Source organism: Marisediminitalea aggregata, assembly GCF_900129565.1.
Taxonomy (GTDB): domain Bacteria; phylum Pseudomonadota; class Gammaproteobacteria; order Enterobacterales; family Alteromonadaceae; genus Alteromonas; species Alteromonas aggregata.
The window spans coordinates 646,029-703,699 of the sequence record NZ_FQWD01000003.1 but is presented as its reverse complement, the minus strand read 5'-3'; the positions used below and the strand labels follow the sequence as shown (position 1 = coordinate 703,699).

Here is a 57,671-nt window from a genome sequence, read left to right as displayed (position 1 = left end):
CGATCATATCGAGGATTTTTAACGCGTGGTCCTGAATACCCACCTCGTGAAAGGCTTTGGCTTTGTCGAGCAGTCCTTCAATACTTTCTGTTTCCCAGGCGTCATTATTCAGTTGGTTAAGTAACGCTCGGGCATTGTCTACCTCGTCTTCCAGATACAGCATACGAGCGTCGATAACTTTTAACTGGTCGTCTATGTCAGCCTTGGGGAAGTTGCTTTTTAATTGTTTCAGGTATTCCGTTGATTGTTTAATGAGGCGTTTGGTGTGCTCTTCTTCTGCAGTCATGGCAAAGTCGATACCTGAACGCGCAACATTTAAATAAATCTCTGGTTTGTCATGAATCGAGTTTTTGGCAATTTTTACGATTTTCTTCGCTGCTTCAAACTGCGATTCGTAGTCGTGAGTCAAGCGGGATAGATCCAGCGCTTTGGCATGACGGTGAAGATTCCGTGGGGAAATTGCACTGGCTACCTCAACGCTTTCAAGCGCATCTTCAAATTCGTGATGTTTAATCTGTAGCGCAGCCAGCAGGTCGTAGGCCGCCAGCATGGAATCCTGTTTTAACGCCAGCTCAATAACCAGCTTTTCCGCTTCTTCATCCTGATCCAGCGAAATGTAGCTTTTTATCAGACCCAGCTGTGCCCAGGTGAAGTTCTGAACATTGATAATGGCCTGGTAAAATTCACGTGCTTCTTCGTAATGACAGCACGCTAGCAACAATTCACCTTTCAGTTTTAATGCCAGTGGGAAAAACTCGGAGTTTTTAGGCTCGGTAAGAAAGTTTTCTAACTCCAGCAACGCTTTGTCCAGAGTGCTTTGTTCTATGAGCTGATAAACTGGTTTCAAGGCCTTCTTGCGGGTCAGCAGGCGACCAAGGCGGCGATCCAGTTCGCGCACAGTAAACGGCTTCGCCAGAAAGTCATCGGGCTGTAACTCTACAATACTGTGGACTATGTCAGCAGTGGTATCAGCAGAGATAAATACGAACGCCGTGCTAGGGGGCAATTCGTTGTGCTCTTTAAGCTGGTCATAAAGAAAATAACCGTCCTGCTCATTTTTTAAATCATACGAGCAAACGATTAAATCATAATGATGGCGGCGAATAGCGGATAATGCATTACTGGCCCGGTCGGCATATTCAATGTTTTGAAAGCCTAACTCCTCCAGTGAGTACTTAAGGTAACCCTTGGCAAGCACCTGATCGTCGATCACTAAGACACGTGTTTGTCTGGCCAGCTTTAAGTTCATTACCGCCTTATCCGTTTGGTTTCATAATGCTTTATCGGCAGCGCTGCCGAAAATATTATTTAAACCTGATTTGCAAGCCCTGTCACGAAAAACCTCATGGGTCAATGTGAAATCACTTTTCTGTTTAGTGGCCATTGGCGCGGCTATCCGTAAATCGATATAGTAGTTCGGTGAATCAATGTGATCTTAATTAGTTATCTGTCGCTACACGGTTAATGTGACTGACGAACTCTACAAAAAGGGAACTGATTGAATGGAAGCTTCAACCAATGAACTAGTAATGGCGTTAAATACATACTGGCAAGCGTTTATTGTGAAGTTACCGGCTATTGCATTGGGATTGGTGATAATGGTTATTATGGTCACTCTGGCGGGAAGAGTGGCTGCCGCTTTAATCAAACCAGTGGGATATTTGTCTGCAAGTCCGTTACTGCGTTCAGTAAGTCAACGGGCGATTAGCCTTATAATCATTTTGTTAGCGCTTTATATCTTCTTAAAACTGTCAGGTTTAACTGAATTCGCCGTTGCCATTATGAGCGGTACCGGTGTTTTAGGGTTAATTCTGGGCTTTGCATTTCGGGATATTGCAGAAAATATGATTGCCAGTTTACTGTTAACAGTGCAAAGACCATTTCGAATCAACGATGTCGTACAGATCAATAACTACACTGGTGTTGTGCAAAAAGTGACAACTCGGGCAACCACGCTGGTGGATTTTGACGGTAACCACATTCAAATACCCAATGCGGTCATATACAAAGGGACGATTAAAAACCTGACGGCAAACCCTAAAATGCGAGGGCAATTTACCATTGGAATAGGTTATGACGCAGACTGCCAACTCGCGCAAAAACTGGCACTTTCACTTATCTCAGAACACCCTAATGTGCTGGCGGAACCTGAACCATTGGTATTGGTTGACGGATTGGGCTCATCCACAATAAATTTGAAAGTATATTTTTGGATAAATGTAGAAAGCACCAGTGTAATTAAAATGGCGTCAGTGCTAATGCGTGACCTGGTTAATCTCTTCACCGAAAAAGGCATCAGTATGCCGGATGACGCCCGTGAAATAGTGTTTCCCGAGGGAGTACCGGTGCTTGTGCAACAGGGCACAGAGGAGCAGCAATACACTAACCCCGACCAAACTGCTTGCCGAAATGACGAGCCATCAACTGATAGGGCAGACTCAAATGACGAGGCACAATCTTTTCTCGATGATGTGTCCAGTGAAAATGACGACATTCGTAGGCAGGCAGACGAAGCGAGAGCACCTGAACAAGGCACAAATATTCTGTCTTAATAAACATGTATTGATAAGCTTAATTTCAACCTTGCCCCCTTGGGGCAGGCGGAATCATAATCGTGTAAACGGCGTAATTTATACTTGCTATCGTTAATCTTTTGCTGCCTGCATATTTTAATGGATTTAAAAGTTAGACATATTTATAACCACATATATTGGTAATATCCTTTGCCATTCATCGCGTAGAAATACAATAACAGCGCTAACCTAACTGCCAGTTGGAAATAATCTGCAGTGGCTGCGCAAATGGATTTAAAGTGTAATACGCACGCCAGCAGAGAGCGTGTGGCCATAGTAGGTGTAATTGGTAATGTAACCATTTAGGACATAGTCGTATTCAGCCTGCTTAAGCAGGTTCATGCCTTCAGCAAACAAGACAACGTGCGGTGATAGCTTATATGACGCATGTAAACTCAAGGCCCCAAACGGGGCACTGAGTCGAGCCGGAATGGTGCTAAGCTCGGTTTGTTGCAGGATTTCGCTAGTCCGGTTGTAGTTCGCCCGTATCGCCCACAACGCGGTTTCGTAATACAATTCGACATTGAATGTACGCTTTGCCACGCCTTCCAGCGCATCTTCCCATTTGTTGTTACCCTGCTGATAAGTAGCCTTCGAGCCGGTCAGGGTAACATTCAGGTTATAGCCTAATTGGTGATGAGGTTGAGAAAACGGATTTAGCGCATCCTGATAAGTCAATTCGACGCCATAAACACTGGCGTTACCACCATTAGACTTACCCTGTAACATGTAAGATTTCTGGTTCACTAACAACTGTGAAAAATCAGATTGAATAAAACTATCCAGTTTTTTGTAAAACAGACTCAACGCGAAAACGCCATTATCACCGGTATACAGTTCGGCGCTCACGTCTAATTGCCATGCCTGAATAGGAAGCAGGTACGGATTACCGCCTTTCGCGGTGAGATCATCACCAGAATTAAGGGTCAATCTGGGCGCCAGGTCAGGTAAATCCGGGCGGCTGAGCGCACGGGAAATGCCGCCCCGAAGCTGCCATGCTGGCGATACCGCTACAGTTATATTGGCCGCTGGTAAAAAGTGATAGTAGTCAGACTTAAACGAGACGGGCGTAATCGTTGAGACATCGCTGGTTTCGACGAAGTATCCATGACTGCTTTGATAGGTATTTACCAGGCGCGTGCCGACGTTTCCCCATACAGAAGGGTAATCAAAATTAAGCTGCACAAACGCACTATTGGTATTTTCTGCGACGCGATAGGAATTAAACAGATCTTTCTGAGTAGGTGGCATCTGCCGTAACGCCTGATCAACAATTCCTGACCAGAATGCCTGTTGCTCAGGCACCAACCATTGCGTTGGAAGGGGTTGAGACAGATTCTCAAGAAATTGACTTTGGTTAATATAAAACGATGACTGTGCAAAGTACTCATCTTCAATACCAGCAGTAAAAATCACGTCACGGCGGCGGTATTTTCGCTCATGCCGTTGGATCAGTAAGCCTGCTTCCAGACCGGTAAAACCTGACCATGCTATTGCTTTGGAAAAATGAAAGTTGGCAAAGTGCTGGCTATCATGAATGGTATTTTCGCGCCACTCAAGGCGGCGGCCGGGAAAGTCACTGGCCGCAAGCAGATCGATATTGCGATATTCTATAGCCGGAATTGCTGAAGGCTGCTGCGGGTTGTAGTAAAAACTCAGGTTCACATCGCCTTCACGGCGCAGACGTGTGCGCTTTATGGGATCGTCGTTGCTGCTGGTAGCAACAGAAACACCCAGTTGCGACTGCCATTCCCATTTGCCATTACGCCAAACATGCTCGAGAGTAACGCTATGGCTGTCATCCCTTAAACCGGCGGTTTCGCGACTGATTTGCACCGAGCCAGATTGCGTAACACCACCAGCCAGAATATTCCCGTCCCACAACGCGCTGTCTGGATCCAATTGGGTGTAGTCATAGTCAGCACTATAAGAATTCTCATCGTAATCAATGGATTGGCTCAATCCCAAATACGAAAGCGTGATAAGTTGATGAGATGAGCGCTGCCAGTCAATGGCTGCGCTTAAACCAAACCGGTGCCTGTCCTCCTGCTCCTGAGTCGGCCGGATATTGGGTGTGTAGTAAATATCACCTTGTTTACCAATAGCATCACCATCGTTAATGACCCAGTCAAACGACAACACACGGTCCTGACGCACATGCCGTCTGGCATAGGTGGCAGCAACCATCACACCAACATTTTCGAGATCGTTAACCCAGTTCCCTAACAGAGAAAAGCGCGGGTCGCGATGATTTGCCAACGGTGATTCGCTACTCATGGCTTTAAAGGCAAATTGCCGCTTGCCTAATGTCAGTGGCCGGTAAGTAGAAATATTCACGCTACCACCGATAGCGCCAGCAAAATCAGATGCCATTGTGGTTTTATTCACTTCAACCCCGGCAACTAACTCCGCCGGTAAGGTATCGTAATGAAAACGTCGCCCGTATTGTTCTGAGGTACGCACATTTTCATTGGCGGCGATGGGCAATCCATTCACACTGAGTGTATTAAATTGTGTAGGCAACCCGCGAATACTCACAAACAAGGCTTCACCGCGGTCACGCTCTACTGAGACACCCGGCGTACGGTTGAGCGCATCCGCAATATTGAGTGCGGGAAACTCAGCAATGTCAGTCGCCATGACCACTTCCTGTGTTTGCGGCGCAAAGCGCTTTTGCTGGCGCGCTTTATTGAGACTACTGCTATAGCTGGCCGTTACCGTAACTTCTTCCATTGCGGTGTCTGCAGAAGCCACTTTTTGCGGCTGAGTTGTTACTGTGGTGGGGGTAACAGGGGTAATGATCCAGCCGTTAGCATGCGACTTTACTTGTAGTGGACTTTGCGATAACAACCGTCTGAGCCCTGCCAGCACCGATTGTGGTTGGGAAAGTGCCGGCGCCTGGTAACGGCTCACTTCAACAGGATCGTACACCAAGGTTTGGTTAGTCGCGCGGGCAAAAGCGACCAGTGCCTTATCCAGCGGTTGCGCAGGAAAGCTTAACAATTCTTTCCGTTGGAGCTCTGCTCCACCCCCTGCGGAGACAAACTCGCCTGCAATGACGCAACCGCTATACTGCGTCAGTAAAGCCACCACCAGGGCGTTACGAACGAGTAACTGACGCATTGGTATCAGGGTAGCCGCGTGATGGTGTAGCGTTCAGCGGTTTCTTCAATTTTGAGTCCATAGACCTCAGCCAGCAAATTCAACGCCTGGCCCGGATCTTTAAGCCGAAACCGTCCGGCAACACGTATATCGTTAAGTGCTGGTGAGTCGATGCGTATGTGCTTGGCCGATTCGCGATTCAAACGTTCAACCAGATAGTGTAAAGATTCGTTATCCAGCTCAAGCCAGCCTGAACGCCAGTCTACGGTTCGACTAATATCAATGCTCTGAACCAGGCCAAGTGTTCGCCCGGTGATTCTAATTTGCTCTCCTGCTTTGACGAGTACCGGCTTGTCATCACGACTCCCCGCCACCTCAACCGCGCCTTCGTGTACCACCACGTCAGTAAAGTACTGGCCGCGGTCGATGTTAAACTCGGTGCCTACCGCAACAACACTGGCGCTGCCAATTTTGACTTCGAACGGCCGTTGTTTATTGCTGGTCACATCAAAATAAGCCGCCCCCTTTTTGAGATTAACCAACCTGTGCCGGTCACTGAATTTGATATAAACGTCGCTGGCTGAGCCCATTGTTACTTCGCTGTTGTCCTCAAGCCTGATATCACGCATTTCGCCGGTGTTGGTCGCGTACTGATGCACAATGGCTGAAGGTTGATTGGGCGTTAACTGCCACGCGATTACGCCTATTACCAGTGCGGTACAAATAAACGCCGTTTGCCACCAACGAATGGCGGGGGTGCAGCGAAGATGATCTTTAAGAGTAATAGTTTGCTTTGCGTCAGCAAGCGCTCGCTCCAGGGTTGGCGACGACCAGGTGATCAGCATCGACTCAAACATCTGTTTGTGGGTTGGGTGAGCATCAACCCAGTTAATAAACCGTCGTTTGCTGAGTTTATCGAGCGGGCCATTGTCGAGACGCTCCAGCCAAGCGGCGGCCTGTTCATACACGTCTGTTGAAATAGATTGGGAAGTCACTGAATTCATCCTGCTACTTATTGATGCCGATCGAGGTAGAGTTGCACATCAGCCATCGCCCGGCTCAGGTGTTTTGACACCGCATCGACACTAATATCCAGTTGTCGGGCGATTTGCTGGCGCGATTCCCCCTCCACCCTGCGGAGAATAAAGACTTTTTTTCTTAACGGCGGCATGTTTTCCAATACATCTGATAACTGTGCGCAGATCTGCGCATGCTCAACATGATCGGCCGGTGCGTAGCGCGAACAGGCTATACTGTCGATTTCGTCTGAGTCCTCCTTGTGGCCGCGGGCACTTAATAAGTTTCGTGCCACCCTAATGGCATAGGCCAGTGGATTATCAATACGGTGACGGCGTGATTGCTCAAGTACTCTCACTATCGATTCCTGATAAATATCAGCGGCTTCGTCAGCACTGTTTGCATGACGATTCAGGTAGCGATTAAGTTGCGCCCCTTCAATAATTTGCTTATGAATATCCTTGCTACTCACGTTAACGTCTGACATTTCGGTTATCGACTCACTGCGTGTAAGTTTATGTCATTGTTATGACAAATTAGCGACAGCATACCTTTTGGTATACCTGCTCAGACCGACCAACGCACACATAGTAGAGAAACAATGAATACGACGGTCAATCAGGTAGAGTGAGCAACCTGTTAAAACTGGACAGCCTTTTTGATGAAGGTTTTGTGACAGAGCATTAGCCTGTTGCGGCTAATGCTCTGTCGACCTTATTAATTAACCGGGGTATAAATGACGCCCAGTGCATCAAGTTCATTCGCAGCCCGGCCGTGCCAGCCGCTTATTTGCCAGCCATTTGGTGCCTGGTATTGGGTGCAGTTGGCCGTTGTTGTACCGCCGCTTATCGCGCGCTGCTGATTCGTCTCGATGGCTGTGTAAAAAACACGTTGGCTGTTGTTGCGCACGCCTAAGCACACCTCAACGGCGGTGACATACTCGCCGGTTTGTAAAGTTAACGCTTGCAGGTTACCGCCTGTCCCACCGTAACTCCGACTGGTGCCAGTGCTGTCTGTCAGGCCAATTTGATCAACCCGAGCGCCGGCACGTAGCCACACTGATGCAACGTCGGGATTGGCATCTACCGCGGTTACATCACTGAAAAATTGGCCACCAGTACCACCACTGTAGCCAGACAACTGCATATTTACATTGGTACTGTAGTGCCAGTTGGCCGCTACTGGTGGATGATCGGAGAGTTTTTCACCGTTACTGTTTAGATCGTCGACACGCACCAGATAATCGGTTGGGGTAAGGTTAATAAAAGCATTGCTTCGGTATAGCACCTTGTCGACGATTTCGCAGTTAAAATCGGTGATTTTTGGATCGCACACTAATGCCTCAGCACCCGATGCGGGAATACTGCCGTGACGCACCAGATCAACCCAGACATCGCTAAAACCAATATCCAGCAACTCCCGAATATTGTCGCCCTCACGGGTAAATCGCGTGTTGGTATCGCCTGCGATAATGACTGCATTGTCGCTGCTGTGCTGGTTGATATAATCCACCAACTGCAAAATATTGGCGCGTCGGGCGCTTAAATCAGCTTCTGCCACCTGAGCCTGGGTGTGCAGGTTATACACATCCACATAAACACCTTCACTTAGCTGAACTTGCGTCAGGGTAAAGCCCTTCGGCGTCAGGCAGTCAACACCATTACAGTTATCCCATGACACGCGATAAACACCAGGAAAGGGGTAATAGCTCATGGTATTCAAACCGCTACCAATGCCCATGCCGCCGGTGGTAGAGGTGCGATGAGTGTGCGTATTGCAGGTATCGTAAAGGGCGGCGTGATAGTTGAAGTCTTCTTGTACATTGACCACGTCAAACGCATTAACGTAGCAACTGATTTGTTCGGTTGCTTGCTGACGGTCGGTATCGGCGCTGGAAAAAAGTTCCAGTAACCCTGCCACATTGTAACTCAGAGTAGTAAAGGTGCCTGTTTCGGCGTGACTCACACCGGAACTCGATAACGCAGCAATGGTTAAAAGTAAAGATTGGCGAAATTTCATGATATGTCCTTGTATGTCGTTTGTTCTGATTCTGAGCCCTGGCAAGTCACATGAGCTGACTTAAAAGCACTCAGTATGTAGAACAACCAAACAGACTTTCGGGACACGTAATTGAGTGAAGTTTTTATGACAGCGCGGGGTTAAACCGCGCTGTCATAAGTGTTTAAAATTGAATAAAGACAGGATTACTGTAAAACCATAAATCGTGCCATGGGTTTTCACCCGGCGGATCGATTTGCGGCTCCAGTTCGTTGGTATTCGTGGTGCCTCTTATGCGCACATAGCTACTTGCAGAGAGTTGACGTAGTGGCATCGTCAGCGTGACAAAGCCATCGTCGCTCCGTTGCCAGTCACTGGCATAAAACCGCTGCAGCACGCGGGTAGTGGGGTTTAGGTCCTCAGTACGGTCAGCCAATGGTCCGGTAATATCTCCGACAATCACATCAACCCGGTTCACCTGCGGATTCTCCTGGTTAAAATTAACACCATCAGGGTCACGAAACCGCACCGTTAAAAGCAACTCATCACCAGGTGTGGCGGTGATTTTTTCAGCGATATCAGCGCTGTCTCCTGTGCGCTGATTGTGCACAGTAACGAATAAGGCATCGATAAGATCGCCGGTGGTAATAAACACCCGGCCATTGCGCAGGTTTTCCAGCACGCTCTCGTAGGTTTTTTTAGCATACACGTAGGTTTTGGAATACTCACCAGGCCAGAAGTCAGTGCGTCCGTCGGTGTAATGAACGTGCGAATCCGAGGTGGCGGTAATAAACCAGCGACGGCCTTCGCCTAACATGCTATCCCAAAATCCACCAAGCCGGGCAGTCATTTGATCGAACCCGCCCATCGTCGGGAAATTATCGTAGCCGCCGCGTATTCCGGTAGGATCAATACTGCCATCAGGGTTAATTGCATTGGCCTGATGGCCGGGCGCCCCTTCCATACCAATGGCGATATCGGGCGCGGTATCGTGCCAATCACGCAGCTCCCGTGGGGTGACCTTGGTGTAATGCCCTAAATCTATGGCCGTGCGGCCCGGATGGTTGGCCAGTACCACAGGCTTGTGCGTATGCGTTTGCATATCAGCAAGCGCTTCCAGCATTAACGACTCTTTATCGCGGGTGATTTCGTGCAGCACTTCACGGCGATTATAATGTTTTTCGATATGGAAAAGCTGGTGGGCTTCTTCGTCACTGTGGGGAATGATTAAGCTGCTATGGCGCGCGCCCGGCGTGTCGAGCTCCATGCCGTAAAATTGCAGCACCTGCGGCACTGCCTGTCGCGACGCCTTAAGTTCAGGGTAAGCCATTTCCAGATTAACTTTGCTGTGATTCGGTCCACCATGATCGGTAGTCACCATCCAGTCCAGGCCATGACGTGCTGCCATGCTGGCATTTTTAGGCGTGGAGTAATGCGCATCTCCCGCCAAAATGGGGCGCGGCGGATTCACCGACTTATCCCAGCCTACGCTGTAATGACTGTGAATATGATGATCGCCCGCCAACCATTGTGGCTTTTGTTCTGTGTCAGCTTCGTTGTGAGTGTGAGTGTGAGAGTAAGTAAGGGAGTTAGAATGAGAGTGAGGGTGACTGCCAGACTGACAACCCGACACAGTGAGTAGCGCTGTCACCAATAGTCCAACAATTATACGATATTGCATAGTTTTTCAAATCTACCGAATACACGAAAAAACGCTCCCTGCTGTGACAGGGAGCATGACAAGTTAAAACTGTACAGTTACCCCGGCCATGACGGTACGGCCACTGCTGGTGGTATTGTACTGACGATCGTGAGAGTCGCTGTAAAGCTCTTCGCGTTCATCCGTAAGGTTAATGCCCTCAAGGTTTAACCGCACACTTTCAGTGATCTGATAGAACGCAGAGAAGTCGATGTACGTGGTTTCATGATAACCACTTTCATCCTGATCACCCGTGGATGAGGCACTGGCGATATAGGGGCTTCGATACGCAGCTGATATACGCCCACCCCAGTTATCCTGTTCATAATAGAGCGTAAAGTTATAACTGTTCTTCGACAAGCCTGTGAACGCTTTATACTGGTTGTTGCCCTCTTCACCATAGATATTGCGATAAAGTGCTTCGCCATCGGCATAGGTGTAATTAGTAATAACCCCTAAGTTATCGAAGGGCGCTGGCAAAAAGTCCAAATCCCGCGAAAAAGATAATTCCATACCTTTGATAGTGGATGAGTCGAGGTTTTCCGGGCGATCCAGATAAAAGATACTGTCGACGGTTTTATCCGCAGGCAACAAGGACGCTGGCAGTCCCAAAGATGAATACACCACTTCAGTTGTCGTCGATACGATAAAGTTATCGATTTTTTTATGGAACAGCGCTGCCGATAAATAACCGACTTCATCAAAGTACCATTCATAGGCTAAATCAAGGTTGGTTGATTCAAACGGCTCAAGGGTTGGATTGCCCATGGATACGCTGGTAATAGCATCGCCAGAGGTTTGCGACACCGACGCGTTATAGCTCACCGCACCAAGTGATGGGCGGGTAATATTCTGACTCGCGCCGAAACGCAGCAACATGTCATCGTTTAGCTCATACACCATATTCAGCGTAGGCAGTACATCTGAATAGGTGCGTGAGGTTTCGATATCAACGCCATTTGAGATACCTGCAGCGGTGATCTCCGTTTCAAAATAACGCAACCCGGATTGGATACGGAGTGGATTGCCGCCAAGTTCCATTTCCCAGCCGTAAGTAACATAGAACGCTAACGTCTCTTCGTTCACCGGCGATTTGGTATTGCGGTTAATGTTGCTATCGTCAATGCGGTAGTCGGCTAAACCATAGTGATCTAACAGTACTGACAAATTGCCCTGAATCCAGTTGGTATCGGGGTGCTGGGTAAATACCGAAGTCATATTAGCGGTAAGCGTAATATCACCGGTATTTTGTGGGGCGATGTTTTGCGCATTACTTTGTGATAACTGATATTCGCTGTTCTCAAACTCTTTGTAGTTAGCACCAAAACTCAGCACACCGGTGTCACCCGTATAATAAGTAAAATCGACTTTGGCAGTGTCAAAATCGTTGTTGATATAGTTTTCCTGAAGATAGATATCCTTGACTTCGAACCCCTCAATACCAGAGGTATCAAAGCCTGGCGAATAGCTTGCGCCATAAAACCGATCGCCGGTGAAGTCACTGATAATATCCACTTTTTTACGGGCATGAATGTTCGACTTTTGCACCCGAGGCTGCTCAAAGTCAGACGAGCTGGTACCTAACAACCCTGTCATGTTCAGGTTGTCAGTAAGCTGCCACTGTGCGGTTAAGGTGTACTGATTAAACGTAGACTCGTTAAAACGCCTGCTGTTTTCGTTACGCCAGGTAGCGTCCTCGTAGCTGGCGTACACCACCTCTTTTTGACCGTCGTTTTCAACCCATTCCAGGTCTTTAACAACTTTATTGTCTTTCACTGCTGAGTGGTGCTCGTCCTGGTTGTTCTCTAACTGGGCGTACATCACATCCAGCGTTACACTGAAATCATCGCTGGGTTTAAATTGCAGCGCCCCGGTAAGCCCCAGGCGTTGTTGTTGGTTGTTCCACAGCGAAAAGCGATGTCCGCGCGGAAACCATAACTCGCCGGAGTCCAGTTCTGCCTGCAATGCAGTATTGGTGTCGTCGGCGGCTGATTTGCCGGTTTCGCGGCGCCAGCGCGTAGTATTGGTGCCAAACTCAGTGGTATTACGTTCGCTGTAGGCAACGCTCACTAACGCGCCAACGTTATTCCAGGTGTTGCTAATCAGGCCAGCAAAGCGTGGATCGGTTTCTTCGCTGTTGTCATTGTAGCCGCCACGTAAAGAGACTGCGCTTTTAAAGCCTGAATAGTCAAAGGGTTTGGCCGTATACAGCCCCACTGTGCCGCCAATACCGCCTTCTTCCTGATCAGCAGAATAGGTTTTGTTCACATCAATACGATTAAATAGCTCCGACGCAAACACGTTAAAATCGAAGCCCCGGGTACGACTTACACTGCCTTTGGCATCCATTGGCGACGCTGAAGTCCCCATGGCTTCCATACCATTTACCTGCACACGGGTAAAATCAGGGCCTAACCCACGCAGGGAAATCTGCCGGCCTTCGCCTGCTTCGCGGGTAATTGTAATACCCGGCACACGTTGCAGTGAGTCGGCCAGGTTGAGATCCGGAAAATCAGCAATGTCTTCGGCCAGGATACTGTCACGGGAAATAATCGCCTCGCGCTTCAGATCTTTGGCTTTAATGAGTGAGCCGCGAAAAGAGGTGACTTCAATCACTTCCAGTGTGTCGTCGTTATTAACTGTTTGTGCCTGTACTGGCGAGAGGTTCATACCAGATAGCGCAGCAAGCACTGCCACGGATAAGCGCGTTTTGTTGAGCGTGTGTTTCATCGTTAGTTCCATCATATTAGTTTAAATAGCATGTTCTTTTCGGGCCCGGCACCACTTCGTTGATGAGCGGTGACATGGTTAAAGAGCGCTATACCGGCTAAAACCGGACACTAATTTTGATGAAGGTTTTGTGACATATTAGGCTTGCCATTGCTGATCGTTAAATTTCAATCGCCGTACTTACGTTAAAAACATGCAGTAGAACCGTAATTAGGGGACACCTTAGGGGGGTGATTAAACGAAATTTAGTCAGGCGCTCAAGGAGATATCCTTATCCTGGATTGATAACCAATTGTGGCTGACTCAACGTTGGGAATTGATTGGAACTTTGAATCCAGGTACTGACATGTTCACCCAACGAATTGGCATAAATTAATGTTCAGGTCTCGAAGTATGCTGCAATAGAAAATGCTGAAATGCGTCTGTTGATTACGGTGGGTAAAGTGATTTATGAGTGCTCTATCATACGGTATTTAAGTTGTTTCTTTTAAAATAAGAGCTTAATCAAAAATCGTAAATTGCTGGCTGGCGTACTAGATGGTAATGATGCCGGAAACACTGGTTGACATCACCACAGTCTTGAAACACTGGCCTATTTAAAGGGAATGAGATTGAATCGAAAATGTATCAGCTCAAAACCTGTTGCGAATGGCGTCACTGTATAACGCAGTGCAGATGAGGCAACGATTTTTAGGCGTTGTTCTAAATTCGGGAATAATAATTAGAAGGAACGAAACCAGGCATAAAACGACCCGTTAGGCTTGATATTGCAGTGCCCCGGAACATTACTGGTTGCTATATCCCATTCTATGCGGATTGGTATAAATTGTTCGATTTTTAATTTCGGACTTATTAATTACGCAGTAGGGATAGTACTTGGATTATCTTAATACGACACAAAATACGATCTTAAAAGGACGTAAGCCATCGAAAAGAAAAGAGGTCTGGGTCTGCCTTGGCTCGCAGTCAAATATTGAACCAAAACTTGTGTTTTAATATAGAAATTCGGAATAGGGAAGTGGTGGACGCTACTGGGCTTGAACCAGTGACCCTCGCCTTGTAAGGGCGATGCTCTCCCAACTGAGCTAAGCGTCCATATTGTGCTTTGATGATAAAAAAGAAACTAATTCACTTCTTAGAGAATAAGTGGTGGACGCTACTGGGCTTGAACCAGTGACCCTCGCCTTGTAAGGGCGATGCTCTCCCAACTGAGCTAAGCGTCCGTCTTTTTTATCTGCCGTACTCGGCAAGTGGGGCGTATTATAGGGAGGCGAGAAAAACTGTCAACAACAAAATATAAAAAAATAATCGTTTGCCTGAAATCTAAACGATATGGGCTTTACGTGTCGAAAATCCCCTCAATTTGTTGAATTCCTCATCAATCTTTTGTCAGGGCTTGGTAGGGAAGGGCATTGGCTGGTAAAATGCGCGCACTTTTTTATTGTAGAGATGAATCATGGCGGTAGTTACCCGATTTGCACCCAGCCCTACGGGCTATCTTCACGTTGGTGGCGCTCGTACAGCGCTGTATTCCTGGTTATATGCAAAAAGCCAGGGCGGTGAATTTGTATTACGTATAGAAGATACCGACATTGAACGTTCAACCGAAGAAGCCAAACAAGCCATCTTAGACGGCATGCAATGGCTCGGGTTAACCTGGGACAAGGGGCCCTATTATCAAACGGAACGTTTCGACCGTTATAAAGCCATTATTCAAACCATGCTGGAAGAAGGTAAAGCCTATAAGTGCTTTATGCCGGCAGATGAACTGGATGCTATTCGCGAAGCACAAAAAGAACGTGGCGAGAAACCGCGTTATCCTGGCACCTGGCGTGACAGAACAGATCACCCGGAAGGGCAGCCATATGTTATTCGCTTTAAAAACCCACAAGAAGGCTCGGTTGTCTTTGACGATCACGTTCGTGGGCGCATCGAAATCAGCAACAGTGAGCTGGACGATCTGATTATTCAGCGTTCAGATGGCACGCCTACTTATAACTTCTGTGTGGTAGTGGACGATTGGGATATGGGCATCACGCATGTTGTGCGTGGTGAAGACCATATTAATAACACGCCACGTCAGATTAATATCTTAAAAGCACTTGATGCACCGGTGCCAGAGTACGCCCATGTATCCATGATTCTGGGCGACGACGGTAAAAAGCTGTCTAAGCGTCATGGCGCCGTCAGCGTAATGCAATATCGTGATGACGGTTATTTGCCACAAGCGGTTAAAAATTATTTGGTGCGTCTGGGTTGGTCTCACGGTGACCAGGAAATCTTTTCTGAACAGGAAATGATAGAGTTATTCAGTTTGGACGCAATCGGTCAGTCTGCTTCTGCATTTAATACAGAAAAGCTGATTTGGTTGAACCAACACTATATTAAGACGTTACCTGGCTCAGAAGTCGCAGAACACGCAAAATGGCACTTTGAGCGACTAAATGTAGATTTGTCTGCTGGTCCTGCGCTGGAAGACGTCATCGCCATTCAGGCAGACCGGGTGAAAACACTGAAAGAACTGGCGGAGATCAGTCTGTATTTCTATCAGGACTTTGAGGATTTCGACGCGAATGCCGCGAAGAAGCACTTACGCCCGGTTGCTAAAGAGCCACTGCAAGTTGTACAGGAAAAGTTGGAAGCGCTTGCTGACTGGACGCCAGAAACGATTCACGCGGCAATTAACGGTGCGGCAGAATCTCTGGGTGTGGGTATGGGTAAAGTGGGAATGCCATTGCGTGTTGCGGCAACGGGAGGCGGTAATTCTCCTTCTCTTGATGTGACCCTACATCTGCTGCCAAAAGCAAAAGTTGTTGAGAGAATAAACAAGGCGCTCACTTTTATAGCAAACAGAGAAAATTCCTAAAAAAACCGTTGACATGAAAACGCCTGATGCCTAGAATGCGCCCCGCTGTCACGGAACAGTCACAGACAAGTTTCCGATGATACGGGGCCATAGCTCAGCTGGGAGAGCGCTTGCATGGCATGCAAGAGGTCGGCGGTTCGATCCCGCCTGGCTCCACCAAATTTCTTCTCGTAGATGTCGTCGATGTCTGTGGGATAGGCCGGAAGCTTAGTTGCTTTCAGGACTAGAATCTTTTTGCAAAGGTATTAAGTAAGGTTGCTCAGTTCGCTGGCTCACTTCGCCTTTACAAAAAATCTGCGAAGCTTTTCTTCGTAAAGAAGATTTTCAGTCCCCTTCGTCTAGAGGCCTAGGACACCGCCCTTTCACGGCGGTAACAGGGGTTCGAATCCCCTAGGGGACGCCATATACACCGCGTCACAGTCGGGTAATACTGTGGAATAGGCTTAGAGAGTTCGCTCTCTGACAAAAAGTCAGTAAGGAATAATGTCGCTCAGCTCGCAGAGCTCGCGTCGCCTTACAAAAAATCTGCGAAGCTCCGCTTCGCAAAGAAGATTTTTTGTCCCCTTCGTCTAGAGGCCTAGGACACCGCCCTTTCACGGCGGTAACAGGGGTTCGAATCCCCTAGGGGACGCCATACATACCGCGTCACAGTCGGTTAATACTGTGGAATAGGCCGAAGAACGCTGAGAATTACTAGATTAGTAATTCGTGAGTTACACTCCAGCTTCTTCAGGACTTGAAAACCAGTAAGGCTAAGGTCGCTCAGTTCGCGGGCTCACTTCGCCTTACTGAAAATCTCGAAAGCTTGCTTTCGAAAGCAGATTTTCAGTCCCCTTCGTCTAGAGGCCTAGGACACCGCCCTTTCACGGCGGTAACAGGGGTTCGAATCCCCTAGGGGACGCCATATAAAAAGACCAGCTATCCAGCTGGTCTTTTTTTTGCGTATCTGCTACCTCAATTACCTCAATCAGTGTAAATCTGCGCTTTCATATCAAAGAACAAGCCGTCGACGATATTCATCAAACGCATTCTTTCATAAAAGTACTTACCTACACAGTCAGTCGCGCTCGATGATATCGAGTCGCTATTTCAATTATCAGGAAACCCGTTTTATAACGGGTCGCTTCAAGCATGCTTAGTCATAAAAAGTAATGGCAAAGCGGAATTGAAGAATGTCTACGCTATTGAGCATTAGCAATGAAATCAGTATGTTTTACAGTCGCATTTTAGTGCTGTTGGAGACAATGCTCATGTCTGGCCTGGTATACCTGTGAAGCAACCATTATGGAAAACCTGCCGTTTGTTCGCTCGGGTTGTGCTTGCGTTTTTAGCTTGCTACATGCCAGCGCAGGCTTCCACGTTAAATGTGGTAACAGCACTGAGCCAGAGCGACCCGATGTATCAGGGCTTACTTCGGTTTAAGCAGGCTGTAGAACAAGGATCTGACAACCAGATCAAGGTTCGTCTCTTCGTAGGCTCCCAGTTGGGCAACGACAACGACATTCTGGAACAAGCGATGGCCGGTGCTCCTGTTGCGGTGTTGGTTGATGCTGGCCGGTTATCTTTTTATCAGCCTGAAATTGGCGTGCTGAGTGCGCCTTATCTTATTGACAACGTAGAACAGCTCAATGTGCTGGTTCAGTCGCCGATGTTTGAACAATGGGCCAATGCCCTGGCAACACAGTCCGGTATCAAGGTATTAGGATTTAACTGGTGGCAGGGGGAACGGCATGTGCTTACCAATAAGCCGGTTTTCACGCCTGACGATTTAGATGGTGTGCGGCTGCGAACGATTGGCGCACCCGTTTGGATAAGTACCATTCGTGCAATGGGCGCCACACCCACACCTTTGAGTTGGGCCGAGGTCTACAGTGGTTTGCAGCAGCGTGTTATCGATGGGGCCGAGGCTCAGCATGCAGGGACTTATGGAGCGCGGTTATACGAGGTCATTGGGTATGTGAACAAAACCCGTCATATTCATTTGATTTCCGGTTTGGTTGCCAGTAATCACTGGTTTAGCCGCCTAAGCAAGGCTCATCAGGCGTTAGTCCAAAAGAGCGCCCTTGAAGCTGGTGAATTTGCCACGTCATTGGTACAGGCTCGGCAGTCCGAAATAGAACAGGCTTTAGCTGCGGCTGGGGTGGAAATAGTTGAACCAGACATCGACGCTTTTAAACATGCCACGCAACAGGTTTACACCGAATTAGGCTATGAAAACGTGTATCAGCGTATTCAGCAATATCTGGCTGAACAAATGGGCGTTGATATCAAGGAATCTCATTGATGTGGGCTCAAATTGAACGCGGTATCGCGGTAATGTTGCTGGGCGCTATTGTGTTGCTGGTATTATTAGCGGCAATACTGCGCACTGCAGGGTATCCGATCATATGGTCTGTGGACATCGCACAGCTGTTATTTGCCTGGTTGTCTGTCATTGCAGCTAACCAGGCACTTCGGCAAGGAAGTCACGCCAGGCTGGATATTCTGATGAATCGCTTGCGCCTGATTAATCGTTTGCGGCTGACTTTGGCGCTAAACCTGATAAGCATGAGCTGCATGTTGGTTGTAGCAGTTTTCGGTTTTCAGTTAGTCGGAATAAATCCCGCCAGAACTCTGGGTAGCACTGTTATTCCTTATGCGTGGGTAACCGCCGCGTTACCTGCAGGTGCAGTACTCATGCTCGTAACACTTCTACAGCAAAGTGTCAGGGTGTTTCATTGTTTGCGTAAACCGGGTGATACCTTGCAGAATCCGCCAGCGTTTTTAGCAAGCGTATTGACGCCTGACACGCATCATTCTGATAAATTAGCGAAGGAGTCGCTTTCATGAGTGGTGTGGTGTTCCTCATATTGCTGTTGCTCGGCCTGCCGCTGGCATTTACATTGATTGCCAGTGGAATGGTGTACTTTGCTCAGAACCCGGAATTACCAACAGCGGTTGCGGTACAGCGCATGGTAGCGGCGAGCCAGAGCTTCCCCTTATTGGCCGTCCCGTTTTTCATTCTGGCCGGGCATGTGATGAACTGCTCAGGCATTACTAAACGGTTAATTCATGTTTCGAATTTGCTGGTTGCCTGGATAAGCGGAGGACTCGCCCACGTGACCATTGTGCTCAGCGCATTAATGGGCGGTGTGTCTGGTTCGGCAATTGCAGACGCGGCAATGCAGGCCCGAATCCTCGGAGAGCCTATGCAGGCATCAGGGCTGAGTAAAGGGTTCAGTGCCGCAACCATTACTGTAAGTGCTCTGATCACTGCCTGTATTCCCCCCAGTATCGGTCTGATTTTATATGGGTACATGGGCAACGTGTCGATTGGTAAATTGTTTTTGGCCGGGCTCATTCCCGGACTGTTGCTTACACTGGTTTTAATGCTGGTGGTGTATCTTCAGGCCAGGAAAAAAGGGTTTGCGCCAACACAGGCTAATCCGCCTTCATTTAAGCAGATCCTGGAGGCGATAAATCAAAGCAAATGGGCACTGCTGTTTCCTGTCTTACTGATCGTTACTATTCGGTTTGGAATTTTTACCCCCTCTGAAGCGGGCGCGTTTGCGGTACTTTACGCTTGTGTTGTAGGTCGGTTCGCATACCGGGAACTGACACTGTCTGATATCACAACGTCGTTGTCTGAAAGTGTCAGTGACATCGGCATGATCATGCTAATTATCCTGGCATCCGGCGTGGTAGGGTATGCTATTGCTTATGAACAACTACCTGTTTCACTTACTCTCGCGGTGACGCAAGTTACTGAGCAGCCTCAACTCATTTTGCTTATGGCATTGGCTATCTTGCTCGTAGTAGGTGTGGTGATGGAAGGCACCATTACCGTATTGTTGCTTACGCCGATATTGGTACCACTCATGCAGTCTGTCGGTGTTGACCCAGTCCATTTCGGCATACTGATGTTGATAATGGTGACATTGGGGGGCACCACGCCGCCAGTTGGAATAGCAATGTACGCAGTGTGTAATATCCTTCGTTGTTCCACCACTGACTATGTTAAGGCTGCTGTGCCATTGTTTATAGCGGTACTGGCACTGGTTGTCGTGCTGGCACTGTATCCGCCACTTGTTTTGTTTATACCCGAACTCTTATTCTGACGGGAGCCATAATCATGAAAATCCGCGACGTTAAAGTCATCGTTTGTTCACCGGGACGCAATTTCGTGACACTTAAAATAGTCACCGACGAAGGTATCTATGGCATCGGTGATGCTACACTCAACGGCCGGGAAAAAAGCGTGGTGAGTTACCTGGAAGACTATATTGCCCCAGCTTTAATAGGGAAAGATCCTCACCGTATTGAAGATATCTGGCAATTTTTCTATCGCGGCGCTTACTGGCGACGTGGACCCGTGGGGATGACTGCTATTGCAGCGGTAGACACGGCGTTATGGGATATAAAGGCTAAGGTAGCGGGTTTGCCATTGTACCAGTTACTGGGCGGCCGAAGTCGGGATAAAATCATGGTATACACCCACGCGAATGGCGCTGATATTCCGGCAACACTGGACGCCGTAGGTAAAGCCATTGAGGACGGTTACAAAGCGATACGTGTTCAATCGGGTATTCCCGGTGTAAAAAGCACTTACGGGGTGGCGAAAGAAGGCCAGAAGTACGAGCCGGCCGATGCAGACCTACCAACGGAATCGGTATGGTCGACTGAGAAATACCTGAACTTTGCGCCGAAGTTGTTTGCCGCGGTGCGTGAACAATACGGTGACGATATACATCTCCTTCACGATGTGCATCACCGTTTAAGTCCTATTGAAGCGGCACGTCTGGGTAAGTCGCTGGAACCTTATCACCTGTTCTGGATGGAAGATCCGGTAGCGGCCGAGAACCAGCAAGGCTTTAAGCTGATCCGTGAACACACGACGACGCCCATTGCGGTAGGAGAGGTGTTTAATTCTATTCACGACTGTCAGGCGTTAATACAGAATCAGTGGATTGATTACATCCGCTCCACTGTTGTACATGCCGGCGGGATCACGCAGTTACGCCGTATTGCCGATCTGGCCAGTTTGTACCACATTCGAATGGGATGCCACGGCGCGACGGACTTGTCGCCAGTTTGTATGGGGGCCGCGCTGCATTTTGATTACTGGGTGCCGAATTTCGGTATTCAGGAGCACATGCCACACAGTGAATTGATGGAATCGGTGTTCAGTGTCAGCTATAAGTTTGATGACGGTTACTTCACTCCGGGAGAAACGCCAGGGCATGGTGTCGATATAGACGAAGAACTTGCCAAAAAGTACCCGTACAAACGTGCATGTTTGCCGGTTAACCGGCTTGAAGACGGTACTCTTTGGCATTGGTAATTAGCACTCGGATCATGACAAGCAGCACATCCGAGTGGTTGTTTATTTGTAAGGGTTGAGCTATCAGGCAACCTGCGTTTTTGAGGCTTCTTTCATGACGCCTGCCAGCAGGGTGTAGACTTCTGTCCAGGCGGCTTCTACTTCCGGTGTGAAGTCTTCGGCCAGCCCTTTATTCAGCGTCCATAGCAGGGCAGTCCCCACCGTATCGTAGTGACTGTCCTGCACGCCGTAACCGACATGGCGTGCACCAAGTTGCTCTACGGCCGGAACTAGCGCATCGAGATTGTTCAGACCATTCACTGCTACGCCAATCATTTGCATCAGTTTTTTGCCTTGTTCCGTGATGTCAGATTTAAACAGGGGTCTAAGCGACGGATCAAGTTCAAACAGTTTGGTGTAAAACAAGGATGCAGCGGTCCCTGCTATAGGTACGACTTGCTGAAAGGTAGATTGAACCAGTGAAATTGTTTTCGCGTCCATAATAAGCCTCGTTATTGTCGGTATCACGTTTTTTAAACAAAAATGCCCCTTGGCTATCAGGTGATCGCCAAAGGGCACGTCGTTGTGCAAATCAATGTCGTGGTGCAGCTAAGCAGCGCCAGTTTAGTACCATTGGTAGTTAGTAATCCCCGAAGCAATACCTGAGCCATAACGTTACTTATTGAAATGGTTAGTAAATTAACTCTACAGACAGCGCATGTTGCACAATAATTGTTCAGGGTGGCAAGTTGATAGGGCAGTGGAGTCTGAACAAATTCAGGTGCTTACTGAATGCCTGATCCCGTTTATGCTAAGCTACAGTCTATTTTTTAATTCAATAAAATGATGAAGGTGACTATGTATCCAATTGGTACGCCCGGAACGCCATGGGGTGAGAATGAAAAACGCCAGTGGCTTGAACTTCAGTCTGTCAAACGCAGTTACGCAGAGGAAGTGCTGACAAAGTTAACGGCATTGCCGGAAACGTTGACCCGGGTTCAATATGGCGCGTTACCCTACGATACCGAGCGGTATCCATTGTATGCCTTGCTGTCTAAAAGTCCCACTGATGGCGCACCGTGGGTTCTAATTACCGGTGGTGTGCATGGTTACGAAACCAGTGGTGTACAGGGCGCTATATTATTCGCTAACGAATACAGTGCGGCTTATAACGGCAAGGTCAATTTCGTTATCGTGCCCTGCGTGAGTCCATGGGGCTATGAAACGATTAACCGCTGGAATCCTAAAGCCGTTGATCCTAATCGTTCATTCAAATCTGATTCACCGGCAGCTGAATCCCAGTTGCTTATGGATTTTGTCAATTCATTGCCATTTGACATCACGTTGCACGTGGATCTGCACGAAACCACCGATACCGATAACAGTGAATTTCGACCCGCCTTGGCCGCCCGGGACGCAATTGAGCAGAAGACCTGGAACATTCCGGACGGTTTTTATTTGGTTGCCGATACACAGCAGCCCTGTATTGCTTTGCAGGAAGCCATGATCCGCGAAGTTAAGCAGGTAACGCATATTGCACCGGCCGACGACAGTGGCCGCATCATTGGTGAAACCCTGCTTTCAGAAGGCGTCATCGGCTACGACAAGAAAGCCCTGTTTTTGTGTGGCGGGTTTACTAACGCGCCCATGTGTTCAACCACAGAAGTATATCCGGATAGTCCGTCAGCAACCGATGAGATTTGCAATTTGGCTCAGGTTGCTGCGATTGGTGGCGCATTGCGGTATTTGCTATCTGACACCAATGCACAATAATTTGCGATAAAATCACAAATAGACGTTTGGAATTCTAGACGTCTAAACGTATAATCCCCTTATTCAAATGAATGAGGGGATGGTTGTGCAGTTTGTAGCCTTACTTTACGACGGTATAAGTCAGCGATTTGTGCGTGTAGAAGCACAAGACGAAAAGGCGTTCTTCAGTTCGCTGGACAAGCAATATCCTTGCTATGTGTGCCTGTGGCATAGTCACGAAGCTACCGCAGTACAGGCTTCAGTGCCGCAACACATGTAATTCCTTTACCTTTACGACTACTCAAAAAACCAATAGCTCACCACATATTTACTGGGCAGCGTGATGTTTGCTACACTTCGCGGCCAATTTTTCACCGAGTTCCCAGACTACTATGAGAGTGTACCTAGCCCCGATGGAAGGGGTCGTCGACCATTTAATGCGTGACATGCTTACCCGTGTAGGCGGGTTTGATCTGTGCGTAACAGAATTTGTGCGTGTGGTTGACCAAAAGCTCCCTCATAAAACCTTTTACCGACTTTGCCCTGAACTGCACAACGACTGTAAAACGCCCAGCGGGGTGCCGGTTAAAATTCAACTGCTAGGACAGCACCCTGAATGGCTGGCTGAAAATGCAATGACGGCCGTGGAACTGGGTTCGCCGGGTGTTGACCTGAATTTCGGCTGCCCGGCAAAAACAGTGAACAAAAGCAAAGGCGGGGCGGTGTTGTTGCAATACACCCAGCAGCTCCACGATATTGTTTACGCAGTTCGTCAGGCGGTACCCGCGCACTTACCGGTTACGGCAAAAATCCGACTCGGTTATGAAGACAAATCCCTGGCTATCGATAATGCGGTGGCTATTGATGAAGCTGGCGCCAGTGAATTGGTGGTACACGCCCGAACAAAAACCGAGGGTTATCGACCACCGGCTTACTGGGATTGGATCAAGAAAATTAAAGCAGTCACCCGCTTACCCGTTATTGCCAATGGTGAAATTTGGAATCACGACGATGCGGTGCGCTGTATGCAGGCATCGGGGTGTGATGATCTGATGATAGGCCGTGGGGCGCTGGCCATGCCCAATCTGGCGCGGCATATCCGTGGTGAAGAAGCGCCCATGGCGTGGCAAGACCTGTCACAATTACTCATTGATTACTCCGGGTATGAGATTTTTGGTGACAAAGGTCGCTATTACCCAAACCGTATTAAGCAGTGGTGTGGCTATCTTAAACGCCAGTATCCTCAGGCAGAAACGCTGTTCAGCAATATCCGTCGTTTGCAAAAAGCAGACGAGATTGTAAACGTATTGCGACAGTCCGCACATCTTTAAGGTAAGCCGTCGTCGCTGAACTTGTTGCTTCAGTTTCTTTTCGCTAACGTTATAGTTTGTAGCGCTGTGCCTATGGTATGGCGCTGTGGGCTTGGCTCCATCATTTGTCGGCAACAACAAGTGCCGGGAACTGGTGAAAACAACACACTATAACGGATCCAGGAAAGATGAATAACACACATAAACGACTCAGTATAATAATGCTGTGTTGCTGTGCGTTTTGGTTAACGGCGTGCTCTGAAGACAAAGCCGCTAAAACCGAACAGGCAGCAAAAGTCAGTATCGATAAAAATCCCTTCCCAAGCCGCTACACACCGCTGGCGGGTGAACCCACATTGATCACTAATGTCACGATACTCGATGGCATTGGCAACAAAATAGACAAGGGGATGGTGTATTTTGCCGACGGCAAGATAGTTGAAATTGGTGAAACGCTATCGGTACCAGACGGTGTTCTTACAATTGATGGTCAGGGAAAATGGGTTACGCCAGGGATTATCGACGTTCACAGCCACCTTGGTGTGTACCCGAATCCCTCTACGCATTCTCATTCTGATGGCAATGAAATTGTGAAACCCGTAACCGCAAACGTATGGGCCGAACACTCAGTCTGGCCGCAGGATCCCGGATTTGGCCGGGCACTTGCCGGCGGTGTCACGTCGCTGCAAATCCTGCCGGGCTCAGCCAATTTGTTCGGTGGACGTTCAGTGGTGTTAAAAAACGTGCCTCATCGCACCATGCAGGAAATGAAATTTCCAGACGCTCCCTATGGTTTGAAAATGGCCTGTGGTGAGAACCCCAAACGCGTATATGGCAAACGCGGTGGTCCGTCTACCCGAATGGGGAACGTTGCCGGGTACCGACAGGCTTGGTCCGATGCGCAAGACTACATGCGCAAATGGGATCAGTACGAAGCCGATTATGAAGCAGGTAAAAACCCGAAAGCACCCAAGCGCGATCTCAATTTAGAGACGTTGGCCGGTGTATTGGATGGTGACATCCGCGTACATATGCATTGCTACCGCGCCGACGAAATGGCGGTAATGATGGATGTAATGAAAGAGTTTAATTACCAGATTTACTCGTTCCAGCATGCGGTAGAAGCTTACAAAATTTCTGACATTCTGGCTGAGAACAACGTGTGTTCAGCCATGTGGGCTGATTGGTGGGGTTTCAAAATGGAAGCCTACGACGGGATTCGCGAAAATGTGCCCATGGTTCACAATACTGGCGCCTGTGCCATCGTACACTCAGACAGCGATCTGGGGATCCAGCGACTCAATCAGGAAGCCGCTAAGGCCTGGGCCGATGGACGTCGTGCGGGCATAGATATTCCACAGCAAGATGCGTGGATTTGGCTGTCGGCAAACCCTGCTAAATCGTTGGGGATTTTCGACAAAACCGGTTCACTGGAAAGCGGTAAAAATGCCGACCTGGTCATGTGGACTGCGAACCCGTTTTCCACTTACGCAAGAGCGGAAAAAGTCTATATCGACGGTGGTCTGGCCTATGATCTTAACGATCCGCAGAGTTGGCCAGTGGCTGATTTTGAGTTGGGGCAAGTTGGTGAAGGAGACAGTAAATGAAGACGTTTGTATTAACTGCTGCACTTCTTTGCGTAAGTGCGACCGCGTTAGCCGATAAAATTGCTGTTGTAGGTGGCAAAGTGTTCACTGGAACAGCCCAGGGCACACTGGAATCTGCGACAGTTCTGATCGACAACAACACTGTGGTGAGTGTTTCCAATGGGGCAGACGTCCCGGCTGGATATACCGTGATAGACGCCACAGGTAAATATGTAACGCCGGGTTTGGTTGGCGCATATACCCAACTTGGCTTGGTGGAAGTCGGGATGTCGGCTGGCACTGTAGATAGCTCAGTAACCACGTTGCCAATATCTGCCACCGGAGCGGCTTACGATGTTAGCTATGCCGTGAACCCTGATTCGTCGCTAATGGCGATCAGTCGGGTGGAAGGTGTCACATCTGCGGCGACCACTATTTCTCGTACCGAGTATTTATTCCACGGGCAGGGGGCGGTGATTACCCTTGCAAGCGATGCTCAGCCTGTACTGAAGCCAAAAGCCTTTGTGGCAGTCAATGTGGGTAATGCCGGCGCTGATGATGCGGGTGGTTCGAGAGCTGCAGTGTGGGTAATGCTGGAAAACGCTATCAACGAAGTGAAAGAGGCACCGAAGAGCTTGTCGCCAACGTCTGACTGGCACGGCATTAACAGTCGTTTGGACGTACAGGCTCTCAGACCGGTCGTAAAGGGTGAAGTGCCTTTACTGATCCACGCCGACCGCGCAGCAGACATTCGTCAAGTGATCGCATTTAAACAGCGTCATCCGGGAATGAATGTTGTACTTGTTAAAGGTATGGAGGCCTGGCGTGTTGCTGATGAGCTAGCCAGCGCAAAGATTCCTGTCATTATTGATCCAGAATTTAACCTACCTGGTGGATTTGATCAGATGGGGGCTACATTGGCCAACGCGGCGCGATTGCACAATGCCGGCGTTACCATTGCTATTGGCATGGAAACACACAACATCCGACTGGCAACACAGCATGCTGGTAACGCGGTTGGTCATGGCCTGTCACACGAGGCCGCGTTGGCAGCACTGACCGTGAATCCTGCACGTATTTTTGGGATGGAGGGGACTATCGGTAGTCTGGCTAAAGGCGCTCGTGCGGATCTGGTTATCTGGAGCGGCGATCCGCTGGAAGTCACTGAAGCAGCAGAGACGGTGCTGATCAATGGAAAAGTCATTGAACATACCTCTCGTCAAATTAAGCTTCAGGAGCGTTATCAGTCATTTGCTGATACGCCACAAGCGTCGCAGTACATCAGATTAGACTGATTGCCAGGTGAGCGTTGATTTGTGGCGTCGCTGGGAGATGCCTGTATAACGAAGCTGACATAGTCAGAAACAGCGCTAACAAAGAAACTGTTGGTGAAATCACTAACAAGCAGAGCCTCGCAAAAGCGGGGCTTTTTATTTATCTACGCTAACGCTTTAAAAAGTATAAAATTTCATATTGTTCTTCATAAATACATCAACTACATTACATCAGGCTGAACTAAAATAGTGACGAATTGCTATAATACAGTTGAATAATCACGGTTGTGGTTGATACTTAGGTCGTAGTCAATCCATGAGGAGGGATTGTAAGTGCAAGACAACCGTTCGCTATTGGGCGACAAAGTTGTATAAAACTCAATGACTGTTAAGACGTTTCCACTGCGTATTTTTGGCGTCATTGTGTTACTGGCTGTTGCGTTAACGCTGGTTGCGGATTTTCTGGCATCCAAATGGGAGCGTGAACAGCAAATTAACGACGTTACTCAACGACTTGCTTCTCTGCGCGCGAATCTTGAATTCGAACTCTATACCAACATAGAGCTGATGCGTGGTGTATCTGCGTACGTGTCGCTAAACCCGGAACTGGAGCAGGACGAATTTTCTCAATTTGTGGGCGGTTTGCTGGCCCAGCGCAATAGCATCATCAATATTGGTGGAGCAAAAGATTTTGTTGTTCAGATGATCTACCCGATAGAAGGCAACGAAAAGGCCAGAGGTATTGATTATCGAGATATCCCTGCACAGCGTGATTCTGTCTTCAAAGCCATTTCGGTAAGGAAAACCATCCTCGATGGGCCGGTAAACCTGGTTCAGGGAGGTGTCGGGCTCATTGCGCGTTTACCAGTATTTGTGGGCGATGAGACATGGGGAGTCATTTCAGTGGTGCTCGACTATGACAGTGTCATTGTGCGTGCCGGCCTGACTGAAGAGCACGGTTTAAACCTGGTCCTGAAAAAAACAACAGACCAGGGTAGCGTGATCCGGATCTTCGAAAAAAACGTGTCCACAGAACTCGAACGTCCGGTGACATTACCTGTTAAATTACCCTATGGTCAGTGGCAATTAGAGGCGGAACCAGCAACAGGCTGGACAGAAACCCATTTTCATCCGGTCTCCTGGTTTATCGCTTTGCTGTGTACCGCTATTGCCATTTACGTTGCGCAACTGCGAGAAAACAACAGGGCGTTGCTTCGCAAGTCTTTCCAGGCCTTGCGTCGCTCGGAAGAAAAATTTCGCCAGTTTTTCTCGTCACATGCTGTGGTGATGCTAATTCTGGATGAACAAGGCAATATTGTTGATGCCAATGAAGCCGCCGGTAAATTTTATGGCTATGACGTGTCCCAGCTGGTTAGCATGCGCATGCAGCAAATTGACCAGTCAAACGATGACACGGTTAAAGACAATATTCAGCAAGCCTTCATGCGCGCCTCCAGTCGGTTTGTTCGCAAGCATCAACTCGCTGACGGTTCCATTAAAAACGTAGAGGCGTTTTCAACGCCAGTGGACATTGCCGAAAGACCATTCTTATTCACTTTGATTATTGATATCACCGAAACACTTGAATATCAGGCGCGTTGGGAATTGAGCCAACACGTATTTAATCACAGTCTTGAGGGCATCATAGTGACGGATGCCGAACAACACATAGTGTCAGTTAACCCCGCTTTTTCCGTTATCACCGGTTATAGCGAAGCAGAAATCATTGGCCAGAAACCTAGCGTGTTGGCTTCGGGTATTCATCCGCCGTCTTTCTTCAAAAAGATGTTTCAGGCATTAGATGCCGACGGATTCTGGCGTGGTGAGATTTGGAATAAACGAAAAAGCGGCACGGTTTTTCCTGAGCTATTGAGCATTTCCGTTGTACGGGGAGAGCAAAATGACGTTAACTATTACGTTGCCGTGTTCTCTGATATTACACAAATCAAGCAATCTGAAGAAAAGCTGGAGCGACTCGCCCACTACGACTCACTGACCGGGCTACCTAATCGCGTGCAGTTTAAATTGCATTTACATCACGCCGTTTGCCGGGCAGAACGACACGAAGCCAGCTGTGCGTTGTTATTTCTGGATTTGGACAGATTCAAAGTGGTAAATGACTCTTTGGGGCATATTGCGGGTGACGAACTGTTGTCAAAAGTGACAGAACGTCTCGCATCCAGATTAAGAAAGTCCGATATTCTGGCCAGAATGGGCGGCGACGAGTTTGTTTTGTTAATTGAGGAATATCATCATCAGTCTGAATTGGTTACGCTGGCCAGTAACTTAACCCAGGAACTTAATAAGCCGTTTTATTTGTCGGGCGACCACGAAGTCAACGTTGGGGTGTCTATTGGCATCGCGCGTTTCCCACAAGACGCCAATAACGCCGATGACCTGTTAGTTCGGGCCGATGCTGCTATGTATCGTTCGAAGAAAACCGGTGGGGCAAACTTCGCCTTCTATACGCAGGATATTCTGGTTGAAGCGAACAACCGGTTAACCATTGCGGCTGAACTCAAACGCGCTGTGGCCGGAGGCGAACTGGAGCTGTATTTACAGCCTCAGTTCGACATTGTTAATCAATGTGTGGTGGGGGCCGAAGCGCTGCTGCGTTGGAATCATCCGGTGAAAGGCTTCTTAACACCTGCTGACTTTATTCATATCGCAGAACAGACCCGGTCGATTCGTTTTGTCACCCAATGGCTGGTTAAGGAAGTCTTCTCCATTGTGGAACGCTGGCAGGCCCATGGACACGACTTGTTTTTATCGTTCAACGTGTCGGCCCTGGATTTATCAGACTTCGAACTTGTCGATGCTATGCATAATACGGCGAGGCATCACAACGTTGACGCGAAGCGCATTGAGCTGGAAATTGTGGAAAGTGCCATTATTGAGAATTTTCAATCGGCCAGCAATATTCTGAATACGTTACGGGAAACCGGATTCTCGGTCGCAATCGATGACTTTGGGACGGGGTATTCGTCGCTGGCTTATTTAGACAAGCTACCGGTAGATAAATTGAAAATAGACCGTGAGTTCACCGGAAAACTGGGGGCTGATGATCAGGGGGGCGTGGTTAAGTCTGTCATCGACTTGGCGGCAAACTTCGGGTTAAGAGTCATTGCAGAAGGGGTGGAAACGCCAGAGCAAGAAATGCATTTACAGCGGCTGGGATGCGCCCGTGCACAAGGATACTACTACAGCAAACCCATACCGGTAAGTCAGTTCGATAAAACCTTCCTGCAACTCAGCCGCGTATAGTCAGTTTAGGCGTACGTATCAATATTTTGCCCTACGTTGCCACTTGGCGCGGGTTTGGATTCCGGCACCGGAGCAGGTTCTCTGCTGGATTCTAATGAAGCCTGGCGCTGAGGCTCAGGTGGAGCGGGTTGTTCGTTTCTAACCGGTGCAGGCTGAGCATAGGTCTGAGCTGTGGAAGACTGACTGATTTCCATAGGAACCCCAATATTCTGGATGGTTAAAGTTTAATCATTATAGTGCACTTTACTGTAATTCACACTCTGCTGTTTTGCTTTATTACTAATTTGAAAACAGCAGCGGAGTTAACTGACCATGCATAAATTCCGCAATGAGGGGTTGTCCTTTCTCATTGGGGTGAATACCGTCACGCTGCATTAACTCATCATTCAAGGCAATGTCCTGCATGAAAAAAGGCACCAGCGTTACATTCTGTTGGGCCGCTACCGTGTCAAAAGAGTTACCGAATAACTGATTGTAGCGACGGCCGTAATTGGTGGGGATTTCCATATCCTGCAAATACACCTCGGCACCCTCAGCTTTGACCAGTTCTATCATTTTTGACAGGTTTTCCTGAAGCTTGGTGACGTTATGTCCCTGCAGGCCGTCATTACCACCTAACTCAATAAGTACGTGGGTGGGGGCATGTTGGTCCAGTAACCGGGGAAGCCTCGCCAGTCCGCCATCAGATGTTTCGCCACTAATCGCAGCATTTATCACTTCGACCTTGCGGTTCTCGTCCAGCCAGATATTTTGTAACAAACTAACCCAGCTTTGTGCTTGCAATAACCCATACCCGGCACTTAGGCTATCACCTAGGATCAACAATTTAATTTCTGCTGTTTGTCCGACAGAAGCGTCGGTTGAGCGGTCATCTGCCGCTAACAGGTGATCTGAATACATCAACAGTGGTATTACTAGTACGAGCTTACTTACCTGTTTGCACGACGTGATCAGGCTATTGAGAGCATTTCGAAACACGACAACGATTACTCCTGTATGATTGAAACTAAAAACATTACTAAGATAGTGACTACGAGTGAAGGTTCGCTACAGATCCTTCAGCCAATTTCATTTCAAGTCAAGCCGGGCGAGTCGATTGCCATTGTAGGGGCGTCGGGTTCCGGTAAATCCACCTTACTGAGTCTGCTGGCCGGGCTCGACGAAGTCAGTGCCGGTGAGATATTCCTGGATGACGCGCCGCTTCACACTATGGATGAAGAGCAGCGTGCACAACTCCGTGGCGCCAAGGTGGGTTTTATATTCCAGAGCTTTATGTTGGTGCAGAGTTTGACTGCCATTGAAAACGTGATGCTGCCCGCGGAAATCGCCGGGTTACCTGATCCTAAAAAACGCGCTCAGGATATTCTTGAACAGGTGGGGTTAAGTCACCGCGCGCACCATTATCCAAATCAGTTGTCGGGTGGCGAGCAGCAACGTGTCGCAATTGCCCGTGCCTTCATTGGTCAGCCAAAGATTCTGTTTGCCGATGAACCGACCGGTAACCTGGATGCCGCCAACAGTGAAAAAATTGAAGATTTGTTATTCGAGCTAAACCGTGAAGTGGGGACCACATTGGTATTAGTGACCCACGACAATACGCTGGCGACAAAGTGTGACAGACAGTTGCGGATGCAGGCGGGTGAGCTCATCGAAATTACCTCACAAAGTAATGTTAAGCCGTTCCTGGCTTCTGCAGGTGAAGGGAGCCGGTAATGGTGACAAATCTTGCTTGGCGGCTATTTAAGCACGAAGCCAGACGCGGCGAACTGACGATCATCCTGTTCGCCATTATTCTTTCTGTTGCTGCTGTACTGTCGTTGTCGTTATTCAGTGAGCGATTGCAAGGTGCACTGGTAGAGCGTTCATCACAATTCATTGCTGCTGATAGTCAGCTGAGGGCTGCCGACCCCATATCGACAGAATGGCTGACTGAAGCTAATAGTATGGGCATTGAAACCGCCGAACAAATTAGCACGCGCTCCATGGCATTTGGCGAACAGCAGATGTCGCTGGTGGATTTGCGCGCGGTGGGCCAGGGCTATCCACTTAAAGGTGATATCAAAGTCGCCAATGAACCATTCGGCACACCATCGATCACCCAGCAGCGACCGTCTCCGGGTGAAATCTGGATCGATTCCCGTCTTTTTCAATTGCTTGATGTCAAGCTGGGCAGCACGGTTTATGTGGGTGACAGCGAATTTACCGTCGCCCGCGTGCTTAGCGAAATCCCGGATCAGGGATTCAGCGTGTTCAACACTGACCCTATGGCGTTAATTGCGCTGGAAGACATGGAGAAAACCAACATTACCGGTCCGGGAAGCCGCGTGGTGTATAAGGCTTATTTTGCCGGAGATACCTCGGTGATCGACAGCTACTATGACTGGCTCCGCCCACAATTAGATGATGAGCTGCATCGCTGGCAAACGGTAGGTGACGACGAGTCGGCTATTGGCCGCTCTATTGCCCGCGCGGAGCGATACTTTTTGTTAGCCAGTTTGCTGGCGATTGTATTAGCGGCGGTGGCGATTGCGGTGGCTGCACAGCGTTACAGTCAGCGTCATTTTGACCCGGTTGCTATTTTTAAAACCCTGGGAGCAAGCAAACAACTCATTCGCAGAGTGTATATTTTGCAGGTGATGTTCATCACTGTTCTGGGCATCGTCATCGGTATTATCGCAGGTGTAATAATCCAGCAACTGGTGGTGACTGCGCTTGCTGGTCAGGTTGATGTGTCACTGGATGTCTGGCATTGGCGCCCTGTATTTATCGCCGTACTAACCGGTACGATTTGCGCGGTACTGTTCTCACTTTATCCGCTTTTACGTCTGTTCTCGGTGCCGCCACTGCGTGTGTTACGCCGGGATATGGGCGCGAGCATGAGTTCAAAAGGCTTGCAGTTTGGTGTGTCAGGTGGCGCGATTTTCTTACTGATGTGGGTGTATAGCCGGAACCTGGAAATCAGCGCAATTTTGTTTGGTTCAGGCGTGTTACTCGTTGGTGCACTTGTTTTAGTCACGCTGGGGCTTATTGCCGTTGGTCGTAAGTTAGGTTCCGGTAGCATGGGATCCTGGCAACTCGCCTGGGCACGTATTCGCCGCCGCGCCATGGACAACAGCGTTCAGTTAATCAGCTTTTCAATTACGATTATGCTGCTGCTGGTGGTGTTGGTAATGCGCAACGACATGGTTGCGCAGTGGCGCGCGCAGTTGCCGGAAAATACCCCCAACTATTTCTTAATCAATATCACCGAGCAACAAAAGCCTGCGTTAGAACAGCACTTTGCTGACAACGGCGTGAATATTGAGTCGTTTTACCCGGTCATTCGAGGCCGTTTTGTGGCGGTGAACGACGAGCGTGTGAATACCGAAGTCACTAAGGAAGATGACCCGGAAGCGACTGAGGGTCGTCGAGGTTTAGGGCGCGAGGCCAATTTAACCTGGAGCGATGTACTACAGCACGAAAACAAAGTGGTGCAGGGCAGTTGGCATGCCAACTGGACACCAGAAGGGGAGTCGCCTCTGTATCCTGTTTCGGTGGAACAAGGCGTTGCGGAGCGGTTAAAAATTGCTTTGGGTGACACACTCACATTCAATGTGGGAAGCGAGATTGTGGTGACCAAAGTAACCAGTATTCGCGAAGTGAACTGGCAAACCATGCAACCGAATTTCTTCTTTGTCATTCACCCTGCGGCCATGCAGGAGTTCAGTGCAACTTACATCACCAGTTTTCATTTGGACGGCGATCGCAAGGCTGAGATCACCTCACTGATGCAACCATTTGCCTCGGTAACCTTGTTTGACGTAGACGCCCGGATTAATCAGGTACGCGAGATCATCGACCAGGTTTCACTGGCGGTGGAGTTTATATTGGTGTTGGTACTGGTGGCAGGTTCATTAGTGCTGTTTGCCCAGGTGCAGGCCAGTATGGACGAGCGTCAACAGGAGCTTGCCATTCTGCGAACGCTGGGAGCGAAGGGAACGCTCATTCGTTTTAGTGTGATCAACGAGTTTCTGATCATCGGCACCGTAGCTGGTTTAATGGCCGCCATGGCCAATGAGTTCAGCTTGTTTATGTTGCAAAGCCGGGTGTTTGATATGGAAGCGTCCATACACTGGGAATACTGGGCCATTGCACCGGCTGTTGGTGCTTTGGTAGTCGGTGTACTCGGGGCCGTGGGCTGTTACCGGTTGCTGGCACTCAACACGGGTCAGCTGCTGCGAAAAATGGTGTAATAGAATGAAAGGGAGCATGTTGCTCCCTTTTTTATAGCTACGCTCACTTACCCTTACCCTTACCCTTACCCTTACCCTTACCCTTACCCTTACCCTTACGCTTACTTAGCCCTCGCTGCAGCGTGCAGCATTGACCGTAGTAGTGATCAGTTGACGCAACCAACGATGAATAGGATCACCGTCGAGGGTTGGGTGCCAGGTCATATATTCGTTTAACTCAGGAAGACGAAATGGCGTCTCCAGTATTTTCAGCGGTAAGTGTTTTTGCTGGTCAATGTATTTACCTGGAATAACCGCCAAACGGCTTGAACCGACTAATGCCTTGCACAAGGTATTAAAGTCATTGTTAATGATTTCAATTCTACGCTGATTGCCTAGCGTTTCTTCAAACCAGGTTTCAATGCTGAATCTGCTGATTCGCTCAAATCCCACTGTGACATGGCCTGCGGAGAAAAAAGCCTCTTTACTGATTAGTGTTGTCTCGGAGTAATGATTGCCATCTCCAATACATACCAGTTCATCGGCGATCAGAAATTCCTGTGGGTATCCTTCAATCATATTGGGTTTGGGGGCAATGAATAGATCCGCAGCACCTTTGGCCAATAAATCTGCACCATGGCTGAAAGGAGTGAGGAATTCAAACGTAATGTTGGGGGCCATGTCCGCAACGATAGCCAGTACCGGGCAAAATACGACCTGGGTAATATAGTCAGAAGCGATAATACGGAAGTGTCGTTGACTGGAAGCGGGATCATTTTGCCGCTTTGAAGTAATCGACGCTCTCACAATACCGAGTATCTGCCTGACTGGTTGCGCTAGCTCGAGGGCATAAGGGGTAGGTTGCATGGTGCGTCCGACCTGTACCAGAAGATCATCCTCAAAGTAAGCACGAAGCCTTGCCAATATACTGCTGGTAGCAGATTGAGATAAATGTAATCTTTCTGAAGCACGCGTTATATTTTGCTCTTCCAGTAATATTTCCAGCGCCAACAGTAAATTCAAGTCCAACTGTTCAACTCGCATTATCACACTCTCTTTTTTGATCTTTTGTAGTTTAAAGCCCCTGACAATTCGAGCATCAAGGTATCAATTTTATAAATATATCTGATTTATAGATTCAATTTTATGGATTTATGATAGTGGATTACCATTCCTGATATCAACTTATTAAAGAAAATTTAACAATGGGTGTTGAGCCTGTCGGTGTTAATGCTCAATCAGGCAGTAATTATGAAATTTGCAACGATTAAAACAACGAGTCCGGATGGGGAGTTGATTTTAGTGTCCAGAGACTTAAGTGCGATGGCAAAAGTTCTGGATATTGCGCCAACGCTGCAATATGCGCTGGATAACTGGAAAGAGTGTGAAGCTGCACTGGAAGAGCGATACCAGTTACTCAACGCTGGCAAGCTATCTTTTTCTCAACCCCTTGACGCAATGACATTGGGGGCTCCGTTACCACGTGCCTGGCAATGGCTGGATGGTTCTTGTTTTTTGAATCACGGTCATTTGATGCAGAAAGCGTTTCATCTGGACCCCATTGAAGATGCCGACAAATTCCCGCTGATGTATCAGGGCGCTGGCGACAGTTTTTGTGGTCCTACAGACGACCTTATCGTTGCCGACGTTAATCACGGTGCTGACTTTGAAGGGGAATTTGGTGTTATCACTGATGCAGTACCCATGGGCGCGACGCCTCAGCAAGCCGCCAGTGCCATACGCCTGATTGTTATGCTCAATGACATAAGCTATCGCGCCTTGGGGCCGCGTGAAATGAAAACAGGTTTTGGTTTTGTGCAAGCGAAAGGCGCTACGGCGTTTGCTCCTATCGCGATGACACCAGATGAGCTTGGTAATAATTTCCGTAATTTTAAAGTACAGCTGGATATGGTTATCCATCGTGATGGGAAAAAGTTTGGCTCACCTCACGGTGGTGAAATGCACTTCGGTTTCGATCAACTCATCTCTCATGCTGCCCTGACCCGCAAACTCAACCCAGGTACCGTGATTGGGTCAGGTACCGTATCAAATGAAGACCCTGCTGTCGGACAAGCCTGTATTGCCGAGTTACGCGCCAAAGAAATGATAGCGAATGGCGCGCCCAATACCCCTTTCTTAACGCATGGTGAAGTAGTCACGTTAAAGGCGACGGATCACACCGGACGCAGTTTGTTCGGGGAAATTCGCCAGCATGTTGTAGTGGAGAATTACAATGTTTAACCCGGGACAGTTTACCCTGATTGATTTGTCAGTCACCCTCGACAACAACCCTCATACTGATCCACCACCATTGCTACCCAAAATCGATTACATGGATCATCAGCAGGGCTGGCCTGAAATGGCAGCTATGTTTCCGGGCCTGAGTATTGATCAATTGCCGGGTAATGAGTCGTGGGCGGCGGAACGATTGAATATTACCACACACAGTGGCACCCACATGGATGCGCCCTGGCACTACGCGTCAACGACCGATGGCGGTAAACCAGCCTATGGTATCGATGAATTACCGCTGGAATGGTGTTTTCAGGCGGGTGTAAAACTGGATTTTCGCCACTTGCCGGATGGTCATGTTGTTACTCCGGATGAAGTTGAAGCTGAACTCAAGAGAATCGGTCATAGCCTGGCGCCGTTGGATATTGTTGTTGTTAACACTCGCGCCGGAGCACTTTTCGGACAGCCTGGTTACCTTGAAGCGGGAGTGGGTATCGGGCGTGAAGCAACACTCTATTTACTGGAACGCGGTGTCAAAGTCGTAGGGACTGATGCGTGGAGTTGGGACGCGCCTTTCAAATTTACCCGGGAACGTTTCGCAGAGTCAGGCGATGCCTCGATTATTTGGGAAGGTCACAAGGCCGGCAGAGACATTGGCTACGGTCAGATGGAAAAGCTATCCAATCTGGAAGCCTTGCCATCAACAGGATTCTGGGTGTCTTGCTTCCCTTACAAGATTAAACACGCTTCAGCCGGTTTTGTGCGCGCTGTGGCGTTTGTACCTAAAACGAATAACTAGTCATGACCCCGATTAACAGGGGAGTAAAACCATGAGGACAATCAATGTTTAAATATTTTCCTACCAATTATGTTTGGAACCTATCGGTGGATCTGGCCATTGAAATGGGCGCGCGAATTGGTGAAATCGAAGAAATGTGCGCACCTTTACAAGATGCTGCTAAACAACCAGATAAAGAAGGCACACAGGCGTTTCGTGATACCTGGGCAACAATGGCAGACAAACTCTGTGGCTTAGCAGAAGAAGACATTGAACGCGGCAGATTGCTTTCAGCTGGTGAAAAGTACAAACGTGCTTCCAGTTACCTTATCACCTGTGAGCGCCTGCAAGGGCACAATTCACCCGGTCGTCTGGCGCTTTATAAACGTTCACTTGAACTATTCCACAAGAGTGTGGAACTTGGCAAAGAAAACTGTCAGCGCGTTGAGATCCCCTATGAAGGCAAACACTTGTCTGCATTATACGTGCGTGCTGAAGGCGTTGATGGCCCTGCACCTATTTTAATTCAGGTTAATGGGCTGGATTCCACTAAAGAACTCAAATACCGGGTTGGGTTACCGGACTGGCTAGCTAAGCGAGGAGTGTCTTCCCTGATACTGGATCAACCCGGAACCGGTGAGGCAATTCGTTTACAGGATTTTACTGCACGTTTTGACGCCGAACACTGGGCGACACCTGTAGTCGACTGGCTGGAGCAACATCCGGAAGTAGACAGTAAACGCATTGGCATGGAAGGCGTTTCGCTGGGCGGCTATTACTGCCCGCGTGCCGTGGCCAATGAACCTCGCATAGCACTGGGCGTGGTATGGGGAGCTAACCATGATTGGCGTGATGTGCAAAAGCGTCGTCTGGAAAAAGAAGGCGACTTCCCGGTTCCTCACTACTGGCAGCACGTATGCTGGGTATGGGGTGCTAAAGACATCGATGAATTTATGCAAATTGCCGAGAACGTTCATCTTGATGGCCAGGTAGAGAAAATTAAAGTGCCTTTCCTGGTTACCCACGGGGAGAAAGACTCTCAGATTCCTCTCAAATGGGCCCAGCGAACATACGATCAACTGGTCAACAGCCCCAAACGAGAGCTGAAAATCTTCACGCAGCGCGAGGGCGGAGTTCAGCACTCGAGTTTCGATAACAGCATCAACGCCGGTCAGTATATTGCTGACTGGGTAGCTGAAAACTTAAATGCGCGTACCGCGTAAATCACCGGAGATAACCATGAATATTATTGGACCCGATCTGTTGGTATTTGGCGTTGACGATGTAGCGGCATGTCGCCAGTTTGCCAGCGATTACGGCCTGGTCGCTGACGGTGACTATGGCTTTATGGCGCTGGATGGAACAGGGATAGAAATTCGAGCAAAAGACGATGATAGCCTCCCGGCACCTTTGGAAACCGGCAGTATGCTGCGCAAAACCGTTTATGGCGTTGCTGACCAGGCTACCGTTGATGCTATTGCATCAGAACTAAGCAAAGACCGTGACGTAAAAACATTTGCAGATGGCAGTATTGAATCCGTCGACGATATGGGATTTGTCATTGGTTTTCAGGTAACTGTGCGTAAATCACTACAGTTATCTGCTGAAGTCATCAATGCGCCTGGCGCAACAGCACAACGTGGTGTGAATAACGTTGCTGTGAGTAAAGATGACTCGCCAAGACCGAGATCGTTGTCGCATGTGGTGTATTTCGTGCCAGATGCCCCCAAGCAAGAGGCGTTTTATCGCGACCGTTTAGGGTTTGTTACAACTGACCGTTTCACGCATGTAGGTCCATTCATGCGTCCGGCCGGTACTCAGGACCACCATACGGTGTTCTTTATTCAAACGCCACCCCACATGAAAGGAATTGAACACTTTACCTTCCATATGGGCGGCCCTACCGATGTGGTTACAGCGGGAACCAATATGGTGAACAAGGGTTACCAGAGCTTTTGGGGGCCAGGCCGCCATATCTTTGGTTCTAACTGGTTTTGGTACTTCAAGAGCCCGTTTGGCTGCAACATGGAATTTGATGCAGATATGGACTTACACGACGAAAGCTGGGAAGCCCGTGAGGCCATGCCGGGTGCCGACAACTCTCAGGTGTTCTTGCTGCAATACCGTGAGAAATGGGCCCCAATGGGACCCCCTCCACCAAAACCGGAGGCGTAATGAGCAAGCGTGTCAGGCTGTGCCGGGCTGAAGATATTCCCGACTACTGTGCCCAAGGGTTTGATCCAAACCGGCGCGGCTTTGACACTCTCTTTGTTGTTCGGCAAGGCCGTTATTTTTATGCCTATGCCGATGTCTGCCCGCATTACGGCGATACGAGTTTGCCGTGGAAAAAAGATGAGTATCTGGATGCTGCGGGCGAAAACATTGTCTGCGCCGCACATGGCGCACTATTTAATATTCGGTCCGGACTTTGTACTTCGGGTCCTTGCAAAGGCGAGTCCTTGCGACCGATATCCGTGATTCGCGAATCTGACGATTCTCTGTGGGTCGCTCTGGAGGACTTGGAACAATGAGCAATTGTATAAACAACGTACTTATTATAGGTGGTGGCTTTTCAGGCATGTCTGCGGCCATTGAGCTAAGCAAAGTTGGCGTGGACGTCGATTTGGTAGAAATCGATCCTAACTGGCGCACCGATGGCGCCGGGATTAGCATTGGTGGCGCAACAATGCGGGCATTTAAACAGTTGGGTATATTGGAAGAATACCTGAAGGTGGGCAATGCTAATGCCGGGCTAGACATTCATGCTCCGCATGGCTTGCACCTGGCGCACATTCCGTCCCCTCCTATTGAAGCAGGTTTGCCCGGCGGCGGCGCGATCATGAGGCCGGTTCTGGCAAAAATTCTTACAAGTAAAACCAGAACAACCAGTACAAATGTGCGATTAGGCGTTACGTTTACGTCAATTCAGGATCGGGGAGAGAGTGTTGAAGTTCAATTTACTGACGGCACAACGAAAGAATACGACCTGGTCATTGGTGCCGATGGCGTGTATTCGAAAGTACGTCAGACGCTGTTCCCAGATGCCGATAAGCCTGCCTATATTGGACAGGGGGTTTGGCGCGCTGTGTTGCCTCGGCTACCAGAAGTAAACAACACCATGATGTGGGTAAGCCAGCACATAAAAGTGGGCGTGAACCCCATGTCTGAAAATGACATGTATATGTTTGTGACGGAAAATCGCGAGGACAATGATTTCAGGGATCCCGAAGCCTTTATGAGCGATCTCAAGGCGTTGTTAGCACAGTTTCCTGCCGAAATGGTCCAAACGATGTCAGCGATGTTGAGCAGTGACAGCCTGATTCATTATCGTCCGCTTGAGCGCGTCATGATGCCTGCTCCATGGTACAAAGGCAGAGTTGTATTAATTGGTGACACCGTGCATGCCACCACGCCTCATTTGGCTAGCGGTGCGTGTATTGGTATTGAGGATGCATTGGTGTTGGCAGATGAGATTGCGAATAAAAACACCTTGGATGATGCACTCGAAGGCTTCCAAACCCGTCGTTTCGAACGCTGTAAAATGGTGGTTGAGAATTCAGGCCGCCTGGCTGAAATTGAAATTGAAGGGGGCGATAAGGAAGAGCATACTGATATAATGCGTCGGTCCGGCATTGCTTTAGCCCAGCCCATTTAAGCATGGAATGCCAGGCATAGTGATATGCCTGGTCGCTAACTTATAGTGAGAATTTTGATGCGTGAGCAGAAAGGTAATCGTTCAGAGAACGCGGTTTATGCCCCGTTATCAAAGCGACATGCTGAGTTACTGCAGCGGTAAAGCCCGCAGCAACGGGCTCAAAAATGGCGGCAAGAAAGTGCGCGTAATTTGAATCAACGCCAGCATTAATTAGGGTATCTATAAAACTGTCTGCTGTGGACGCTTCGTAACGAATTGGTTGGTTTATAACGTAACTAATAGTAGCAACGGCTTCCGCATAGCTTAATGCCTCTGCACCGGTTAAATCGAAAGCCTGGTTATCGAAGGTGTTTGTGGTGAGTGCCACAACCGCTGAATCAGCAATGTCCCGCGCATCAATAAAACTGGTTCTCGCATCGCCTGCAGGCAGCGCCAGTTCCCCGTGTTTAATCCCCGCCAGCCAAAACGTGTGAAAGTTATCCATAAACCAGTTTGGACGTAAAATAACATAAGGTATGCCACTGGCAATTAACGCCAGTTCGACCTTTCGGTAAGGAATACTGTCGTCGGCATCGACACCGAATACACTTTGAAAAACGACTTTTACGTTGTTTTTGGCTGCAATATCTATAATAGGGAGCAATTTCGCTTCGATATCCACATTGCCTGTAGGCAACATGACATAAGCGGTCTCTACCTGTTGAAACAGCGGAACAAATGTATCTGGCTCAGCGAAGTCAACACTGGCTCCGACTGCAGCTGATTCGCTCTTACCTGAACGACTGGCTGCAAAAACCTGATGTCCCGCCTGTAACAATGCAGGAACGATGTGTTGGGCGACGGTGCCATTAGCACCAAGCACTGCTATTTTAGTCATAGTGATCTCCAAGGTTGTATAAATTAATTAAGTATCTTTTAGATACCTTGTATTTAATATAAACCTATGGGAGAGTAAGCGGAAGAAGGCACCTTTTTGTCACAAAGTCACCTCTGGGTAACCGTTGGAGCACAGAATGCAACATCCTTATGACGTTTATGAAGACAAATGCCCAACCCGGGCTGTGTTGAATCGAATAGCGGATAAATGGTCCTTGTTGGTATTGGATTGTTTACGCAATGAACCGACTCGTTTTAATCAGTTAAAAAAAGCAATTAAAGGCGTATCGCAAAAAGTGTTGTCGCAAACACTGAAGAAGCTGGAACGCGATGGCTTAATAAACAGAGAGGTTTTTCCGACAGTGCCTGTAACGGTGGAATATAGTCTGACCGCATTGGGCGCGACGCTTACCGACGCTGTTGCTGCACTGTCGCATTGGGCTGAATCTCACATGAAAGAAGTACAACAAGCACAATTAAAGTATGATAAAAAGTATGCCAGTTAGTGAAATAAAGGACTTACTCTATGCCTCACATTAAAGTGCAAATGTGGCCAGGAAAAAGTAATGAACAAAAACAGGCTCTGGCTGACGCCATGTCACAGTGTATTCAGGATGTACTGGGCTCGTCGGAAGCGTCGGTGTCGGTAGCCATTGAAGACATTCCGCCAAACGACTGGGGCAGTGTGGTGTACGAGCCGGAAATTGAAGGCAAACCCGAACTGTTGTTTAAACAGCCCGGGTACTCAAAACCGGTTTAGCAACGGTGTTAATTCAGGCCGTTGTTCAGGGTTCAATGCGGTAAATCACATTTACGGTTTTCGACAGTTCGATAGTTTGGGGAATGAATACCGTCGTGCTTCGTTGTCGAGAACCTGAGACTCTCATCTCTAAGGCTCCGGCACGATAACGTTGCTCAACCCCAAAGCTGGCAAAGAAGTTGTCAAACGATCCTGAGTCATTAAACGCAAATACTTTCCCTAATGTCACATCGAGACCTGCCGCCATGGTTTGGGCTTTGGCTTTTGCATTCGCGGCGGCCGCTGATATGAGCGACAGCGTTATTTCATCGGCATTGGAAACTGAAAAGTTGCTGCCAACATCGGCCACATTTTGCATTTTCATCAGTGCCTCAAACAGCGGCGCGTAATTATCAATATTGTCCAGCTCTACCGTGAAATTGCGGGACATCTCATAACCCAGTATCGCCAGATCCTGATAATTGTCTCCACGTTCACGTTTAGTGTATTTACTGATTTCATAAGCCGTAATGGCGCTGTCCGGGATGTTCAGCGTCGATAGTACCTTAAGCACTGCTACCGTTGTGTCTGCCAGAATACGATCTGCCGTTTCTGCTTTCTCATCGAAGGTTTCAATGGTGAATGACACGTCTGCGCGATCGGGCGGGAGTTCCTTACTGGCTGTACCTTGTACGGTAACGAATGGAAAGTCAGGTAATGACGAAGCCAGGCTGGCTGCGGAAATAAACGTTGTGACACAGAATATTGCAATGCGTCGGGTCCAGCGGTTCATGTAAATATCAGGCATAAAATCTTCCTTGGTTTTTGTTACAAAGTAGCCCGAATTTACACGCCGATAAAGCCTTTTTAGCAACGAATCCTGCGTTCACAGGATTCGTTTTTAAACAAAGAGTTAGTAGCGGGGCCAACCGTTTGAATCCCAGTTCAGCGTACTGATCAGCAGCTTGGGGACGCCATTGTCACTGGCATCATAGGCGTGACGCACCATCACATCGGTATTCAGGATATCTTCACCACCGGGGCCAGCCCACTGTGAATTACCTGCATCCAGTATGGTACCGCCGCTTTGCATCATGTCCTGACCGTTTTTGTCGAGGTAAGGTCCGCGAATATCAGTCGCCCGACCATAGGCAATACGGTAAGTACTGTCTGTTCCCTTGCAGCATTCGCCAATGGAGACGAATAAGTAGTAATAGCCCTGGCGATAAATGAGCGCTGGCCCTTCAATACCACCGGAGCGACTAGCAATGCTGTACAGCGGGCCAAATGGTTTCATGGTAATCGGGTTAATACGAGTCACTTTTATGCCAGAGTTCCACGAACCGAAGGTTAACCAGGGGCTGCCATCTGCCGCTACTACCAATTCAGGGTCGATGGCATTGTAATTATTGCTGTTGGTGGTATTGACCACCAGGCCGTCATCACGCCAGTTGCCACTCGCTACTGTTGGTGCTGAAGTCAAACCAATTGCCGATACGCGTGAACCAAAGGTTGAAATGGAGTAATACAGCCAGGCACGACCATTATAGTGTTTCAGGTCAGGGGCCCATACGTCGATTCCGTCGTGACCCGGTACATAGTTGCTCCACCAGGACAAGCCATTTGGGAAGATGGCCGCTGCATCGTTCCAGGTAACACCGTTTGCTGACCACTTACCGGCAATACCGGGGCCAGTCTGGAAAATCCACCAGGTGCCATTCTCATAGCCCAGTGTTGGATCGTGCGTAACCAGGCTTCCAGTGAGTGGCCAGTGACTTACAGCGCCATTGGTACTGGAGGGATCCCAAGGAGCGCCTTCTACATTAGCAAGCTTAGACAGCTGCCAGTGCTGCGCGTCGCCACCCCAGTAATCCCACTGCGCAATGTTTGCCCCGTCAGAGGTGTCAAAACCGTATAAATCCAGCGCTTTACCAGAGTGTTTATTGATGAAATTAACCGTACCATTGTTCAGCTCATTAATTTGCCAGCGTTGGCTGGCGAGCCCATTGTCTTCATACTGCACCACGTTTGCGCCATTGGCAGTAGACCAGTCGAATACCTCCAATGCTTTACCAGAATTCAGATTGATGACGCTGTAGTAACCGTCTGACTGCAGGGTAATCATCCACTTTTGTGTGTTGTGATTGTTGGCTGGCCATTGGTTTACGTTGGCACCATCGGCAGTGTTTGCGCCGCCGACTTCTATTAACTTGCCACTGTGTACTGATTGAATAGTGTAAACACCATTCTCGATCGCCCTGGCAAAGTCACCATATAACCCTAAACAAATTACGCAAGCTGCGCGCCATATTAAGTGCATCTTCATGTAATAATATCCTATTGTATTATATTATTACCATATTGTTGCCTATGGGTTAAATGCCAGTCAAGCTTGTTTTCAAAAAATTAACAATTGGTCTAATGGCTATGGTCAATTTATGAGCTGGTATGGCCGTAAAAGGCAAATAAAAAACCAGCTTGAACAGCTGGCCGAGATAGGGGGCGCAAATATTGAGTAGGACGGCTAATTGATATCTGCGAAAGCGGATCCTATGTCGGTAAAACTGAACTTAAAGCCAGCGTCGACAAGCTTTTGTGGAACCACACGCTGGCCAGTTAATAATAGATCAGCAGCTTCGCCCATTAACAGTTTTAACGCCAGTGCAGGCATGGGAAAAATAGCTGGTCTGCCTAAAGAGGCGGCATACGCTTTTACAAATTCGGTATTGGTAACCGGGGTTGGGGCGGTCAGGTTATACGCACCTTCGCAATTTTTGTGCTCAAGCAGAAACAGTATCGCCGCGACCATGTCATTGATATGAATCCACGACATGTACTGATTGCCGTCACCGATTCGCCCTCCTAACCCTAAAGTAAACGGCAACCGCATTTTGCTTAATGCACCACCGTCGCCAGACAAAACAACACCAGTTCGTAGCAGACAAACACGGGTTTTTGGGGAAGCCTGCAGAGCTATGCGTTCCCACTGTTCGCAAACGGTGTGGGTGAATTCGCGGTGCACTTCAGTAAAGGCTTCCGTGACAAGCTTGTCGCCTTGTCTTCCGTAATAGCCAATGGCTGATCCGGAAATGAAAGTGGCTGGTGGTTGTTCTGCAGCGTTTATTTTGTCAGTGAGCTGTTGTGTTATCTGCCAGCGGCTCTCACAAATTCGCGTTTTCTGTGTCTTGGTCCAGCGTTTGTCGGCGATCGGTTCTCCGGCAAGGTTGATTACCGCATCTACGTCATCAAAATCAAGGGTGTCATCCAGCGAAGTTACCAGGGACACGTTGTCAGGCAAGCTGGCCTTGGCTTTTATCGCATCACGCGTCAGTACCGTAATTTTGGTTGCTGCGTCGCGAAATAGGGCGGGGATCAGGTGGCGGCCGATTAATCCTGTTCCACCGGTAATAAAAATATGCATGAATGCTCCCTGTTGAATGCTGCGTACGAGGACTACCTAAAGTGTAGTAAATCTGGTAGCGTGGGCCTTTGTTTCACGGACCAGAATAAAATCTATGCCTATTCAATCGCCTACCGCCAAAGCCTTGCTTATTTTTGCCAGCTTAATTGTTATTTTTGCGGGCATTAAAGCGGCGAGTACCATAATGGTGCCGTTTTTTCTTTCTGGCTTTATTGCGATAGCGTGTGGACCATTGATTCACTGGATGTCCCGCTATCGGGTACCCCGCTGGTTATCGATTACTCTAGTAATACTGCTCATTGTGATTTTTGGTTTCATGCTGGCAGGATTAGTTGGTCAGTCGATGAGCGAATTTAAAGAAAACATGCCTCAGTACCGCGAAAAACTGTCAGGCGAATTTGCCTGGGTGGTGGCACAACTTCAGAAGTTTAATATCCACGTCGATAAAGACCTGATAGTGTCCTACCTGGATCCGGGAATGGCCATGTCCATGGCAACGAACTTTTTAAGTGGTATGGGCGGAGTGCTATCGAACCTGTTTCTGATTTTGTTAACCGTTATTTTTATGCTGTTTGAAGCGGAAGGTATGCCGCGTCGATTGCATATTGCACTCGCGGATCCGGACATGAAAATGCATCACATCGACCGCTTTATTCAGTCGGTAAACAGCTATCTGGCCATCAAAACGGTAGTCAGTATTTTTACTGGCTTGTTAGCCGGCACCTGGCTTTACTTTCTGGGCGTCGACCATTACTTGTTGTGGGCAGTGCTGGCGTTTCTGTTTAACTATATTCCCAATATCGGTTCCATTATTGCCGCTGTACCAGCCGTACTTATGGCCCTGGTGCAATTTGGCGCTGGCGAAGCCGGTTTGGTCGCGTTGGGTTATGTCACTATAAACACGGTAATGGGTAATGTGATTGAGCCACGCTTTATGGGACGTGGTTTAGGCTTGTCGACGCTGGTGGTTTTCTTGTCTTTGATCTTTTGGGGCTGGTTGCTTGGCAGCGTAGGTATGCTGTTGTCGGTCCCTCTTACCATGATTGTAAAAATCGCCCTCGAGTCACGGGAGGAAAGCCGATGGCTGGCCATACTCCTCTCCAGCGATGATGATGTGAAACCAACGGCAAAAGCGAATGAAGCGGAGAGTTAAGGGAGAGTGCACAGGAGAATACAGGGAAGGCAATTGCTGTGGCGATAATTCTCAACGTACAAAAATTGCCTTAATTGCATTCACTGCAAAGGGAGCTGGCCTTCCACTAACTGTTGTTTGCGTAGCAGTGCATCTATAAGAAACTGCATTAAGAGTTTCACTTTGGGTTGGTCGCGTAAGTCAGGGGGCGTGAGTACCCAAATATCATAGGACTGTGTGGGCTCGCTACCGGGTAACCTCACCATGTCTTCATTAACATCGCCCATAAAACAGGCAGCTCTTCCCATACCCACCCCAGCGGCAATAGCGTGAAAGCGCGTTACGATTTCATCAATCACAATACCTATTGGTACATCAGGATAGGGTGACTCTGCGAGCCATTCTGGCCACATTGCGCTATTACCGGGAGCAATCCAGCGCCAGTCCTTTTTTTGTACACGCTGACAATAGTCTTTGTGAGCATAAAAACACAAACCCAACTTAAACATTCTTCTGCCTACCAGATGTTCCGGCAGCTTATGTGCACCTCTGATCACAACATCCGCCTCACCCTTATCGAGATCGGCAAATTCCGTTGAACTGTTTATCTTCAGTTGAATGTTCGGATAGGTACGGGCAAATTCGCCGAGTTCCTTGACCAATAGAAACTGCGACATAGGCTCGCCTAACGACAGGGTTAGCGGACCCGACAAGTCGTCGGACGATGTCAGATGAAGGCGCTCAGAAAGTAGCACTATGTCTTCAAGTTTTTTGGCAACACTGACCAACTGCTCGCCAAATTGGGTCGCACGGTATCCACCGGGTACTTTTTCAAAGACCCGGGCGTCACGGCGTTTTTGCAGCAATGCCAGTCGTCTGGCTACTGTAGTGTGTGTTGTACCCAGTGTTATTGCAGCGCCGCGAAGTGTACCAGCTCGGTACAGCGCCAGAATAAGGGCGTAGTCATTCCAATCGTCCATGGAACGATAATGCACCACTGCGATTGAAAAACAAACCGTGTTTTACGAAAAACGCACTGATACAGTGTAAAAATAGTGAATTTAAACGTCCTGGAAAAAAATATGACACTGAGTAAAACGGAATTTTTGCCGGCACTCGTTAAGAAGTGCTTAATAAGCATAATATTTTCTCTTACTATGATGCCTCTCATCACTAAAGCCGACGAAAATACGTTAGTGGTGCAATATGCACCGGGTGAGATTATGCAGTTGATTGCACCTGTGACTGAGCCGGAAAAGCGAGCACTGCGCGATCGGTATTTTGAACAAAATGCCGAGACAGCCAGAAAGCATGGTTATCGGCAGGAAGGTGTGTTGTTGGTTGACGAAACACTGTCGGGCGACTTTTCGCCCAATGTGTTTGTCATCAGCCGGTGGCCTTCTTTAATAGCACAAAAAGCATTTCAGGCGCTGCCGTCATTTTTAGGCGTTAAAGCGCTGAGGCGAGAGGCCTGGGAAGCGTTAAGACTTTATGATCACGAGTTACCCGACGTACTGTCTCTCGAATTCAGTCAGGACAAGGCTTACACCATTGCATTTGCTTGGGCAAATCCCTCTAGTCCCGGTGACTATGCTGAGTACTTAGCCAGCTTACCGCTGCTGTTAGATAAGGTTGGTGGGCGCCTGATACATAACATTGAGGGGGATCGTATTAAGTGCGCATAACCCGCACGCCCTTGCGCCTCAATATATTTCATTTATCGAATGGGACGCACACGATGGTATCCAACAGCTACAAGCACTGCCAGAGTTTGCCGAGCTGACTAAAAAGCTGCAGTCAGGCACGGTCCGGTATGAGCTTTATCGTGTCAGCCCCCGGATTGCGAAAGAGTAATATGTTGCATGCACTAAGCTTGCTGAGGTCTATGGCAAGTCTCATCCTTCAGCGTTAAGCAACTTGAGCATTTTCTAGCTCACCCTAAAACAGGTAATGCGTTTGCATTACCTGTTCGCTCATACTAAAATCAAAATAACTGGAACAAGCAAATGACAGAGGTTGTTATGGCACAAGTTGCTTTAGAAGCTGAATCAACACTTACTGACCGTTTTCAAACTACGGTGCCTAGTCCTGTTCGTAAGGCGCTACAATTAGGCAAGAAAGATAAAATTAAATACGCGATACAATCTGATGGCAGCGTTGTTATCTCGCGTGCATCAGCGCAAGAAAGCGACCCTGTACTTGGTGAGTTTTTATCATTCATAGCGCGAGATATGAAGGCTCACCCCGAAAGACTAGAGGCGTTGTCAGCAAGTATGCGAGAAAGCGTAGATGCATTGGTTGAAGGTGTTGAAATTGATTTAGATGCTCCGTTATTGGATGAGGACGAGTAAGTTTGCAAAAAACGATACCAATGGTCGTAAATGGTTGGACACTTTACACTCATCCATTGTTTAAAGAGCAGTACCTTAATCTGAAATCACAAGTTGAGGTTTTACGTGAAAAAGATCCAAAAGGTTACCTTAAAAAGAATGCGACGAAACGATTAGCCGCAATTCAAAGGCTAATTTTTGAATTAATACCACATGACCCTACCAGTGTTGAATTTCGCCAAGGAAGTACATTAGGTGATGAAAACAAACACTGGTTTCGGGCAAAGTTCTTCCAGCAGTACCGTTTGTTTTTTCGTTATCACCTAGAGTCAAAAGTCATTGTTTATGCTTGGGTAAATGATGAAAAAAATAAACGTGCATACGGTAGCAAAACAGATGCTTACAAAGTGTTCGAAAAGATGTTAAAGACTGGACATCCTCCTGAGGGATGGGAAGATCTTTTAAACGCTGCCAAGGACGAATTGCTCTCTACATAAGCAAACCGCTTGTTTTTCCATAAGAAAGTAGTCTGGGTCTTTTTACCGATTATTTTATATGGATACAGCGGATTTACGATCCAACAGATCTCTGTTTAGTTTCTTTTTATAAAGCCGTGTGTTCTCCATCGTGCTCTGACATATTGTAATCCCCCATTTTAAACAGCAGTCTTTAGTAAAATTTACGTAGCATCCAGTAATTTTCTGGGGGGATTACATTTAGCCCGGCATCCGCAAAGGGGCAGGAAAACTCAGTGTGAAGATCGCGCCGCCTAGAGTTGATTGGCCTATGGCTAGTTTTGCCTCGTAAGCGGCCAGTAAATCGGCAACCACAGCCATGCCTATCCCTTGCCCTTCGGTGTAGGCGTCAAGACGCTGCCCGCGTGTTAGCAGGCGTTCAACCTGCTCTGGTGGTATGCCTGGTCCATCATCCTCAATGCAAAGATCGGTTTGATACGGGTGTTCTGTGATCGTAATGCGAATATGACGGTCGGCTGCTTTACAGGCGTTGTCCATCAGGTTACCCAGTATCTCCATCAGGTCAGTTTTGTCGCCGTAAAACTGGCCGTCGTTGCCTTCAACCGATATTTGTAATGATTTGTCCCGGTACACTTTGTTGAGTGCATTGGTGATTTGTTTGACCACAGGGGCAATTTCGATACCTTTTTCCCAACTACTCGCGCCGGCGGTGGCGCGCTTTAGCTGGCGCTGAATCAACGCATCTATTTGCTGGAGTGGTTCTTGCGCAGAGCGCGGCAGGTCTGGTGTACCCAGGGCAACGGCGAGGGGCGTTTTAAGGCTATGGGCTAAATCTCCGAGGCTGTTCTTGTAGCGCTGTCGCTGCTCTGCTTCAGCACTCAGCAGGGCGTTGATACTTTGCTTCAGCGGGGTAAATTCACTGGGGTAGTTTGCGCTGAGCTGGTGTTGCTGACCATGGCTGGTGAGTTCAATTTCCTGAATCAACGCGCGAACGGGTTTTAGCAAAGTATTCATACCCAGAACCAGCAGGATAATCAGGCCAAACCCCAATGCAATCAGGTATTGCCACACCGAGCGCAAGTATATTCTGCGTTCGTTTTCAAAATCGGCGTTGTGGTTAAATACGAAAAACGTGACGGGCAGGTAACCATCACCGTCCTCGAACTCGGCAGTGTAACTGTAAACAAAATAATCCGGATGCTGGCCATCCAGCGGGTGACCGGCTACGTAAAATTCCTCACCGATGTCCGGTGGTGTGGGTAGGGTGTCAACGTGTGTTTCAAGTCCTGAAGCTGAGATCCACACGGTAGCCTGAGTGAGTTGAATCACCCCCAGGTAACCAGAGTCGGGTAAGTTGAGCTGTTCGTCGAACAGCATATCGGGCATAACCGGCGCGCCGTCGTCCATTTCAAAGACGGAAATGAGCGACAAGGTCATGAGCTTGAGTTCGTTGTACTTTGCTTCTTCCAGACTCGATGTATAGGCCTGAGATAAGGTAAATACGGTAACGGGTATAAAGACCAACAATGCCACACAGGCTATGAGCAGGCTTCGTACCCGAAGCGATAAGCTGCGCACCAGCGGTTATTCGCCGGTGAGTGACTGACTAAGCCGATAGCCACGCCCGCGCAGGGTTTCAATGGGCTTCAGGGTGTTGTTTGGGTCAAGCTTTTTGCGCAAGCGACCGACAAACACTTCGATGACGTTGCTGTCCAGATCAAAGTCCTGATCGTAAATGTGCTCGGTCAGCTCGGTTTTAGATATGACCTTTTTGGGATGCAACATCAGGTATTCCATGACTTTGTATTCGTAAGCGGTTAAGTCCATGGAACGGGCATTAACCTGAACTTCCTTTGCCTGCATGTCCAGGCTTACCGGTCCGAATTCAATCAGTGAGCTAGCCTGACCAGACGCCCGGCGGATCAGTGCTTTTACGCGTGCCAGCAATTCTTCATTGTGAAAAGGTTTGGTGAGATAGTCGTCGGCACCGGCATCCAGGCCTTCCACTTTTTCTTGCCAACGATCGCGCGCGGTCAGGATTAACACCGGTGTGGTGACGCCATGGGCGCGTGCCTGACGAATGACATCGAAACCATCCAGCTTGGGCAGGCCAATATCCACAATGGCCAGGTCATAATTGACCTCTTTTAACTGGAACAAGGCTTTATCGCCATCATCGGCTAAATCCACACTGTAGCCTTGTTGTTGTAATAGTGCATCGAGCTGCATTAACAACCGGCTGTCATCTTCGGCAATTAAGATTCTCATACTACTGACCGTCCTTGCTCCGTTTGCTCGGCTTCACTTCGCCTGAGCGTTTATCGACATCCAGGGTAACCACACGGCCGGACTTTTTAAGCATTTTTACGCGATAAGCACTCTTGGTCTTGTCCACTTTTAACACGCGGCCGTCAACATGCCGTCTGGCTTGCTCAGCAGCTTGCGTAGTGTTTTTAACCGGCTTGGCTTGGTCCTGCTGTGCCGACGCAATAGGACTCGACAGCAACATGAACAATACAATGCCTAGGGTACTCAATCTGTACATAATACTCCGACGATGGCAGTAACCTGACTAACTATGCCGCTAGCATAGCGTTACCTGGCTGAATGTTGTCTGAATATACTATCATTGCGTGGCGCAGGTGCAACGAAATTGCACCTGCGTTAGCGTTTTGCGGTTTATGGCAGGACTTTTTTGTAGGGTTTTACGACTACAGAGGCGTACACACCCGCTTCAATGTAAGGGTCGGCGTCTGCCCAGGTTTGCGCATCGTTCAGACTCTCGAACTCTGCAACCACCAACGAACCGGTAAAGCCGGCCTGGCCTGGGTCTTCACTGTCAATGGCAGGGAAGGGGCCCGCGATTAGCAAGCGGCCTTCGTCTTTCAGGGCATTTAAACGCGCAAGGTGAGCAGGGCGCGCAGCCAGGCGTTTTTCCAGACTGTTTTCCACGTCAGTGGCACAAATCATATAAAACATGCTTACTTCCTTGTTGCTGCTTTCATTGAAGAAACAAACCCATCCAGCGCGCTTAACATAGCTGGCACGTCATGCAGATTTTGTTCGATTAGGTTCACAGTTGCTGAACCTGAAATGGCACCTGCAGCTCCGCTTTCGATAGCGTGTTTCACCTGTTCCGGGTTAGAAATACCAAAGCCCAGTAACGGTGGGGCAGCGTTAACGTTGGTGAGTTTCTCAATCAGAGACGCAGCAGGCATGGTTGCCGCTGTTTCCGCACCCGTAACACCAGCACGGCCAAGCAGATAGGTATAGCCTGCAGATAAGTCGCCAATAGCCTGGAATGTGGCATCGGTGGCGTTAGGCGGGGCAATCAGGATCTGCTTAATACCGTTGCTGTTTGCCGTATCAATGAAGCGCTTGGCTTCGCGGATAGGGACATCTGCAATCAATATTGAGTCGACGCCAGCTTTAGCGGCTTCTGCGTAGAAATGTTCGACGCCTTTTGCCAGTACCAGGTTACTGTACAGTAGCAGGCCAACTGGAATATCCGGGTATTTGGCACGAATACGTGCTAGCAGTTCGAAGCACTTAGTTGGCGTAACGCTATTGTCCAGCGCGCGAATCGCGGCTTTCTGGATTGTCGGGCCATCCGCTACCGGGTCGGAAAAGGGAATACCTAACTCTAATGCATCTGCGCCGCTTTCAATTAACTGGGTAATAATTTTTTCTGAGGTTTCCAGGTCCGGATCGCCAATCATGACGAAGGGAACAAAGGCGCCTTCATTCTGCTCGTTTAAACGAGCAAACATATCTGCATATCTATCCATTGACCTGATCTCCTAAAATACTGATCACATGACCCAGGTCTTTGTCGCCACGGCCTGACAGGTTAACTACAATGATGGTGTCATCTTCCGCTTCATCTGCCATGTTCAGTGCATAGGCAAGTGCGTGAGACGACTCCAGGGCAGGAATAATCCCTTCCTTGCGGGCCAGCAACTGGAACGCATTGAGTGCTTCGTCATCGGTTACAGAAACGTATTCTGCACGGCCAATGTCTGAAAGGTAAGCGTGTTGAGGGCCAACGGCAGGGTAGTCCAGACCGGCTGATACTGAATAGCTTTCCTCAATCTGACCATCCTGATCCTGCATGATGTACGTATACGCACCGTGCAGAATGCCTTTGGTGCCTTTGCCAATGGCCGCACCGTGATCTTTGGTGTGCACGCCTTTACCGGCAGGCTCTACGCCTACCAGACGTACCGAAGGTTCGTCGATAAAGTCGGCAAACATACCGATAGCATTTGAGCCTCCACCTACACAGGCGACGACGGCGTCTGGCAGACGGCCTTCTTTTTCCAGCATTTGCGCGCGGGTTTCTTCACCAATCATGCGGTGATATTCACGCACGATGGTAGGGAAAGGGTGCGGGCCTGCCGCAGTACCCAGCAGGTAGTGCGCTTTGTCGTAGTTTGCAGACCAGTCACGCAGTGCTTCGTTTACTGCGTCTTTCAGTGTGCCTGAGCCTGAATCGACCGGAATGACTTCTGCGCCCATCAGGCGCATTCTGAATACGTTTGGAGCCTGACGCTCAACGTCTTTGGCGCCCATGTAAATACGGGCTTTTAATCCCAATAAAGCACAGGCGAGTGCTGTTGCCACACCGTGTTGACCAGCGCCGGTTTCAGCGATAACTTCGGTTTTACCCATGCGCTTGGTCAGCAGTGCCTGACCCAGTACCTGATTGGTTTTGTGCGCGCCACCGTGAAGCAGATCTTCACGTTTCAGGTACAGTTTTACCTTGGGATTAGAGACCAGGTTACGGGTTAACGTCATCGATGTCGGGCGACCAGCATAGTCTTTTAACAACGACATAAACTCGGCGTTAAATGCCGGGTCGTCTTTGGCTTCCAGAAAAGCCTGCTCCAGTTGGTCCAGTGCGGGAATAAGTAACTCGGGCACGTACATGCCACCGTATTCCCCAAATTTTGCATCTAATTGATTCATTTGTGGTCCTGATTCATTAATATCGGCGACACACCGAAAAAAGTGCGGTTACCTGTTCGTCTGATTTATCACCGGGCTTGGTTTCTACGCCTGAGTTTACGTCGACCATGTCGGCCCCCGTTGCCTGCGCATCTGCCACATTGGCTGGTGAAATACCGCCGGCAATAATAAGTTTGTCTAATTCCAGTTCATTGTGAATGAGCGACCAGTCGAATTGCTGACCGGTTCCGCCGGTTTCTTTACCTACCTGACAATCAAGCAATACGCGGTCCAGCGTTTCGTCGTCTAACAAAGCATGAATTAAATAAGGCAGCTCGCCAGCCACACCGACGGCTTGCCAGATTTCACAGCCTTTTGGCAGTCCGTTGCGCAGGTGCTGGCGGAATACGGTGTCTTCGTCACCGTGTAGTTGTACCGCAGCCAGTGAAAGTTCATTCGCCACTTTTAACACCATTTCAATAGGCTGGTTAACAAACACGCCAACATAGCGTCCAGGCGTTTGCTCAACAATCGCTTTGGCTTGTTCGGGTGTCACGCAACGTTTGGAGTGGGTGGCAAATATCAGTCCGCAGTAACTTGCGCCACTTTGGAAAGCGTGAGCTGTTTGCTCGGCCTGGGTCATACCACAGACTTTTACTTTGCCGTATACCAGTTGCTTAACAGCAAGCGCAAGGTCGGCCTGCGCCATGAGTGCGCTACCTACCAGAAAACCCTGACACAATGGGGCAAGGCGCAACACGTCCTGATGGGTATAAATACCAGACTCGCTGATCACCACGTACTCGTGAGTGGCAGCTTCCAGCATGGGCACCAGCTTTTCGGTGGTGGCCAGATCGGTAGACAGATCGCGTAAATCCCGGTTGTTGATGCCGATGATTTTTGCTTTTAACGCAATCGCGCGCTGCATTTCCTCTTCATTGCTGACCTCGGTCAGTATGTCTAGCGCCAGGCTGTCTGCTAACGCGGCCAGTTTCGAATAGGTCTCATCGTCGAGCACCGACAGCATTAACAATATGGCATCTGCATTGAAATAACGGGCCAGATAGACCTGATATTCATTAACAAAGAAGTCTTTGTTCAGTACTGGCTGTTCAACCCGCTCAGTCACATAGGCCAGATAGTCGTAATTTCCCTGGAAGTATTTCTCGTCGGTTAGCACGGAAATACCCGCCGCGTAGGGCGTATAGGCCGCTAAGATTTCGTCCAGGTCAAATTTTTCACGGATCAGGCCCTTAGAAGGCGACGCTTTTTTACACTCCAGTATAAAGCCGGCATTTGGCGCAGACAGGGCGTCAAATAAACTCTTAGTGGAAGGCGTGAGGTTGGCCTTAACTGTGTCCAGTGGTAAAGCGGCCATTCGAGCCTCTAACTCAACGTGTTTGTCTTCTACAATTTTGGCAAGTACGTTGCTCATTCGGTTACTTCCTGCTGGCTGACTTCAGCCACGTCTTTTATCAATTGTAATGGGGCGCCGTTGGCCATGGCATCCAGTGCCATTGTGGCACCTTGCTTAAAGGAGTCTGCTGCACCGGCAACCTTTAACAGCGCACCTGCGTTCATGGCAATAGCAGCAATATGCGCCTCTTGCCCTTTGCCACACAGTGCAGCCTCTATCATGGCTTTGTTTTCATGTGGCTCGCCACCGGCGATAGCGCTGAGCGGCGCGCTTTGTAGGCCAAAATCATCGGCCGTTAAGGTGTACTGTGTTGTACTGCCATGCTCGAGTTCTACAACCTGAGTCGGGCCGTGCAGAGCGAGTTCATCCAGGCCATCACCATGTACGATCAAAGCGCGTTGTTGGCCCATTAAATTCAGTGTCTGGGCGTAAACATCCAGCAACGTCGGCGTATAGACGCCAAAAACGCCGAAGGTGGGACCCGCCGGATTCGCCAACGGACCGAGTATATTAAACAGGGTACGGGTTTTCATTTCAGCCCGAACCGGGGCAGCAAAGCGCATGCCTGCGTGATAGACAGGTGCAAACAAGAAGCAGAAGTTAGTGTCGTCTAAACAAGTTCGCGCAATGTCAGGGGTAATATCGAGTTTAATACCGCATTCGCGGAAAAAGTCAGCTGAGCCTGATTTGCTCGACACACTTCGGTTGCCGTGTTTGGCGACCTTGATGCCGCAACTTGCAGCAACCAGCGCCGCGGCACTGGAAATATTAATGGTGTGGTGACCGTCGCCGCCGGTGCCAACAATATCGCCAAAGGCGTAATCCGGAGTTGGGAATGGCCGCGCATTCGACACCATGGCACTGGCTGCGCCAGCAATTTCATTCGGCGACTCGCCATTCATTTTCAGCGCCGTTAGCAAGGTGGCCAGTTTTACTTCTGACAACTCACCGTGCATCACCTGATTAAATACTGAGAAGGCTTCAGCC

The 57,671-nt window shown here is 48.7% G+C and carries 50 protein-coding genes and 6 tRNA genes (2 of these 56 cut by a window edge); 30 read left to right on the top strand and 26 right to left on the bottom strand.

The genetic code is table 11. The features are described from left to right. A protein-coding gene (locus BUB81_RS11120; RefSeq protein ID WP_073322620.1) for a tetratricopeptide repeat-containing response regulator crosses the window boundary here: on the bottom strand, positions 1–1,249 show its 5' portion. Its footprint begins 386 nt before the window's first position; only the first 1,249 of its 1,635 coding nucleotides appear in the window; it begins with the start codon at positions 1,247–1,249; its stop codon lies off the left edge, out of view. A 253-nt stretch (positions 1,250–1,502) separates the two neighbouring features. On the opposite strand from BUB81_RS11120, the gene BUB81_RS11115 reads away from it, so the two are divergent. Then, positions 1,503–2,552: a mechanosensitive ion channel family protein gene (locus tag BUB81_RS11115; RefSeq protein WP_073322618.1), complete on the top strand. Its 1,050-nt coding sequence runs from the start codon at positions 1,503–1,505 to the stop codon at positions 2,550–2,552. Between the two features lie 255 nt (positions 2,553–2,807). On the opposite strand, the gene BUB81_RS11110 is transcribed toward BUB81_RS11115, so the two are convergent. The 8 genes from BUB81_RS11110 to BUB81_RS11075 form a co-directional block, all read right to left on the bottom strand. Beyond that, the gene (locus tag BUB81_RS11110) at positions 2,808–5,696 is read right to left on the bottom strand and encodes a TonB-dependent receptor (RefSeq protein ID WP_073322616.1); all 2,889 of its coding nucleotides are present in this window, start codon (positions 5,694–5,696) and stop codon (positions 2,808–2,810) included. Positions 5,697–5,701: 5 nt separating this feature from the next. Further along, a complete protein-coding gene (locus BUB81_RS11105) occupies positions 5,702–6,670 on the bottom strand; it encodes a FecR family protein (protein ID WP_175555800.1) in 969 nt (322 codons plus the stop codon). Between the two features lie 17 nt (positions 6,671–6,687). After that, positions 6,688–7,179, bottom strand: coding sequence for an RNA polymerase sigma factor (locus BUB81_RS11100; RefSeq protein WP_084526444.1), 492 nt, complete (start codon positions 7,177–7,179; stop codon positions 6,688–6,690). Positions 7,180–7,409: 230 nt separating this feature from the next. Beyond that, positions 7,410–8,711 carry a jacalin-like lectin gene (locus tag BUB81_RS11095; protein WP_073322612.1) on the bottom strand — a complete coding sequence of 434 codons (1,302 nt, stop codon included), beginning with the start codon at positions 8,709–8,711 and terminating at the stop codon, positions 7,410–7,412. A 163-nt stretch (positions 8,712–8,874) separates the two neighbouring features. Further along, the gene (locus BUB81_RS11090) at positions 8,875–10,371 is read right to left on the bottom strand and encodes a CehA/McbA family metallohydrolase domain-containing protein (protein WP_139241558.1); all 1,497 of its coding nucleotides are present in this window, start codon (positions 10,369–10,371) and stop codon (positions 8,875–8,877) included. A 63-nt stretch (positions 10,372–10,434) separates the two neighbouring features. Next, positions 10,435–13,119 (bottom strand): TonB-dependent receptor, encoded by a 2,685-nt coding sequence (locus BUB81_RS11085; protein WP_073322610.1) that lies wholly within the window; start codon positions 13,117–13,119, stop codon positions 10,435–10,437. A 1,019-nt stretch (positions 13,120–14,138) separates the two neighbouring features. Then, a tRNA-Val gene (locus BUB81_RS11080) sits at positions 14,139–14,214 on the bottom strand. 52 nt (positions 14,215–14,266) lie between these two features. After that, positions 14,267–14,342: transfer RNA gene (locus BUB81_RS11075), tRNA-Val, on the bottom strand. Between the two features lie 233 nt (positions 14,343–14,575). Here BUB81_RS11075 and gltX point away from each other — a divergent pair. The 9 genes from gltX to manD all read left to right on the top strand — a co-directional run bounded on the left by gltX (position 14,576) and on the right by manD (position 21,305). After that, on the top strand, positions 14,576–15,985 hold the full coding sequence (gene gltX / locus BUB81_RS11070) for a glutamate--tRNA ligase (protein WP_073322608.1): 1,410 nt from the start codon (positions 14,576–14,578) through the stop codon (positions 15,983–15,985). An 83-nt stretch (positions 15,986–16,068) separates the two neighbouring features. Beyond that, a tRNA-Ala gene (locus BUB81_RS11065) sits at positions 16,069–16,144 on the top strand. Positions 16,145–16,312: 168 nt separating this feature from the next. Then, positions 16,313–16,388, top strand: a tRNA-Glu gene (locus tag BUB81_RS11060). Positions 16,389–16,543: 155 nt separating this feature from the next. Continuing rightward, positions 16,544–16,619, top strand: a tRNA-Glu gene (locus BUB81_RS11055). Positions 16,620–16,813: 194 nt separating this feature from the next. Then, positions 16,814–16,889, top strand: a tRNA-Glu gene (locus BUB81_RS11050). A 366-nt stretch (positions 16,890–17,255) separates the two neighbouring features. Then, the gene (locus BUB81_RS11045; protein WP_073322606.1) at positions 17,256–18,269 is read left to right on the top strand and encodes a C4-dicarboxylate TRAP transporter substrate-binding protein; all 1,014 of its coding nucleotides are present in this window, start codon (positions 17,256–17,258) and stop codon (positions 18,267–18,269) included. Further along, positions 18,269–18,814, top strand: a complete 546-nt coding sequence (locus BUB81_RS11040) for a TRAP transporter small permease (RefSeq protein WP_073322604.1) — start codon at positions 18,269–18,271, stop codon at positions 18,812–18,814. Before BUB81_RS11045 ends, BUB81_RS11040 begins: the two co-directional genes overlap by 1 nt. Beyond that, a complete protein-coding gene (locus BUB81_RS11035; protein ID WP_073322602.1) occupies positions 18,811–20,082 on the top strand; it encodes a TRAP transporter large permease in 1,272 nt (423 codons plus the stop codon). The genes BUB81_RS11040 and BUB81_RS11035 overlap by 4 nt, the downstream gene beginning before the upstream one ends. Before the next feature lie 14 nt (positions 20,083–20,096). Beyond that, complete coding sequence (gene manD, locus BUB81_RS11030; RefSeq protein WP_073322600.1) at positions 20,097–21,305, top strand: D-mannonate dehydratase ManD; 1,209 nt, start codon at positions 20,097–20,099, stop codon at positions 21,303–21,305. Positions 21,306–21,368: 63 nt separating this feature from the next. Here manD and BUB81_RS11025 read toward each other — a convergent pair whose 3' ends face one another. Continuing rightward, on the bottom strand, positions 21,369–21,785 hold the full coding sequence (locus BUB81_RS11025; RefSeq protein ID WP_073322598.1) for a globin family protein: 417 nt from the start codon (positions 21,783–21,785) through the stop codon (positions 21,369–21,371). A gap of 357 nt (positions 21,786–22,142) precedes the next feature. Between BUB81_RS11025 and BUB81_RS11020 the strand changes: the two genes are divergently transcribed. The 6 genes from BUB81_RS11020 (at position 22,143) to BUB81_RS10995 (ending at position 30,470) form a co-directional block, all read left to right on the top strand. Then, a complete protein-coding gene (locus tag BUB81_RS11020) occupies positions 22,143–23,057 on the top strand; it encodes a M14 family metallopeptidase (RefSeq protein ID WP_425435071.1) in 915 nt (304 codons plus the stop codon). Positions 23,058–23,142: 85 nt separating this feature from the next. Continuing rightward, on the top strand, positions 23,143–23,316 hold the full coding sequence (locus BUB81_RS22155) for a hypothetical protein (RefSeq protein WP_175555799.1): 174 nt from the start codon (positions 23,143–23,145) through the stop codon (positions 23,314–23,316). A gap of 112 nt (positions 23,317–23,428) precedes the next feature. After that, positions 23,429–24,367, top strand: a complete 939-nt coding sequence (gene dusC, locus BUB81_RS11010; RefSeq protein ID WP_073322593.1) for a tRNA dihydrouridine(16) synthase DusC — start codon at positions 23,429–23,431, stop codon at positions 24,365–24,367. 167 nt (positions 24,368–24,534) lie between these two features. Continuing rightward, entirely contained in the window at positions 24,535–25,953 is a 1,419-nt protein-coding gene (locus BUB81_RS11005) for an amidohydrolase (RefSeq protein WP_073322591.1), read from the top strand. Continuing rightward, positions 25,950–27,227 carry an amidohydrolase family protein gene (locus BUB81_RS11000; protein ID WP_073322589.1) on the top strand — a complete coding sequence of 426 codons (1,278 nt, stop codon included), beginning with the start codon at positions 25,950–25,952 and terminating at the stop codon, positions 27,225–27,227. The genes BUB81_RS11005 and BUB81_RS11000 overlap by 4 nt, the downstream gene beginning before the upstream one ends. Before the next feature lie 360 nt (positions 27,228–27,587). After that, positions 27,588–30,470 carry a bifunctional diguanylate cyclase/phosphodiesterase gene (locus tag BUB81_RS10995; protein WP_073322587.1) on the top strand — a complete coding sequence of 961 codons (2,883 nt, stop codon included), beginning with the start codon at positions 27,588–27,590 and terminating at the stop codon, positions 30,468–30,470. A 5-nt stretch (positions 30,471–30,475) separates the two neighbouring features. Here BUB81_RS10995 and BUB81_RS10990 read toward each other — a convergent pair whose 3' ends face one another. Then, the gene (locus BUB81_RS10990; RefSeq protein WP_073322585.1) at positions 30,476–30,664 is read right to left on the bottom strand and encodes a hypothetical protein; all 189 of its coding nucleotides are present in this window, start codon (positions 30,662–30,664) and stop codon (positions 30,476–30,478) included. A gap of 85 nt (positions 30,665–30,749) precedes the next feature. Further along, positions 30,750–31,448 carry an arylesterase gene (locus BUB81_RS10985; RefSeq protein ID WP_073322583.1) on the bottom strand — a complete coding sequence of 233 codons (699 nt, stop codon included), beginning with the start codon at positions 31,446–31,448 and terminating at the stop codon, positions 30,750–30,752. A gap of 18 nt (positions 31,449–31,466) precedes the next feature. Here BUB81_RS10985 and BUB81_RS10980 point away from each other — a divergent pair, with 18 nt between their 5' ends. Continuing rightward, positions 31,467–32,183 (top strand): ABC transporter ATP-binding protein, encoded by a 717-nt coding sequence (locus tag BUB81_RS10980; protein WP_073322581.1) that lies wholly within the window; start codon positions 31,467–31,469, stop codon positions 32,181–32,183. Then, the gene (locus tag BUB81_RS10975; RefSeq protein WP_073322579.1) at positions 32,183–34,702 is read left to right on the top strand and encodes an ABC transporter permease; all 2,520 of its coding nucleotides are present in this window, start codon (positions 32,183–32,185) and stop codon (positions 34,700–34,702) included. Before BUB81_RS10980 ends, BUB81_RS10975 begins: the two co-directional genes overlap by 1 nt. A gap of 105 nt (positions 34,703–34,807) precedes the next feature. On the opposite strand, the gene BUB81_RS10970 is transcribed toward BUB81_RS10975, so the two are convergent. Further along, entirely contained in the window at positions 34,808–35,725 is a 918-nt protein-coding gene (locus BUB81_RS10970) for a LysR family transcriptional regulator (protein ID WP_073322577.1), read from the bottom strand. 207 nt (positions 35,726–35,932) lie between these two features. Between BUB81_RS10970 and BUB81_RS10965 the strand changes: the two genes are divergently transcribed. Genes BUB81_RS10965 through BUB81_RS10940 form a run of 6 tightly spaced genes read left to right on the top strand, consistent with a single transcriptional unit; the run spans position 35,933 to position 41,346 of the window. After that, positions 35,933–36,922, top strand: coding sequence for a fumarylacetoacetate hydrolase family protein (locus BUB81_RS10965; protein WP_073322574.1), 990 nt, complete (start codon positions 35,933–35,935; stop codon positions 36,920–36,922). After that, a complete protein-coding gene (locus tag BUB81_RS10960; protein WP_073322572.1) occupies positions 36,915–37,712 on the top strand; it encodes a cyclase family protein in 798 nt (265 codons plus the stop codon). Before BUB81_RS10965 ends, BUB81_RS10960 begins: the two co-directional genes overlap by 8 nt. A gap of 44 nt (positions 37,713–37,756) precedes the next feature. After that, positions 37,757–38,914, top strand: coding sequence for an alpha/beta hydrolase family protein (locus tag BUB81_RS10955; RefSeq protein ID WP_073322570.1), 1,158 nt, complete (start codon positions 37,757–37,759; stop codon positions 38,912–38,914). Positions 38,915–38,930: 16 nt separating this feature from the next. Continuing rightward, positions 38,931–39,866 carry a VOC family protein gene (locus BUB81_RS10950; protein ID WP_073322568.1) on the top strand — a complete coding sequence of 312 codons (936 nt, stop codon included), beginning with the start codon at positions 38,931–38,933 and terminating at the stop codon, positions 39,864–39,866. Further along, positions 39,866–40,222 carry a Rieske (2Fe-2S) protein gene (locus tag BUB81_RS10945; RefSeq protein WP_073322566.1) on the top strand — a complete coding sequence of 119 codons (357 nt, stop codon included), beginning with the start codon at positions 39,866–39,868 and terminating at the stop codon, positions 40,220–40,222. The genes BUB81_RS10950 and BUB81_RS10945 overlap by 1 nt, the downstream gene beginning before the upstream one ends. Beyond that, complete coding sequence (locus BUB81_RS10940; RefSeq protein ID WP_073322564.1) at positions 40,219–41,346, top strand: FAD-dependent oxidoreductase; 1,128 nt, start codon at positions 40,219–40,221, stop codon at positions 41,344–41,346. The genes BUB81_RS10945 and BUB81_RS10940 overlap by 4 nt, the downstream gene beginning before the upstream one ends. Before the next feature lie 40 nt (positions 41,347–41,386). Here the strand turns inward: BUB81_RS10940 and BUB81_RS10935 are convergent, their stop codons facing one another. After that, positions 41,387–42,223 (bottom strand): NmrA family NAD(P)-binding protein, encoded by an 837-nt coding sequence (locus BUB81_RS10935; protein ID WP_073322562.1) that lies wholly within the window; start codon positions 42,221–42,223, stop codon positions 41,387–41,389. A gap of 136 nt (positions 42,224–42,359) precedes the next feature. On the opposite strand from BUB81_RS10935, the gene BUB81_RS10930 reads away from it, so the two are divergent. Next, the gene (locus BUB81_RS10930; protein ID WP_073322560.1) at positions 42,360–42,728 is read left to right on the top strand and encodes a winged helix-turn-helix transcriptional regulator; all 369 of its coding nucleotides are present in this window, start codon (positions 42,360–42,362) and stop codon (positions 42,726–42,728) included. Positions 42,729–42,748: 20 nt separating this feature from the next. Beyond that, positions 42,749–42,982, top strand: a complete 234-nt coding sequence (locus tag BUB81_RS10925; protein WP_073322558.1) for a tautomerase family protein — start codon at positions 42,749–42,751, stop codon at positions 42,980–42,982. Positions 42,983–43,007: 25 nt separating this feature from the next. Here the strand turns inward: BUB81_RS10925 and BUB81_RS10920 are convergent, their stop codons facing one another. The 3 genes from BUB81_RS10920 to BUB81_RS10910 all read right to left on the bottom strand — a co-directional run bounded on the left by BUB81_RS10920 (position 43,008) and on the right by BUB81_RS10910 (position 46,382). Next, complete coding sequence (locus BUB81_RS10920; RefSeq protein WP_073322556.1) at positions 43,008–43,769, bottom strand: SIMPL domain-containing protein; 762 nt, start codon at positions 43,767–43,769, stop codon at positions 43,008–43,010. Positions 43,770–43,874: 105 nt separating this feature from the next. Next, positions 43,875–45,287 (bottom strand): family 43 glycosylhydrolase, encoded by a 1,413-nt coding sequence (locus BUB81_RS10915; protein ID WP_217653462.1) that lies wholly within the window; start codon positions 45,285–45,287, stop codon positions 43,875–43,877. 198 nt (positions 45,288–45,485) lie between these two features. After that, complete coding sequence (locus BUB81_RS10910) at positions 45,486–46,382, bottom strand: TIGR01777 family oxidoreductase (RefSeq protein ID WP_073322554.1); 897 nt, start codon at positions 46,380–46,382, stop codon at positions 45,486–45,488. Positions 46,383–46,476: 94 nt separating this feature from the next. On the opposite strand from BUB81_RS10910, the gene BUB81_RS10905 reads away from it, so the two are divergent. Next, the gene (locus tag BUB81_RS10905) at positions 46,477–47,535 is read left to right on the top strand and encodes an AI-2E family transporter (protein ID WP_073322552.1); all 1,059 of its coding nucleotides are present in this window, start codon (positions 46,477–46,479) and stop codon (positions 47,533–47,535) included. A gap of 80 nt (positions 47,536–47,615) precedes the next feature. Here the strand turns inward: BUB81_RS10905 and BUB81_RS10900 are convergent, their stop codons facing one another. Next, a complete protein-coding gene (locus tag BUB81_RS10900) occupies positions 47,616–48,494 on the bottom strand; it encodes a LysR family transcriptional regulator (RefSeq protein ID WP_073322550.1) in 879 nt (292 codons plus the stop codon). A gap of 102 nt (positions 48,495–48,596) precedes the next feature. Here BUB81_RS10900 and BUB81_RS10895 point away from each other — a divergent pair, with 102 nt between their 5' ends. The 3 genes from BUB81_RS10895 to BUB81_RS10885 all read left to right on the top strand — a co-directional run bounded on the left by BUB81_RS10895 (position 48,597) and on the right by BUB81_RS10885 (position 50,341). Further along, positions 48,597–49,199: a DUF1330 domain-containing protein gene (locus BUB81_RS10895; protein ID WP_139241556.1), complete on the top strand. Its 603-nt coding sequence runs from the start codon at positions 48,597–48,599 to the stop codon at positions 49,197–49,199. Between the two features lie 336 nt (positions 49,200–49,535). Next, positions 49,536–49,865 (top strand): type II toxin-antitoxin system PrlF family antitoxin, encoded by a 330-nt coding sequence (locus BUB81_RS10890; protein WP_073322838.1) that lies wholly within the window; start codon positions 49,536–49,538, stop codon positions 49,863–49,865. Positions 49,866–49,885: 20 nt separating this feature from the next. Then, the gene (locus BUB81_RS10885; protein WP_073322840.1) at positions 49,886–50,341 is read left to right on the top strand and encodes a type II toxin-antitoxin system YhaV family toxin; all 456 of its coding nucleotides are present in this window, start codon (positions 49,886–49,888) and stop codon (positions 50,339–50,341) included. Between the two features lie 219 nt (positions 50,342–50,560). Here BUB81_RS10885 and BUB81_RS10880 read toward each other — a convergent pair whose 3' ends face one another. The 8 genes from BUB81_RS10880 to trpD form a co-directional block, all read right to left on the bottom strand. Continuing rightward, positions 50,561–51,898 (bottom strand): ATP-binding protein, encoded by a 1,338-nt coding sequence (locus tag BUB81_RS10880; protein ID WP_073322546.1) that lies wholly within the window; start codon positions 51,896–51,898, stop codon positions 50,561–50,563. 6 nt (positions 51,899–51,904) lie between these two features. Next, complete coding sequence (locus tag BUB81_RS10875) at positions 51,905–52,588, bottom strand: response regulator transcription factor (RefSeq protein WP_073322544.1); 684 nt, start codon at positions 52,586–52,588, stop codon at positions 51,905–51,907. 1 nt (position 52,589) lies between these two features. Next, positions 52,590–52,865: a PepSY domain-containing protein gene (locus BUB81_RS10870; RefSeq protein ID WP_073322542.1), complete on the bottom strand. Its 276-nt coding sequence runs from the start codon at positions 52,863–52,865 to the stop codon at positions 52,590–52,592. Between the two features lie 134 nt (positions 52,866–52,999). After that, a complete protein-coding gene (locus tag BUB81_RS10865; protein ID WP_073322540.1) occupies positions 53,000–53,299 on the bottom strand; it encodes a YciI family protein in 300 nt (99 codons plus the stop codon). Between the two features lie 2 nt (positions 53,300–53,301). Further along, positions 53,302–54,108 carry a tryptophan synthase subunit alpha gene (trpA, locus tag BUB81_RS10860; RefSeq protein WP_073322538.1) on the bottom strand — a complete coding sequence of 269 codons (807 nt, stop codon included), beginning with the start codon at positions 54,106–54,108 and terminating at the stop codon, positions 53,302–53,304. Continuing rightward, positions 54,101–55,288, bottom strand: a complete 1,188-nt coding sequence (gene trpB, locus BUB81_RS10855; RefSeq protein ID WP_073322536.1) for a tryptophan synthase subunit beta — start codon at positions 55,286–55,288, stop codon at positions 54,101–54,103. The genes trpA and trpB overlap by 8 nt, the downstream gene beginning before the upstream one ends. Before the next feature lie 16 nt (positions 55,289–55,304). After that, positions 55,305–56,702 (bottom strand): bifunctional indole-3-glycerol-phosphate synthase TrpC/phosphoribosylanthranilate isomerase TrpF, encoded by a 1,398-nt coding sequence (trpCF, locus tag BUB81_RS10850; RefSeq protein ID WP_073322534.1) that lies wholly within the window; start codon positions 56,700–56,702, stop codon positions 55,305–55,307. Further along, positions 56,699–57,671: the 3' portion of an anthranilate phosphoribosyltransferase gene (gene trpD, locus BUB81_RS10845; protein ID WP_073322532.1), read on the bottom strand. It continues 56 nt past the right edge of the window; only the last 973 of its 1,029 coding nucleotides appear in the window; its start codon lies off the right edge, out of view; it ends in the stop codon at positions 56,699–56,701. Before trpD ends, trpCF begins: the two co-directional genes overlap by 4 nt.

Bases quoted from the DNA above. Each gene is read 5' to 3' on its own strand.
- BUB81_RS11115 (WP_073322618.1), top strand. From the start codon at position 1,503: ATGGAAGCTTCAACCAATGAACTAGTAATGGCGTTAAATACATACTGG.
- BUB81_RS11110 (WP_073322616.1), bottom strand. From the start codon at position 5,696: ATGCGTCAGTTACTCGTTCGTAACGCCCTGGTGGTGGCTTTACTGACG.
- BUB81_RS11100 (WP_084526444.1), bottom strand. From the start codon at position 7,179: ATGTCAGACGTTAACGTGAGTAGCAAGGATATTCATAAGCAAATTATT.
- BUB81_RS11095 (WP_073322612.1), bottom strand. From the start codon at position 8,711: ATGAAATTTCGCCAATCTTTACTTTTAACCATTGCTGCGTTATCGAGT.
- BUB81_RS11090 (WP_139241558.1), bottom strand. From the start codon at position 10,371: ATGCAATATCGTATAATTGTTGGACTATTGGTGACAGCGCTACTCACT.
- BUB81_RS11085 (WP_073322610.1), bottom strand. From the start codon at position 13,119: ATGAAACACACGCTCAACAAAACGCGCTTATCCGTGGCAGTGCTTGCT.
- gltX (WP_073322608.1), top strand. From the start codon at position 14,576: ATGGCGGTAGTTACCCGATTTGCACCCAGCCCTACGGGCTATCTTCAC.
- BUB81_RS11040 (WP_073322604.1), top strand. From the start codon at position 18,269: ATGTGGGCTCAAATTGAACGCGGTATCGCGGTAATGTTGCTGGGCGCT.
- BUB81_RS11035 (WP_073322602.1), top strand. From the start codon at position 18,811: ATGAGTGGTGTGGTGTTCCTCATATTGCTGTTGCTCGGCCTGCCGCTG.
- manD (WP_073322600.1), top strand. From the start codon at position 20,097: ATGAAAATCCGCGACGTTAAAGTCATCGTTTGTTCACCGGGACGCAAT.
- BUB81_RS11025 (WP_073322598.1), bottom strand. From the start codon at position 21,785: ATGGACGCGAAAACAATTTCACTGGTTCAATCTACCTTTCAGCAAGTC.
- BUB81_RS11020 (WP_425435071.1), top strand. From the start codon at position 22,143: ATGTATCCAATTGGTACGCCCGGAACGCCATGGGGTGAGAATGAAAAA.
- dusC (WP_073322593.1), top strand. From the start codon at position 23,429: ATGAGAGTGTACCTAGCCCCGATGGAAGGGGTCGTCGACCATTTAATG.
- BUB81_RS11005 (WP_073322591.1), top strand. From the start codon at position 24,535: ATGAATAACACACATAAACGACTCAGTATAATAATGCTGTGTTGCTGT.
- BUB81_RS11000 (WP_073322589.1), top strand. From the start codon at position 25,950: ATGAAGACGTTTGTATTAACTGCTGCACTTCTTTGCGTAAGTGCGACC.
- BUB81_RS10995 (WP_073322587.1), top strand. From the start codon at position 27,588: ATGACTGTTAAGACGTTTCCACTGCGTATTTTTGGCGTCATTGTGTTA.
- BUB81_RS10990 (WP_073322585.1), bottom strand. From the start codon at position 30,664: ATGGAAATCAGTCAGTCTTCCACAGCTCAGACCTATGCTCAGCCTGCA.
- BUB81_RS10980 (WP_073322581.1), top strand. From the start codon at position 31,467: ATGATTGAAACTAAAAACATTACTAAGATAGTGACTACGAGTGAAGGT.
- BUB81_RS10975 (WP_073322579.1), top strand. From the start codon at position 32,183: ATGGTGACAAATCTTGCTTGGCGGCTATTTAAGCACGAAGCCAGACGC.
- BUB81_RS10970 (WP_073322577.1), bottom strand. From the start codon at position 35,725: ATGCGAGTTGAACAGTTGGACTTGAATTTACTGTTGGCGCTGGAAATA.
- BUB81_RS10965 (WP_073322574.1), top strand. From the start codon at position 35,933: ATGAAATTTGCAACGATTAAAACAACGAGTCCGGATGGGGAGTTGATT.
- BUB81_RS10960 (WP_073322572.1), top strand. From the start codon at position 36,915: ATGTTTAACCCGGGACAGTTTACCCTGATTGATTTGTCAGTCACCCTC.
- BUB81_RS10955 (WP_073322570.1), top strand. From the start codon at position 37,757: ATGTTTAAATATTTTCCTACCAATTATGTTTGGAACCTATCGGTGGAT.
- BUB81_RS10950 (WP_073322568.1), top strand. From the start codon at position 38,931: ATGAATATTATTGGACCCGATCTGTTGGTATTTGGCGTTGACGATGTA.
- BUB81_RS10945 (WP_073322566.1), top strand. From the start codon at position 39,866: ATGAGCAAGCGTGTCAGGCTGTGCCGGGCTGAAGATATTCCCGACTAC.
- BUB81_RS10940 (WP_073322564.1), top strand. From the start codon at position 40,219: ATGAGCAATTGTATAAACAACGTACTTATTATAGGTGGTGGCTTTTCA.
- BUB81_RS10935 (WP_073322562.1), bottom strand. From the start codon at position 42,223: ATGACTAAAATAGCAGTGCTTGGTGCTAATGGCACCGTCGCCCAACAC.
- BUB81_RS10930 (WP_073322560.1), top strand. From the start codon at position 42,360: ATGCAACATCCTTATGACGTTTATGAAGACAAATGCCCAACCCGGGCT.
- BUB81_RS10925 (WP_073322558.1), top strand. From the start codon at position 42,749: ATGCCTCACATTAAAGTGCAAATGTGGCCAGGAAAAAGTAATGAACAA.
- BUB81_RS10920 (WP_073322556.1), bottom strand. From the start codon at position 43,769: ATGCCTGATATTTACATGAACCGCTGGACCCGACGCATTGCAATATTC.
- BUB81_RS10915 (WP_217653462.1), bottom strand. From the start codon at position 45,287: ATGAAGATGCACTTAATATGGCGCGCAGCTTGCGTAATTTGTTTAGGG.
- BUB81_RS10910 (WP_073322554.1), bottom strand. From the start codon at position 46,382: ATGCATATTTTTATTACCGGTGGAACAGGATTAATCGGCCGCCACCTG.
- BUB81_RS10905 (WP_073322552.1), top strand. From the start codon at position 46,477: ATGCCTATTCAATCGCCTACCGCCAAAGCCTTGCTTATTTTTGCCAGC.
- BUB81_RS10900 (WP_073322550.1), bottom strand. From the start codon at position 48,494: ATGGACGATTGGAATGACTACGCCCTTATTCTGGCGCTGTACCGAGCT.
- BUB81_RS10895 (WP_139241556.1), top strand. From the start codon at position 48,597: ATGACACTGAGTAAAACGGAATTTTTGCCGGCACTCGTTAAGAAGTGC.
- BUB81_RS10890 (WP_073322838.1), top strand. From the start codon at position 49,536: ATGGCACAAGTTGCTTTAGAAGCTGAATCAACACTTACTGACCGTTTT.
- BUB81_RS10885 (WP_073322840.1), top strand. From the start codon at position 49,886: ATGGTCGTAAATGGTTGGACACTTTACACTCATCCATTGTTTAAAGAG.
- BUB81_RS10875 (WP_073322544.1), bottom strand. From the start codon at position 52,588: ATGAGAATCTTAATTGCCGAAGATGACAGCCGGTTGTTAATGCAGCTC.
- BUB81_RS10870 (WP_073322542.1), bottom strand. From the start codon at position 52,865: ATGTACAGATTGAGTACCCTAGGCATTGTATTGTTCATGTTGCTGTCG.
- BUB81_RS10865 (WP_073322540.1), bottom strand. From the start codon at position 53,299: ATGTTTTATATGATTTGTGCCACTGACGTGGAAAACAGTCTGGAAAAA.
- trpA (WP_073322538.1), bottom strand. From the start codon at position 54,108: ATGGATAGATATGCAGATATGTTTGCTCGTTTAAACGAGCAGAATGAA.
- trpB (WP_073322536.1), bottom strand. From the start codon at position 55,288: ATGAATCAATTAGATGCAAAATTTGGGGAATACGGTGGCATGTACGTG.
- trpCF (WP_073322534.1), bottom strand. From the start codon at position 56,702: ATGAGCAACGTACTTGCCAAAATTGTAGAAGACAAACACGTTGAGTTA.